Below are 55,395 nucleotides of genomic sequence, written 5' to 3'. Positions count from 1 at the left end.
CTCGGCAACATCTTCTCGCCGCCGGTCGAGATCACGTTCGAGCCGTGGGTCAAGGCATGGTCGCAGGCCTGCACCGGCCTTAACTGCGACGGTCTCTCTCGCGGCTTCTGGAACTCGGTGCGCATCACCGTCCCCTCGGTGATCCTGTCGATCGCAATCGCCTCGGTGAACGGCTACGCGCTGGCCAACTGGCGCTTCAAGGGCGCCGACACGTTCTTCGTCATCCTGATCGTCGGGGCCTTCATCCCCTATCAGGTGATGATCTATCCGATCGTCATCATCCTGCGCGAGATCGGCCTCTATGGCAGCCTGAGCGGCCTGGTGATCGTGCATTCCATTTTCGGCATGCCAATCCTGACGCTCTTGTTCCGCAACTATTTCACCTCCATGCCGGAGGAACTGTTCAGGGCTGCGCGCGTCGATGGCGCCGGCTTCTGGGGCATTTATCTGCGCATCATGTTGCCGATGTCGCTGCCGATCTTCGTCGTCGCCGTCATCCTGCAGGTGACCGGCATCTGGAACGACTTCCTGTTCGGCGTCGTCTATACGCGCCCCGACACCTATCCGATGACGGTGCAGCTCAACAACATCGTCAACTCGGTGCAGGGGGTGAAGGAATACAATGTCAACATGGCCGCCACCATCCTGACCGGGCTGGTGCCGCTGGTCGTCTACTTCATTTCCGGCAAATTGTTCGTGCGCGGCATTGCCGCCGGCGCGGTGAAAGGGTGATGTCGATGGCGGCAAACGGCACCAGCGTTTCGATCCAGGACCTGTCGCTGAACTTCGGCTTGGTCTCGGTGCTGCAGACGCTCAACCTCGACGTCGCCGAGGGCGAGTTCATAGTGCTGCTCGGACCCTCGGGTTGCGGCAAGTCGACCTTGCTCAACTGCATCGCCGGACTGCTCGACATTTCGGACGGCCGGATCTTTATCAAGGGCAAGAACGTCACCTGGGAAGAGCCCAAGGACCGCGGCATCGGCATGGTGTTCCAGTCCTACGCACTCTATCCGCAGATGACGGTGGAGAAGAACTTGTCCTTCGGGCTGCGCGTCGCGGGCGTGCCCAAGGACGAGATCGCGAAGCGCATAGCGCGCGCCGCCGAGATCCTGCAGATCGAGCCGTTGTTGCAGCGCAAGCCCGCGGCGCTCTCCGGCGGCCAGCGTCAACGCGTGGCGATCGGGCGCGCGCTGGTGCGCGACGTCGACGTGTTCCTATTCGACGAGCCACTGTCGAACCTGGACGCCAAGCTGCGCTCCGAACTGCGCGTCGAGATCAAGCTTTTGCACCGCAAATTGCAGAACACCATGATCTACGTCACGCATGACCAGATCGAGGCGATGACGCTGGCCGACCGTATCGCGGTCATGCGCGGCGGCGTCATCCAACAACTCGACGCGCCGCAGACCATCTATAACAAACCGGTCAACCGCTTCGTCGCCGGCTTCCTCGGTTCGCCGGCGATGAACTTCATTGACGGCAGGCTCGAGAAAGACGCTGGCAACTGGTTTTTCGTGGCCGACAATCTCAAGGTTCCACTCGGCACCTATCATTTCGACAAGCAACCGGAAGCCGGCCCTGCCGTGTTCGGCATCAGGCCCGAGCATGTCAGCCTGAACAGCGGCACGGGTTGGCCATTCTCGACGGCGGCCAATGTCGAGGTGGTCGAACCGATGGGGTCCGACACGCTGGTGTGGCTGAAGCTTGCAAAGCAGAATTTCAGCGTCCGGGTCACCTCGGAACGGACGCCCAAGAACGATGAGGCGGTGACGGTGGGCTTCGACCCGATGCGCGCCTCGCTCTTCGATGCCCAAACCGGCAGCCGCATCTAAAGCCCGATAACCATCCCCCAAGCAGAACGGACAAAGACGATGAACTGGTCATTCCAACTTTACAGCGCGCGCAATTTCCAGCCCTGGGAAGGCGTGCTCGAGATGCTCGGCAAGCTCGGCTACACAGAGGTTGAAGGCTTCGGCGGCGTCTATGACGATCCCAAGGCCTTCCGCGCTCAACTCGACAAAAACGGCCTTGCCATGCCGACCGGGCATTTCTCCATCGATGCGCTGGAGAAGGATTTCGACGGCGTGCGCAGGATAGCTGAAGCGCTCGGCATCAAGCTTTTGATCTGCCCCTTTCTCATGCCTGAGTCCAGGCCTTCGGACGCTGCCGGCTGGCGCGGCTTCGGCGAGCGCCTGGCCAAGGTCGGCGAGACGGCGAAGAAGGGCGGCTACGGCTTTGCCTGGCACAATCATGATTTCGAGTTCAAAAAACTCGCCGACGGCTCGCTGCCACAGGATCACATCCTGGCTTCAGCGCCCGACATCGGCTGGGAGATGGATGTCGCCTGGGTGGTGCGCGGCGGCGCCGATCCGCTGCCCTGGATCGAAAGGCACGGCAAGCGCATCGTTGCCGTTCACGTCAAGGACATGGCAAGGCCGGGCGAGGGGCTGGACGAGGACGGCTGGTCGGATGTCGGCCACGGCACGATCGACTGGGCCGGCCTGATCGAGGCGCTGCGGGCCAAGAGCGCGGCCAAATATTTCATCATGGAACAGGACAATCCCAATGACATCGAGCGCTTCGCCCGCCGTTCGATCGCAACCGTAACGGCCTATTAGGAACAAGCATCATGGCAAACAAACTTGGCGTCGGCGTCATCGGCTGCGGCAACATCTCGAAGGCATATTTCTCGCTGGCGCCGCTGTTTCGCGGCATCAAGATGCGGGCTTGCGCCGATATCAACATGGACGCCGCGAAAGCGCGGGCGAAGGAGTTCAAGCTGCGCGCCGAGACGGTCGAGGACCTGCTCAAGGCCGACGACATCGACATCATCGTCAACCTGACCATTCCGGCCGTGCACTACGAAGTGTCGAAACAGGTGCTCGACGCGGGCAAGCATGTCTATTCGGAAAAGCCCTTCGTGCTTTCGGTCAAGGAGGGGCTCGACTTGAAGAAGCGGGCGGAGAAGAAGGGACTTCGCATCGGCTCGGCACCCGACACCTTCTTCGGCGGCGCGCATCAGTTGGTGCGCAACCTGATCGATACCGGCAAGCTCGGCAGGATCACCAGCGGCACCTGCCATGTCATGGGGCACGGCATGGAGCACTGGCACCCCAATCCGGACTTCTTCTTCCAGCCGGGCGCCGGCCCCGTGCTCGACATCGGGCCGTACTACATCACCAATCTGATCCAGCTGATCGGACCGGTGAAGCAGGTGGCGGCCTTCGCCACAACCCCGGCCAAGGAACGCACGATCAGTTCGAAGCCGCGCGCGGGCGAAAGGATCCCGGTCAACACGCCGACCACCATCCACGGCCTGCTGGAGTTCGAGAATGGAGCCGTGATCACGCTCAACACCAGCTGGGACGTCTGGAGCCACGGCCATGCGCCGATGGAGCTCTATGGCGAGATGGGAAGTGTGTTCGTGCCGGATCCGAACTTCTTCGGCGGCGACGTGCGCTTCACTGAAGCGGCCAAGCCGGTCAAGAAGCTGCCGAAATGGCAGCATCCGTTCGGCGTGCCCAATGAGATGCATTCACAGGGCATGATGGCCAATTATCGCACCGCCGGTCTCGCCGACATGGCGATTGCGATCTCCGAGGGCAGGCCGCACCGCTGCTCGATGGAGCTGGCGCTGCACGCCGTCGACGTCATGACGGGAATCCTGCGCTCGGGGGAAACCGGCAAGTTCGTCGCCATGCAGACCACCTGCGAACGTCCAGCCGCGCTCGGCATCAAGGAAGCCAAGGCGCTGATGGCGAAGAAGAGCTAGAGCGCGGATTATCGATAATTTTGATGAACCCTCTCCCCGTTTTCGCGGGGAGAGGGTAAGGGTTGGGGCGCAGGGCCTGCGCGTCGCGTTCCGATGACAGTGCCCAATCCATCCAGCTTCGAGGATTTTCCCCATGCCCTATGTCGCCGCCGAAAACCGCTATGAAAAAATGGTCTATAACCGCTGCGGGCGGTCCGGCCTGAAGCTGCCGGCGATCTCGCTGGGGCTGTGGCACAATTTCGGCAACGACACGCCGCACGGGACCAAGCAGGCGATCGTGCGCAAGGCCTTCGACCTCGGCATCACGCATTTCGACCTCGCCAACAATTACGGGCCGCCGCCCGGCTCGGCCGAGATTGCGTTCGGTGAGATACTGCGCACCGACTTCGCCGCCTACCGCGACGAACTCATCATCTCGACCAAGGCCGGCTACGAGATGTGGGCGGGGCCCTACGGTCAATGGGGCGGACGCAAATATTTGCTGGCCAGCCTCGACCAGAGCCTGAAGCGGATGGGGCTCGACTATGTCGACATCTTCTATTCGCACCGCTTCGATCCGGATACGCCGCTGGAGGAGACGATGGGCGCGCTCGACCATGCGGTGCGCGCGGGCAAGGCGCTCTATGTCGGCATCTCGTCCTACAATTCGCAGCGCACGCGCGAGGCGGCCGATATACTGAAGCGGCTCGGCACGCCTTGCGTAATCCATCAGCCGAGTTATTCGATGCTGAACCGCTGGGTCGAGGACGATGGCCTGCTCGATACGCTCGATGGGCTGGGCGTCGGCTCGATCGTGTTCTCGCCGCTGGCACAGGGCATGCTGACCGACAAATATCTCGGCGGCATCCCCGAGGGCAGCCGTGCCTCCCAGGGCAAGTCGCTGCGGCCGGCCTTCATCAACGACAAGACCATCGCCAACATACAGGCATTGAACGCGATCGCGGGCCGCCGTGGCCAGACGTTGGCGCAGATGGCGCTGGCGTGGGTGCTGCGCAAGGGCAAGGTGACATCGGCGCTGATCGGCGCCAGCCGGCCGGAGCAGGTGGAGGACTGTGTCGGCGCGCTGGAGGCGCCCGACTTCAGCGACGCCGAGCTTGCCGAGATCGACAATTATGCGCGCGAGTCCGACATCAATCTGTGGGCAGCCTCGGCCGAGCGCAACGGCCCGCCGAGGAAGTAGGCATCGGAGCCGGCAAACGACAACGGTGGGAGCCCTCCCGCCGTTGTCGTTTGCGGAATGCCGCGCCAGCGCGTTTCAACAGAGGAGTAGCAAAGACAGCGGTTCGTCGCTATCTGAATGGGACGGGCCGTTTGCATATGGAAACGGCCTGTATGTGACACAAGGCAGGTCGGAAACAGGATCATGGCGGCAAGGGATGTGCTGACGAAGAACCAGCTGTGCGTGCTCGAGAAACTCGAGGCCGCCAGCGGGCCGCTCAGCGCCTACACCTTGCTTGACCAGCTGCGCGAGCGGGGTTTCCGCGCGCCGCTGCAGGTCTACCGCGCGCTCGACACGCTGGTGAAGTCCGGCTTCGTGCATCGGCTGGAAAGCCTCAATTCCTTCGTCGCCTGCGTCGAACCGCACGATCACAGCCATTCCATGACCGCTTTCGCCATCTGCGACACATGTGGCCAGGTGAGCGAAATGTCCGACCATGATGTCGGCCACCGGCTGGACGAATGGGTGCGCTCCACCGGCTTTGCCGCCAAGAAGGCGGTGATCGAGTTCCGCGGGACATGTGCCAAGTGCCGGGCGCAAGCTGCCTAGTCTAAGGTGTATCGATATTCAGGTGATGCCGGCCTGGCGCTAGTGCGCCTCGTCCCAATTGTTCGCCGCTCGAGCGTCCACATGCAGCGGCACCGACATCGACACCGCCGGCATGGCCGCGTTCTCCATGACATGGCGCACGACGGGGAGCGTCGCCTCCACTTCCGCCTCGATCGTCTCGAAGATCAGCTCGTCATGCACCTGCAAGAGCATGCGGGCCGAAAGCCTGGCCTTCTCCAGCGCCTCGTCCATGCGCACCATGGCGCGGCGGATGATGTCGGCGGCGGTGCCTTGCAGGCGCGCGTTGATCGAGGCGCGCTCGTTGAAGGCGCGGATCGAGGGATTGGAAGACCGGATCTCGGGGTAGTGGATGCGGCGGCCGAAGATGGTTTCGACGAAACCGTGCTCGCGGGCATAGGCCTTGGTCTCTTCGATATAGTCGCGGATGCCGGGGAAGCGCTCGAAATATTTTTTGATGTAGTTGCTGGCCTCCTCGCGCGGGATCGACAGCTGGTTGGCAAGGCCGAAAGCCGAGATGCCGTAGATGATGCCGAAGTTGATCGCCTTGGCGCGGCGGCGCACTTCCGAAGGCATGCCCTCCACGGGCACGTTGAACATTTCCGAGGCCGTGATGGCGTGGATGTCGGCGCCGTCGGCGAAGGCCTGCCGCAATTGCGGGATCTCGGCGACATGGGCGAGCACGCGCAATTCGATCTGGCTGTAGTCGGCCGAAACCAGGCGGTTGCCCTTGTCGGCGATGAAGGCCGTTCTGATCCTGCGGCCTTCGGCGGTGCGCACCGGGATGTTCTGCAGGTTCGGGTCGGAGGATGACAGGCGCCCCGTCGTCGTCGCGGCGAGCGCGTAAGAGGTGTGGACCCGCTTGGTGTCCGGGTTGACGAAGCCGGGCAGCGCATCGGTGTAGGTCGATTTCAGCTTGGTCAGCTGGCGCCAGTCGACGATCTTGCGCGGCAGTTCGTGGCCTTCGGCGGCGAGGTCTTCCAGAAGCTGCGCCGAGGTCGACCATTGGCCGGTCTTGGTCTTGGAGCCGCCGGGCAGACCCATGCGGCCGAACAGGATATCGCCGAGCTGCTTGGGCGAGCCGATGTTGATGCGCTCGCCGACGAGCTGGTAGATTTCTTCCTCGAGCCGGGCTGCGCCCTGGGCCAGTTCGCCCGACAGCCGCGACAGGATCTGCCGGTCGACCGAGATGCCGCGCTGTTCCATGCGCGCCAGCACCGGCACCAGCGGCCGTTCCAGCCGCTCATAGACCGACACCAGGCCCTTGGCGGCGAGCCGCGGCTTCAGCACCAGCCAGAGCCTGAGCGTCACATCGGCGTCCTCGGCCGCGTGGGCGGTCGCCTTGTCGACGTCGACCTGGTCGAAGCCGACGGAATTTTTCCCGGAGCCGGTCACGTCCTTGAGCTGAAGCGGACTATGGCCCAGCCATTTCTCGGCAAGCGCGTCCATGCCGTGGCCATGCGAGGTGCCGGCATCGAGCACGTAGGAGATCAGCATGGTGTCGTCGAAGGGGCCTACGTCGATACCGTAGCGGCTCATGATGACGAGATCGTATTTCAGGTTCTGCGCGATCTTGAGGACAGACTTGTCCTCGAGCAGCGGTTTCAGCACGGCCAGCGCCTCGCGCAGCGGGATCTGGTTGTCGATCGGACCACCGCCGAGCAGGTCGCCATTTCCGCTCCTGTGGGCGAACGGCACATAGGCGGCGCGACCTGGCGCCGTCGCCAGCGACAAGCCGATCAGTTCGGCCTGCATCGGATCGGGCGACGTCGCGCGGGCATCGAAGGCGACGATGCCGGTCTCCAGCGCCTCGGCGACCCAGGCCTTCAGGTTGGCGACGTCGCGGATGCACTGATAGGCTGAAATGTCGATCTTGCGGGCGGTGGCGGCCTCCAGGCGAAGCGCCGACAGAAGCGAGGGGGTGTTGCCCTCCTTGGTGCCGCCGGCTGCGGCCAGGGCCGTCTCGCCGTCCTGCTTCGCCTCGGCGCTGGGCGCGACCAGCGCGCCGGCGCCGACATCCGGCCCATGCGCGGAGTCGGCGCGTTCGACCGTCACAGCGATCGCCTGGACGTCGCTTGCCTCGGTTCCCGTCGTTTCCGCCACGCGGCGGGTCAGCGAAGAGAATTCCATGGTCTTGAGGAAGCCGATCAGCTTCGGCCCGTCCGGCGCGTGCAGGACGAACTCGTCCAGCCCCTCGGCCACCGGCACATCGTTCTTCAACGTCACCAGCTGGCGCGAGATGCGCGCCTTGTCGGCATTGGCGATGATGGATTCGCGTCGTTTCTCCTGCTTGATCTCGCCGGCGCGCTCAAGCAGTCCGTCGAGGTCGCCGAACTGTTCGAGCAGTTGCGCCGCGGTCTTCGGCCCGATACCCGGCACGCCGGGAACATTGTCGACGGAATCGCCGGTCAATGCCTGCAGGTCGATCATCTTCTCCGGCGGCACGCCCCATTTCTCGATGACCTCGGGAATGCCGATCTGGCGATCCTTCATCGGATCGTACATGCTCACCGTCGGGCCGACCAACTGCATCAGGTCCTTGTCGGAGGAGATGATGGTGGTGTCGCCGCCGGCCTCGCAGGCCAGACGGCAATAGGTGGCGATGAGGTCGTCGGCCTCGAACCCTTCCATCTCGAGGCAGGGCAGGTTGAACGCCCTGGTCGCCTGGCGGATGAGGCCGAATTGCGGGATCAGGTCTTCCGGCGGCGCCGAACGGTTGGCCTTGTATTCGGGATAGAGGTCGTTGCGGAACGTCTTCGACGAATAGTCGAAAATGACGGCGAAATGCGTCGGCACGATGCCGACATCGGTGTTGCGGGCATCCTGCATCAGCTTCCAAAGCATGTTGCAGAAGCCGGACACGGCGCCGACCGGCAGGCCGTCGGACTTGCGGGTCAGCGGCGGCAGCGCATGATAGGCACGGAAGATGTAGCCGGAGCCGTCGACAAGAAAGAGATGATCGCCTTTTTTCATGCCGGCAGGGATAGCGCGGCGCGGCGGCTTGGTCCATGCCAAAGGCAGCGCTTCCAGCAACACCCTGACAGGCAGGCGACAGGTTGGTTGGAAAGAGGTGAAATCGGCATTATTTTCGTCCGCGGGACTGCCTGGCTCCGTCCGTCCAACGGCCGCTCACGGCCATGTTACAAAAGTGTAATATTCGTGCCCTTGAATCGCCACGTTCGAGGACACAGATAAATGGCATCGGCAATTTTCGCCGACGTCCGGAGCAAGGCCCGTCCCCCGCCTATCCCGGACACCTGCGGCAGCCTATCCCCCCTCTCCGGGCTGCCGCATCGTTTCGAGTAGAAGGGCCGCCGTGGTTCCCCCTCCACCACGGCGGTCTTTTTTGTTCGAATACGCGCTTGGAGCCCGTGGTCCAATGGTCCCGGGCTTTTCGTTTGTCCGCTCTGCCTTTAGGGTTCCGGCACTGAATCGAAAGGCTCATCAATGTCAATTTCCCCCGTTCTCGACCGTCTCGACAAGAATCTCGACCAGAGCCTGGAGCGCCTGTTCGGCCTGCTCCGGATCAGGTCGATCTCCACCGATCCGGCCTATGCCGCCGATTGCCGCAAGGCGGCCGAATGGCTGGTGGAAGAACTCAAGGTGATCGGCTTCGACGCCAGCGTCCGCGACACGCCCGGCCACCCGATGGTGGTTGCGCATCATGATGGGCCGGCCGGTTCACCGCATGTGCTGTTCTATGGCCACTATGACGTACAGCCGGTCGATCCGATCGAGCTTTGGGAAAACGACCCGTTCGCGCCGGCGGTCAAGGAGATCGAGCCCGGCCACAAGGTGATCACCGGGCGCGGCTCGGCCGACGACAAGGGTCAGTTGATGACCTTCGTCGAGGCTTGCCGGGCCTGGAAGCAGGTGCATGGCAATCTGCCGTGCCGCATCACCATCCTGTTCGAGGGCGAGGAGGAGTCGGGCTCGCCGTCGCTGAAGCCCTTCCTCGAAGCCAATGCCGATGAACTCAAGGCCGATTTCGCGCTGGTCTGCGATACCAGCATGTGGGACCGCGACACGCCGTCGATCTGCGTGGGGCTGCGCGGGCTGGTTGGCGAGGAGATCATCGTGAAGGCCGCCGACCGCGACCTGCATTCGGGTCTCTATGGCGGCGCCGCTGCCAACCCGATCCGCATCCTGGCAAAGGTGCTGGCCGACATTCACGACAAGGACGGCCATATCACCATCCCGGGCTTCTATGACGGCGTCGAGGAAACGCCGTCGCAGATCCTGAAATCATGGGAAACGCTGGGCGAAACGGCCGAGACGTTCCTTGGCCCCGTCGGCCTGTCGATTCCGTCGGGCGAAAAGGGCCGCTCGCTGCTGGAACTCACCTGGGCACGGCCGACGGCCGAGTTCAACGGCATCACCGGCGGCTATACCGGCAAGGGCTTCAAAACAGTGATTGCGGCGCAGGCCTCGGCGAAAGTATCTTTCCGCCTCGTCCACAAGCAGGATCCCAAGAAGATCCGCGCCGCCTTCCAGCAATTCGTCAGGGAGCGCATTCCGGCCGACTGTTCGGTGGAGTTCCACCCGCATGGTGGCTCGCCGGCGATCCAGCTTTCCTACGACTCGCCGTTCCTGGCCAAGGCCAAGACGGCGCTGTCGGACGAATGGCCGAAGCCGGCGGTGACGATCGGCAGCGGCGGCTCGATCCCCGTGGTCGGCGATTTCCAGACCTATCTCGGCATGGAATCGCTGCTGGTCGGTTTCGGCCTCGACGACGACCGCATCCACTCGCCCAACGAAAAGTATGAGTTGAGTTCGTTCCACAAGGGCCAGCGCTCCTGGGCACGCATTCTGGACGCGCTGACGCGCTGAGCCGGGAACTCACGAAAGGCGGGAAAATCAAGTTTATGTTGATTTTTCCACCGATCACGGCAAGGACGGGTTGCCAGCGCAACGTGCTGGAGCGCGCGCGTCCGCTCGATGGATGCGCGATGCCGAAAGCGCGACCCCGGAGAAGACGATGAGCGATATCCGTTTCCACAAAAACGATCTGCCCGACCTGTCCCGCTACAATGTCGGGGCGGTTGCCATCGATACGGAAACGCTGGGCCTGAACCCGCATCGCGACCGGTTGTGCGTGGTGCAGATTTCACCCGGCGACGGCAGCGCCGACGTGATCCAGATCGCGCCGGGCCAAAAGGAAGCGCCGAACCTCGTCAAGCTCTTGGGAAACCACAGCGTGACCAAGCTGTTCCACTATGGGCGCTTCGACCTCGCCGTGCTCTACCATGCGTTCGGTGTGATGCCCGAGCCGGTATTCTGCACCAAGATCGCCTCGCGGCTGACCCGCACCTACACCGACCGGCATGGTCTCAAAGACATCTGCTTCGAGCTTCTGGGCGTCGGCCTGTCCAAGGCGCAGCAATCGTCGGACTGGGCGGCCGAAACGCTGTCGCCCGAACAACTCGAATACGCCGCATCCGACGTGCTCTATCTGCACCGGCTGCGCGACGTGCTGGCGGCGCGGCTGGCGCGCGAGGATCGCACGAAAGAGGCCGACGCCTGTTTCCGCTTCCTGCCGACACGCGCCAAGCTTGACCTCATGGGCTGGGACGAAGAGGATATTTTCGCTCATAGCTGACGGCGTCGCGGCGCTGCCGCCGATGTTCCGTCCGGGACCAGATGCCGGCCGTCGTGTTCCGTCGGCTCGAAAAGAGGGATGACATGGCGGACAGGAAGCCCATATCGACCGCGCCCACCGACGGTTCCAAGGTCACCGTGACCTGGAAGGACGGCGACGGCGTGCTCAACGAATCCATCGCGCAATACCGGGACGGCGGCTGGTGGGTCTACATCGACAGCGATACGCAGAAGAAGGTCGAGCCGATGAGCTGGCGGCCCGCCGGGAGCGACGACGGCGACCAATGAGCAGGCCGCTGGCGAGGGCGGCGGCTTTCGCATAGCCTGAAGCCGTTGATATCGAGGCCGATTCGGGGCTTTCCGCTCCGCGCTCGCCTCTTGCTCGGAGGGAAATCGCCATGGGCGTCGAAAGCCTGCTCGTCTTCATCATCATCGGTGCCATCGCCGGCTGGCTCGCCGGTCTCATCGTCTCCGGTTTCGGCTTCGGCTTGATCGGCAACATCATCGTCGGCATCATCGGCGCGTTCATCGCGGGCTGGCTGTTCCCGCGGATCGGCTTGTCCATCGGCGGCGGCATCCTCGCCTCGATCATCCACGCCACGATCGGCGCCATCATCCTGCTGATCCTGGTCAGGGTCCTGAAGCGAGCCTGAGGCCGGGCACCGAGGAGCGCGCCATGAAACAGAATACGCTTTATCTCGTCATTGGCGCGCTCGTCGTCGTGGTCATCGCGCTCGGCGTCTACGTCTACCGCGAACAGACCAAGCCGAAAGGCGTGGAGCTCAAGATCGACGACAAGGGCATCTCGATCCAGCAGAACTGAACGGAGCCCGGGCTTGCCGGCTCCGCATTGCTCCCCACGCCTGACTATCGCTGCCTGCCGGATTTAACCCGCCTTTAAACCGCCGCATCTACTCTGCAACCCGAACGCCATAGGCATCGGGATATCAAGCGCAGCGCATGGCGAACCGCAGAGACAGCCGCATCGAACCCAGTTTCGAGGGACCGCCACAAGCGAGATCCCAGACAGGTCTTTCGGTGAGCGAGGAGGACCGCGTCGTGCCCAGCAACCGCAAAGCCTCCGCCAAGCGCAAACCGCCAAAGGCAAAATCGTCGCGTGCCAGGCGCGGCAGGAGCCGGCGCGGCCTGTTCGGCGTGCTCGGCCGGCTGGTCTACTGGTGCTTCGTGCTGGCCATCTGGGGCGGCATCGCCGTGGCCGGCGTCGTCGTCTACTACGGTGCCAAGATGCCGGCGGCCACGACCTGGTCGATCCCCGATCGCGCGCCCAATATCAAGATCGTCTCCGCCGACGGCCAACTGCTCGCCAATCGCGGCATGAGCGGCGGCGAGGCGGTCGGCCTGCACGAAATGTCGCCCTACATCCCCGAGGCGGTCATCGCCATCGAGGACCGCCGCTTCTATTCGCATTTCGGCGTCGACCCGATCGGCCTGTCGCGCGCCATGGTCGCCAATCTCGCCGGCGGGCATTTCTCGCAAGGCGGTTCGACGCTGACGCAGCAACTGGCCAAGAACTTGTTCCTGACGCCAGACCGGACGTTGGAGCGCAAGGTGCAGGAGGTGCTGCTGGCGCTGTGGCTGGAGCACAAGCACACCAAGGACCAGATCCTCGAAATGTACCTCAACCGGGTCTATTTCGGCTCGGGCGCCTATGGCGTCGAAGCGGCCTCGCGCCGTTATTTCGGCAAGAGCGCGCGCGATGTCACCTTGTCGGAGGCGGCGCTGCTTGCCGGTCTCCTGAAGGCGCCGTCGCGACTGTCGCCGGCGCGCGATCCCAAGGCCGCCGAGGACCGCGCGCAGCTGGTGCTCGCCGCCATGCGCGACGAAGGCAAGATCAGCGCCAAGGAACTGACCACGGCGATGAGCGCGCCGGCGACGCGCGCGCCGTCCTACTGGACAGGCTCGGAAAACTACGTCGCCGACACCATCATGGAAGAGCTGCCCGATCTGATCGGCGACGTGCGCGGCGACATCGTCATCGATTCCACCGTCGACCTGAACCTGCAGAAGCTCGCGGAACAATCGATCCGCCGGCTGATCGATGAAAGCGGCAAGAAGCTCAACGTCACCCAGGGCGCGCTGGTGTCGATCGACGATTCGGGCGCGGTGCGTGCCATGGTCGGCGGCTACGATTATTCGACCAGCCAGTTCGACCGCGCCTCGGAAGCGCGCCGGCAGCCCGGTTCGGCGTTCAAGCCGTTCGTCTACATGGCCGCCCTCGAGGCCGGCCGCACGCCCGACAGCGTGCGCAACGATGCGCCGATCAAGATCGGCAAATGGACACCCGACAATTACGGCGGCAAGTATTTCGGGAAGGTGACGCTGGCAACCGCCTTGGCGAAGTCGCTGAACTCGGTGGCGGCCCAGCTGACCATGGAAGTGGGGCCGGACGCAGTGGTCGAGGCGGCGCATCGCATGGGCATCCAGTCCGATCTGCAGGCCAACACCTCGATCGCGCTAGGCACGTCGGAAGTGACGCCGCTGGAGCTGACCTCGGCCTATGTGCCTTTCGCCAATGGCGGCTACAAGCCGGACATCCATTTCATCCGCCGCGTGACATCAGCCGAGGGCAAGGTGCTGTACGACGCCGGCAGCGGCAGCGCGCCGCGCGTGGTGAAGCCCGAGATCGTCGGCATGATGAACTCGATGATGACCGGGACGGTGGAGATCGGCACGGCCAGGAAGGCGGCCTTCACCTGGCCGTCGGCCGGCAAGACCGGCACCAGCCAGAATTCGCGCGACGCCTGGTTCGTCGGCTACACCGCCAATCTCACCACCGGCGTATGGTTCGGCAATGACGACGGCAGCCCGATGAAGAAGGTCACCGGCGGCGCGCTGCCGGCGCAGGCCTGGCACGAGTTCATGGTCGCCGCGCATGAGGGCGTGCCCGTGCGGCCGCTGCCTGGTACCTGGAAATCGACGCCGGCCGATAGGATCGTGCCGGACGAAATCCCGTCGGCCGATGCGACACAGCCGGCTCCGAAGCCGCAAGCGCCTGTCGGCCAGTCGGCGCCCGCTGCCGTCGCGGCGCAGCCAGCGCCGGTTCGCGCGCCCCGCCCGGCCCAGACGGTCGACGCCGACGGTTTCGATATGCCGGGCGACTCCGGAACCACCGCCTCGGTCGGACATCCGGTGCCGCCGGGCAGTGTCGGCGGTCCGCTCAAGAAGCGGCAGACGTCGATCCTCGACATTCTCGGCGGAGGCTAGCGGCAACTCGCCTCTCGCCAGCGCCACACCGTTCGGCTACACCTCCCGACATGGCAGAGATCGACACCAGGAAGACCATTGTGCTGACCGGCGCCAGCCGTGGCATCGGCCATGCCACGGTCAAGCGTTTCTCGCGCGAGGGCTGGCGCGTCATCACCTGCTCGCGCCAGGCGTTTGCCGAGGATTGCCCGTGGCCGGCCGGGCCCGAGGACCACATCAAGGTCGATCTCGCCGACCAGGAGGATGTCGGCATCGCCGTCTCCGAAATCCGCCACCGGCTCGAGGCGCATGGCGGGCAGCTGCACGCGCTGGTCAACAACGCCGGCATTTCGCCAAAGCTCAAGGACGGCAACAGCCGCATGAACTCCATCGACACGCCGATGCATGTCTGGCGCGACGTGTTCCAGGTCAATTTCTTCGCGCCGATCATGCTGGCGCGCGGGCTGTTCAAGGAACTGGCATCGGCGAAAGGGTCGATCGTCAACGTCACCTCGATCGCCGGCACCCGGGTGCACCCCTTCGCCGGCACCGCCTATGCGACATCCAAGGCGGCGCTCGGCTCGCTGACGCGCGAGATGGCGCATGATTTCGGCCCGCACGGGATCCGCGTCAACGCCATTGCGCCGGGCGAAATCGACACCGCGATCCTGTCGCCGGGCACGGACAAGATCGTCGAGACCATTCCGCTCAGGCGGCTGGGCACCACGGCCGAGGTCGCCGACATCATCTTCTTCCTGTGCTCCGGGCAGGCGTCTTATGTGACCGGCTCGGAAATCCACATTAATGGCGGCCAGCACGTGTGATGGGGCAGGTCTCAGCCTAGGGATCGTTCATCCGGTCATGGTGAGAACGGCCTTGCCGCTGAAGCTGCGCTGTCGCAGAGCGTCCAGGGCTTGGGCGATGTCGGTCCATGGCATGGTCAGGGCGACGCGGGTTTCCAGCCGGCCGGCCGCAACGAGAGCGAGCAGCGAGGCGATGTCCGAGCCAATGCCCGCGCCAGACGTGTAGTAGGCGAAAGTCTGAAGCCTCGCCCCCTCGTGACCCGGAACGAACTGGCGGAACCCAATTGGCGTGAGTTCGCCACTGCTCGAGCCGAACATGACGATCGTCCCGCCAGGAGCGACGCGTTCGATCGCGTGGGCGAGGCTTTGGCCGCCGACCGACTCGGTGATCAGCGAGAACGCCCCCTCAGCCAGTTCGATCGACTCGACGACTTGCCCGGCACCCAGGCGGCGGAGATCCTCGCCATGCCGGGAGGCCGCGACCGCGGTCACGCTCGCGCCCTGTTCGCGCGCGATCTGGAGCTGGAAACGGCCGACCGCACCGCTTGCGCCGGTGATCAGGACCCGCTGGCCGGCAAGGTCGCCGCCATGGTGCAAAGTCCTGAGCGCGGTCGTGCCCGCGACCGGAAGCGTGGCCGCGGAAACGAAGCTGACGTCATCCGGCAGGACGGCGAGGCGGTCGGTCGAAACCGCGACGCGTTCGGCCCAGCCCGCCTGGTCGACCAGAGCCGCGACCCGGGCGCCCACGGCTGGCCCGGAGCCGTCGGCCGCTGGCCGTTCGACGATCCCGACGATGTCCTGGCCGGGTATCCAGCCGTCCGGGCGTATGGTGAGCAGGCGCAATTCGCCGCGATTCAACGAGGTTGTGTGGACCGAGACAAGCGCCTCGTTTGCGAGAGGCCGAGGGTCCTCGACCTCGGCAAGCGTCAGTCCGGTGGGGCTGTCGGAAGACATGACTAGGGCGCGCATGGGACGTACCTTCCTGCTGGTTTGTGGACGCAAAGCGCGGTGGCATCCTGATCAACCGGGTGCATAGGCAAGCTGGAATCTATCGACTTCCCAACTTGAGGAATTTAGCTATCCTGGCGTTTAATCGCTAAAAGCCGTCAATCATGAGACAACCTCTTCGCTACCCATGGCTCGATTTCAATGTGGATGACGTCCTCGCACCGGCAATCGCCGTGCGCGTCGACGTTACCGAAACCAAGGCCGAAGTCCCCTCCCATCGGCATCGCAAAGGCCAACTCGTCTTCGCGCTCGGCGGTGGCGTCACATGCCGCGTCCCGAGCGGCCTGTGGATGGTGCCGCCGCATTGCGGGGTGTGGGTTCCCGGCGACATGGAGCACAGCAATATCGCGACCGCCAACGCCCGGATCTTCTTCGTCTACATCGAGCCGGGAGCCGCCGAATTGCCGGACCGGTGCTGCACCCTTTCGGTCTCGCCGCTGCTGCGCGAACTGATCATCGAACTGTCCGATGGCGTGGGGGATGATGAGGCGAGGGATGCGCTTTTGATCAGGATGCTGCTTGCCGAGCTGCCGCGCATGCCTGTCCAGCGGCTGCATCTGCCGATCTCATCCGAGCCACGATTGAGGCGGATCGCCGAAGCGTTGGCGCAGGATCCCGCCGACCGCAGCACATTGTCGCAATGGGCCAGCCGGGTTGCGCTCAGCGAGAGCAGTCTCGCCCGTCTCGTCGTGAAGGAGACTGGCTTAAGCTTCGGACGCTGGCGCCAGCAGTTGCATCTGATCGTCGCAATTCGAGAACTGGCCTCCGGTGCGAGCGTGCAGCAGGTCTCCGGCGATCTCGGCTATGATTCCGTCACCGCCTTCATCACCATGTTCAAGAAGGCGCTTGGCAAGCCGCCGGCAAAATACCTCGGCAGCGTCGCGCAAAATGGCGGCTCTGCCTTCGTGGCGTGATCAACCTGGCTGCAGGCGGAGCACCTCGAGCATCCATTGTTGGACCAGGCGACGCCTTGTAGATTCGAACGACACCTTGGAGATGGAAACATGGCGCTCAAGCGGATGGACAACGTAGGAATCGTCGTCGAAGACCTCGGAGAGGCGGTTGATTTCTTTCGCGAACTCGGCCTCGAGCTTGAAGGACGGGCCACGATCGAAGGAGAATGGGCCGGACGTGTCACCGGACTGGGCGATCAGCATGTCGAGATTGCCATGATGCGCACACCGGACGGCCATAGCCGGCTCGAGCTCTCCCGCTTCCTCAGGCCGCCTGTCGTCGCAGATCACCGGAACGCCCCGGTCAACGCCCTAGGGTACCTGCGCGTCATGTTCACCGTGGATGACATCGACGAGACGCTTGAAAGGCTCCGCACGCGCGGCGCGCAGCTCGTAGGCGAAGTAGTCCAGTATAAAGACGTGTATCGGCTCTGCTACATCCGTGGGCCTGAGGGGTTGCTCATCGGACTCGCCCAAGAACTCGGTTAAGCGCAATACGAAGAAATGGCAGGAGTGGCCGATGTCAGCGGGCGCGTCCAAGGCCGCCCCACCTGTTCGAGGTCCCGCCCTCCACGGTCGGCCGCGTTCTCGCTAAGCACGGACTAGTTCCGTGTAGGCGGACGGTTCAGCCGCCCGCGGCTTGTGACCAAGCACCTCTTCCACGATGCCGCGCGCGATCTCGCGTTCGCCCATGATCACCGTATCGGCGCCGAGCCCCTTGAGATGCTCGACCTCGGCATCGGAATGGGCGCGGGCGACGACATTGATGGCGGGATTGGCGGCGCGCGCACGCAGCACGATCTGACCGGCCTCGAAGGCATTGGGGATGGCCAGGATCAGCCGTTTTGCGCCTTCGGGATTGGCGGCTGCAAACACTTCGGCATTGGCGGCGTTGCCGGCCACGGTCTCGATGCCCTCGGCCCTGAGCTTCACCAGTGTCTTGTCGGCATCCTCGACCACCAGGAAGGGCAGGGCGGCTTCCTTCAACGCAGCGCCGACGAGACTGCCGACACGGCCGTAACCAATCAGGATAGCGTGGCCGCTGAGGGCCGTTCTTGGCGGCGGCCCATCCTCCTGCTTCGCCGCCGAGGCGACGGAAGCCACCTGGCCGGGCTCCGTCGCCGGGCCGACCGGTTTGGGCTCAACAGGCGGCGCCGTCCTGGCGGCGCGGGCCTCGAGCCATGGCTTCATCCAGTCGATGACCAGGAACATCACCGGGTTGAGCACGATCGACAGGATGGCGCCCGCCAGGATGAGGTCTCGCCCCTGTTCGGGCAGCAGTTTCAGCCCGACGCCGAGTTCGGCCAGGATGAAGGAGAACTCGCCGATCTGGGCAAGGCTCGCCGAAATCATCAGCGCCGTCGCCAGGGGATAACCGAAGGCGACGACGATGAGGAAGGCCGCCAGCGACTTGCCGACGACGATGATGGCGAGCGTTGCCAGAATCGGCAAGCCGTTGCTGAACAGGCTGAACGGGTCGAACAGCATACCGACCGAGACGAAGAACAGCACCGAGAAGGCATCGCGCAACGGCAGCGATTCCTCCGCGGCGCGGTGGCTGAGTTCGGACTCGCTCATGATCATGCCGGCGAAGAAAGCGCCCAGTGCCAGCGAGACGCCGAACAGCTTGGCCGCGCCGAAGGCGACGCCAAGCGCTATCGCCAGCACCGAAAGCCGAAACAGCTCGCGCGAGCCGGTATGGGCGACATAGTGCAGGATCCAGGGAATGACGCGGCGGCCTACCACCAGCATGACGATGACGAAGGCGGCGACCTTGGCCAGCGTGATGCCGACGACACCCCAGATGCCGTAGCTCGCGGGCAGCGACAGCAGGCCGCTCGCATGGGCATCCGCCTGCTCCTGGCCGCCAAGCACGCCGGCAAGCGCTGGCAAAAGCACCAGGGCCAGCACCATGGCCAAGTCCTCGACGATCAGCCAGCCGACGGCAATGCGGCCGCGCTCGGTCTCGATCAGGCGGCGCTCCTGCAGGGCGCGCAGCAGCACCACGGTCGAGGCCACCGACAGCGCCAGGCCGAAGACCAGTCCTGCTCCCGCCGACCAGCCGAGCATCCAGGAAAGCCCCGCGCCGAGTGCCGTGGCAAAGCCGATCTGAACGATGGCGCCGGGCACGGCAATGGCGCGGACCGACAGGAGATCCTTCAGCGAAAAATGCAGGCCGACGCCGAACATCAACAGGATGACGCCGATTTCGGCGAGCTCATTGGCAAGGCCGGCGTCAGCGACGAAACCGGGCGTGTTCGGCCCAACCAGCACGCCGGCCACGAGATAGCCGACCAGCGGCGGAATGCGGAAGCGGTTGGCGAGAGCGCCGAAGACGAAAGCGAGCCCCAGACCGGCTACGATGGTGGCGATAAGGGGAGTGTCATGCGGCATTGTCTATGGAGCGCCTTTCAAGCCAGCGATGCAGGATATGCGCCGCCCGAAGCCGCCGCCTGTTTGCAATATGGTGGATTGGGTGTCGGCCACGCAACCCCGCAAAACCGGGAATTGCCGGTGAAGCGACAAATACCTCGCCGGTGGGCAAGCAAGCCGGAATCCGAGGTCAGCCGAAATCATGCGCCGCAATGGCGGCGCTCGATAGGCAACGATCAAGCTGCCCGCAACAGAGCCTCGATCTCGAATACCGCGTGGTTGGTCAGCGTCTTGGGAATTTCCGCGCTGACCTTGTCGCTGACTTCCTTGTGCAGGATCTTGCGCATCGCGCCGAGCACGAGCGGCGGCGCGATGAGGATGATTTCGTCAAAAGAGCCTCGATGAGCCAGCTTGTAGAGCCGTTCGGCGAGTTCGTCGGCAAAGCGCTCCTTGCCGATCCGATGCCAATCCGTCTCCTCGACCGCGCTGCGGTGAACCGAGGGACCGTCATTGTAGCGACCGGGACTGTCGCTGCCTTGCTCGCGCGTTGGCGGGTTGTCCTGCCTCACTTCCTGCACCACTTCGAGGTTCGGAAATTTGGTGTCACCTGCATTTCTGAGGAAGAGCGCTTTTTCTCCGTCGGCCACCATGATCCAGATGCCGTGCTTCAACTTGATCGCGCTCATGACGCCGGGCTCCTTCCTTCGCTGCCGCCACGCTTGGCTTCACGCCGCGGCCAGGTATGATTTTGAATTGCGCATGCGGAAGGAACGCGCCTCGATCCGGTAATGTTCCAGCCAAAAAGCCAGGTCATACGGACGCTCCGTCGAGGTGGAGGCGCGCGCACGACCGCCAGGCAGCTTTAATCTACTAAATTAGTAGAATTTAGAAAAAACGGTTTTGTCATAAAGCGCGTTCGGCCCAAAAAAGAGGAGAAATCAAGGCCCGCGACAGCGGCTTGATGCCGGTCTCCGCAACAAGGTGGAATATTTTTCTCTTGGCCGCGGCCCTTTAGAAAAAGCGATTGCATCCCGGAAGGTGATGCGCGAGTGGGTTTCTTCAGCTTTTTCGCGCCCACGCGTAGAAGTGAAGACCAGATCAGGATTCCGTTCGTATCCATGCCGCAGCCCGCCCCCAAGCTCAATGCCTTCCCCGTCTTCGTACGGGTCGAGGACGAAGCCGTAACGATCGTCGGCGGCGGCGACGAAGCGTTGGCCAAGGCACGATTGCTTGGGCAGTCCAGCGCTACGCTGCGCATCGTCGCGGAGAGCGCCTCACCGGACATGCTCGGCTTCATCGCGCAGAGTGGCGCCACCCACATCGCGGCCTATGAGGCGAGCCGGCTGGAAGGCTCGGTGATGGTGTTCGCTGCCAGCGGCGATGAGGCGCTCGACCGGCGCGTTGTCCAGGATGCGCGCCGGCTCGGCATCCCCGTCAATGCGGTGGACCGGCCGGAGCTTTGCGATTTTTTCACCCCGGCGCTGGTCAATCGCGCACCGGTCGCGATCGCCATCGGCACGGAAGGCGCTGGGCCGGTGCTGGCGCAGATGCTGCGTGCCCGCATCGACCGCATGCTGTCGCCTTCGTTGGGCAGGCTGGCGGCTCTCGCCGCGTCGTTCCGGGCCGCCGCTGAAAGCCTGCCCAGGGGCAATTCGCGCCGCCGGTTCTGGAGCGAGTTCTTCGGCGGTGCGCCGGCGCGCGCCGTCGAAGCTGGCAAGCTTTCGCAGGCGCATGACGCAGCCGCCGATCTTCTGCGTTCGGCGGCATCCGCTTCAGGCCATATCGCCCTGGTTGGCGCGGGCCCCGGTGCCGAGGACCTTTTGACGCTGCGTGCGCATCGCCTGCTGATGGAGGCCGATGTCATCGTCCACGACGCGCTGGTGCCGGAGGCTGTCGTCGCCATGGGCCGACGCGACGCCGAGCGCCTGGCGGTCGGCAAACGCAAGGGCTGTCACACCAAGAGCCAGGCCGAGATCAATGCGCTGCTGGTCGAGCTTGGCCGCGAAGGCAAGCGTGTGGTGCGGCTGAAGTCGGGCGATCCCCTGGTGTTCGGCCGGGCCGGCGAGGAGATGGCGGCGCTGCGTGATGCCGGCATCGCCTATGAGGTGGTTCCGGGCGTTACCGCTGCTTTCGCTGCCGCCGCCGATTTCGAATTGCCGCTGACGCTGCGCGGGGTTTCCTCCTCGATGGTGTTCACCACCGGTCATGATCTCAAGGGCAATTCGCTGCCCGACTGGGCCAAGCTTGCCATTTCGGGTGCCACCGTTGCTGTCTATATGGGCCGCTCGGTGGCCGCGGAGATTGCCGGCCGGCTGATCGAGGCCGGGCTTTCGCCCGATACGGCGGTAGCCGTGGTCGAGAATGCCAGCCTCGGCAATCGCCGCCGTTTCCACGGCACGCTTGCCGACCTGCCGTCGTTGGAAGCGCGCGCCGATCTCTCAGGTCCGGTCATGACCATCATCGGCGATGCGGTCGCCGGCGCCAATTTCGAACGGTCCGAACCGCTCGCGGCACACAGGCATGAAGGTGCGCCCATAGCTGCCACCGAGGGAGTTCAGCAATGAAGATACTGACCGCCAACCGGCTCGCCGACGGCATCGCCGTCTGGTACGCAGACGGCGGCTGGGCCGAGAGGGCGGACCATGCCGACCTCGCCCATGACAAGGCGGCCGAGGATCGCCTGGAAGCGATCGGTGCCAAGGCCCACGCCGACAACGAAGTCCTCGACGTCAACCTCATCGATGCCGAAATCGTGAACGGCGTTGTCGAGCCGGTGCGGTTGCGCGAGAAGATCCGCGCCGCGGGCCCGACCATTCGCAACGATCTTGGCAAGCAGGCCTCCCGGGCGGCGTAAGCCCAGACCAGAAGTGAACACGGGCGGACGCGCCCTGAAAGACGAAGCATGTACCGCTACGATGAGTTCGATCACGATTTTGTCCAGGCCCGCGTCGCCGAGTTCAGCGACCAGGTCCAGCGCCGGCTCGCCGGCGAGATCACCGAGGACCAGTTCCGGCCGCTCAGGCTGATGAACGGCGTCTACCTGCAATTGCACGCCTATATGCTGCGCATCGCGGTGCCCTATGGCACGCTGAACAGCAAGCAGTTGCGCATGCTCGGCCACATCGCGCGCAAATACGACAAGGGCTACGGCCATTTCACCACGCGCCAGAACATCCAGTTCCACTGGCCGGCGCTGTCCGACATTCCTGCGATCCTGGCCGATCTGGCGAGTGTCGAGATGCACGCCATCCAGACCAGCGGCAATTGTATCCGCAACGTCACCGCGGACCATTTCGCGGGTGCGGCGGCCGACGAGGTCGCCGATCCGCGTCCCTATGCGGAAATCCTGCGCCAGTGGTCATCTGTTCATCCGGAGTTTTCCTACCTGCCGCGCAAGTTCAAGATCGCGGTAACCGGCGCGGAGCGCGACCGCGCCGCCATCCAGACCCACGACATCGGCCTGCACCTGAAGAAGAACGCGGCCGGCGAGCTCGGCTTCGCCGTCTATGTCGGCGGCGGCCAGGGGCGCACGCCGATGGTCGCCAGGAAGATCCGCGATTTCCTGCCGGAAGCCGACCTTTTGTCCTACTGCACGGCGATCCTGCGCGTTTACAACCTGCATGGCCGCCGCGACAATAAGTTCAAGGCGCGCATCAAGATCCTGGTCCACGAGACCGGCGTCGAGGAGATCACGCGCCAGGTCGAGGCGGAATGGCAGCAATTGAAGGACGCCGAGTTGAAGCTGCCGGAAGCAGACATCCGCGCCATCGACGCCTATTTCGCGCCACCAGCGCTGACCGCGCGGCCGGACGGCGACGAGGCTGTAAAGCTGGCACGCCTCGATTCCAAGGGCTTCTCGGATTGGCTCGACCAGAACGTGGTGACGCATCGCCACCCCGACTATGCGGCGGTGACCATCTCGCTGAAGGGTATCGGCGAAGTGCCGGGCGATGCGACCGACAGCCAGATGGAAGCGATTGCCGATATCGCCGAGAAGTATGGATACGACGAGTTGCGCGTCAGCCACGAGCAGAACCTGATCCTGCCGCATGTGGCGCGCGCCGACCTGAAGGCGGTCTATGACGCGCTGGTCGATATCGGCCTGGCGACCGCCAATTCGAACCTGATATCGGACATCATCTCGTGCCCGGGCCTCGACTATTGCGCGCTGGCCACAGCGCGTTCGATCCCGATCGCGCAGGAGATCTCGCGTCGCTTCGCCTCGCTGGAGCGGCAGCGCGAGATCGGCGAGTTGAAGCTGAAGATCTCCGGCTGCATCAATGCCTGCGGCCATCACCATGTCGGACATATCGGCATTCTCGGAGTCGAAAAGAAAGGCACCGAGCTGTACCAGGTGACGCTTGGCGGTTCGGCCGACGAGAACACTTCGGTGGGCGAGATCATCGGCCGCGGCTTCTCGTCGGAAGAGATCACCGACGCCATCGAGCAGATCGTCGAGACCTATCTCGGCCTTCGGCTCAACTCACAAGAGAAATTCATCGACGCCTACCGCCGTGTCGGTCCCGCGCCGTTCAAGGAGGCGCTCTATGCTGGCGAAGCCAAGGCCGCTTGACCCTATCGTCGACGCCGATGACGGCATCGCCGCCAAAGCGGCGGGGTTTGACGCGCTTTACGGCCACCTGAATCCGCTCGACATCATCGAACGCGCGGCAGGCGACCTGTTTCACGATGAGATTGCCGCGGTGTCTTCCTTCGGTGCCGATTCGGCCGTGCTACTGCACATGATTTCCGAAGTCGATCGCTCGCTGCCGGTCATCTTTCTCGATACTGGCAAGCATTTCGAGGAGACGCTCGGCTATCGCGACGCCCTGGTCGCCGATTTCGGGTTGACCAACATCCAGGTGATCAAGCCCGACGAGGCAGCACTCGAGCGGATCGATCCGACCGGCAATCTGCACCAGACCAACACCGACGCCTGCTGCGACGTGCGCAAGGTCGAGCCGCTGGCACGGGGCGTGGCGCCTTTCCGCGCCTGGTTCACCGGCCGCAAACGCTTCCAGGCCTCGACGCGCGCAGCACTTCCGGTGTTCGAGGCGGTCGGCCCACGTATCCGCATCAATCCGCTGGCGCACTGGACGACGTCGGACCAGGCGGACTACATGCGCGCGCATGCACTGCGGGAAAATCCGCTGGTCGCCTATGGCTATCTGTCGATCGGCTGCTTCCCGTGCACCCAGCCGGTGCAGCCGGGCGAGGACGCGCGCAGCGGCCGCTGGGCCGGCCATGCCAAGACCGAGTGCGGCATTCACCTGTCGGGACTGGAGAAGTCGCTGACCGACGCATCGTTATAGGGTATGCTGATATTCAGGTGAGGCCGGCCTGCAAACGGCGGCTTCGGGGGCTCACGTACTACAAGTACGCTCCGCTCCGGCTCTCGGAAGCTACCGTTTTCGACTCGGGCCTGCTTGAATCTCCACACCCCCTTGAGCTCTTTGAATTTTAGGAAATTTCGATGACTGAACCGACGATACCGGAGACCCGCCTCTGGACCCCGACGGGTTTTCGGGAGGATGAGTGGGCTCATGCCGAAGGCGCGGAAGCGCTGTCCGGCAATGGCCGCTTCATCCTGCCGCTGCAGGCGTTTCTCGATCTCGATCCGGAGGTGCGCCGGTCGGCCAAGGAAAGGATCGGTGTCGTGCTGCAACCCGGCGATCAGCTCGAAAGGATTGCTGGCCTGCTCGACCAACTGTCGCTGGTGGCGCTGGCTTTTCCGTCGTTCAGCGATGGCCGCTCCTTCTCAAAGGGCGAATTGCTGCGCAGCCGACATCATTTCGAAGGTGCCGTGCGCGCCACCGGCCAGGTGCTGGTCGACCAACTGCCGCATATGCTGCGGCTCGGTTTCGATGAATTCGAAATCTCCAATCCCGTGCTCTTGAAGCGGCTGGACGAAGGCCGCACCGGCGGATTGGGACTCTACTACCAGCCTGCCGCCGTGCCGAAGCCCAAGGGACCAAAATACTCCTGGCGTCGGCTGCGTGCCGGCTGACGTCACGACACTTCCAGCGACAGGTTTGCGGCCGCCTGTCCTCTCCCGTCACGACGACAGGAGGTGCCGCCGGCGGATCGGGGACAGCAGAGCCAGGCAGAAGATGGCTACGCCGCCATCCGTGCCTGGCGAAACGACACCAGCTTGCCGCTGTTTTCATCCCACAGCGCCAGCTTGACGCAGCGCAGGCTCTCAAGAAGGGTGATGCGGCCTATGCCGCGCAGTTCCGGATAATCGCGCAGCACTTCCTGCAGGCGGTAGCCTGGCACCTTCGCGGAGAGGTGATGGACATGATGGACACCGATGTTGCCGGTGAACCAGTTCAGCACCGGCGGCAGGTCATAATAGGAGGATCCGTGCAAGGCGGCACGCTGGAACTCCCACTCATCGTCCTTCGCCCATTCGGTCTCCTCGAACTGGTGCTGGACATAGAACAGCCAGATGCCGGCGGATCCGGCAAGGATGACGATCGGCAGGTGGACGACCAGAAAAGCGCCAATACCGACGAACCATATCAGGATCGACGCTGCCAGAACGATGGCGAGGTTGGTGGCCATCGAGGATACCCAGGGCTTCAGGCCACCGCGCATCATCCCGACCGGCAGCCTTTGCTCGAAGATGAAGAGCCATATCGGCCCCAGTCCGAACATGACCAGGGGATGGCGATAGAGACGATAGGCGAGGCGACCTCTCCAGGACATCCGCCGGTACTCCGCGACCGTCAACGTCTTGATATCGCCAACGCCGCGCTCGTCGAGATTACCCGCGCTGGCATGATGGGTGGCATGAGCACTCCGCCAGCAATCATAAGGCGTCAGCGTAAGCACGCCCAGGACGCGGCCTATCCAGTCATCGGCGGTGCGGTTGGCGAAGAAAGATCCGTGCCCGCAATCGTGCTGGATCATGAAAATCCGCACCAGGAAGCCCGCCGCCGGCAAGATCAGCACCAGCCCCCACCAATGGCCATAGGCAAAGGCGATCGAGGACAGCGCCCAGAGTGCTGCGAAAGGGATCAGGGTGATCGCCAGTTCGACGGCGCTGCGCCGCCTGTCCGGCTTCTTGTAGCGCGCCAGGATCTTCAACCAGGCGCGCTTGCTGTTGGCGGCAGTCTCAGGGGAAATCATGTTCATCATGAAGCATAGGCGGAGGGGCCCGGCTCCCGCAAGGCTAATCACGAGAAATTACCGCGCGTAATTGTCGCGATGGGGCGCGGGATCCTCGATCCAGGCCGCGACTTCAGGTTCTGTTCTAACCCTTGCAACTCTGCCAACCCGGATCGCATCCGGTCACATGCATCAATGGCGCGCGCCGCCAGCCATGCTGTTTTCCAGGCCGTCGAGACGTTCGAGTTGGTCCCGGAAGCGGTCGGGAATGTCTTTCTCGGCGCGAAAGGCCGGCAGCGCATGCAGAAAGCGTCTCACCGCCGCCGTGCCTAGCTGGCGCCGGATTTCGGCGGCGATCCGATCTTTCTTTTCGCCCTTGTCGCGGGGTGTCATTTCAAAAATCCTGTGTCGGTTCGAAAATCCTCCAGCCAGCAAATGGTTCCCCGATCGCGCCGCCGGGGCAAGCAAAGGTGGAAGCTATGGTAAAGTTTGAATTAAAATCGAAGCATCGCACTGATCGCCATTCGGTTTGAACGGCTGGGCGCGTGCCTTCGCTTACCCCTTGATTTTTGCCCACCAAACCTCGATATCGGGCTCAAAATCCACACTATTCGAGATGATGGGAAACGGCGATGAGCGACCAGGCAAAAGACGAACGCGCGCCCGACGAAATTGAGGCGACCGAAGCCAATGCCGAGCGCACGGAAGGTGGCGTCGATGGCGATTATGAAGCGGTTGTGCGGCTCCTGAAGGAGAATGAAGAGCTGAAGGACAGGGCGCTTCGCGTTGCGGCCGAGATGGAGAACCTGCGTCGCCGCACCGCGCGCGACGTGCATGACGCGCGTACCTATGCGGTCGCGAACTTCGCCCGCGACATGCTGTCGGTTTCGGACAATCTGCGCCGCGCGCTGGACGCTATTCCCGCCGAGGCCAAGGCGTCCGGCGATGCGGGTTTCAAGGCGCTGATCGACGGCGTCGATCTCACCGAGCGTGCCATGCTGTCCGCACTGGAGCGGCACGGCGTCAAGAAGCTCGCGCCGGAAGGCGAGAAGTTCGATCCCAATTTCCACCAGGCCATGTTCGAAGTGCCCAATCCCGATGTGCCGGCCAACACGGTGGTGCAGGTCGTGCAGCCGGGCTATTCGATCGGGGAGCGGGTGCTGCGCCCGGCCATGGTCGGCGTTGCCAAGGGCGGCCCGAAAATCGCCGCCGGCGAAGCGCCGGTCGAGCCGGGGCCCGTCAACGAGCAGGCGGAGAAGGACGCGTAGTTAGGGGAATAGGGAATAAGGCACTAAGGCACTAAGGCACTAAGGGGCGTATCAAGAGTACGGCTTCGTGCTAAACATACTCCCCTACTCCCCTGCTGCCTTACTCCCTGGTCCCGCCCTTGAACCCCATCGCGCTTCTCGACTATGCCGGCGTTGCGGTCTTCGCGGCGACAGGTGCGCTTGCCGCGTCGCGCAAGCAGCTCGACGTTATCGGCTTCCTTTTCCTGGCGTGCGTCACCGGCATCGGCGGCGGCACTCTTCGCGACGTCATCCTTAACCTGCCGGTTTTCTGGATCGCCAATTCCAGCTATGTGCTGATCTGCGCGGCGGTTGCGGTGCTGGTGTTTTTCAGCGCACACCGTGTCGAATCCCGCTGGAAGTGGCTGCTCTGGCTCGACGCCGTCGGGCTAGCCGCTTTTTCGGTGATGGGTGCGGCCAAAGGGTTGGCCATCACCGGTTCGCCGGTCGTTTCCGTCATCACCGGCGTGCTGACCGCCACATTCGGCGGCATCCTGCGCGACGTGCTGGCAGGGGAGCCTTCGGTGCTGCTGAGGCCGGAAATCTATGTTACGGCCGCCCTGGTTGGCGCGTCGATCTTCACATTGGGCGATGTCGCCGGACTGCCGCAGATCGTGTCAGGCTTGGCCGGTTTCGCCGCGGCATTCGCCGTGCGCGGCGGCGCGCTCAAATTCGGCTGGTCGTTTGCGTCCTACAAGAGCCGGCCCGGCAGGCGGCCGGAGGATATTTCGTGAGAGAAGGGATTAGGGACTAGTGAGTAGTGAGTAGTGATTAGGGTTAATCAGTAGGTGTAAATTATGATGTCTTCACTACTGACTACTGACTACTGACTACTGACTACTGACTACTGACTACTGACTACTGCTCACGCAGCAAAACGCTGCGCTTCCCCGCCGTAATAATTGACGTAGCGGGCGCCGATCTCCTTGACCGGCATCACCACGAACACATCGACCGTCGAGAATTCACGATCGATGACGCAGCCGTCGCCGATGCGGGCGCCGACCCTGAGATAGCCCTTGACCAAGGGCGGCATCGCAGCGATCGCTGCCTTGGCATTGACCGCCTCGATCGGCATCAGGTCCATGGAACAATAGCGCCCGGCGACGGCGCGCACGTCCCAAGCCGAATTCGTGCGGCAGTGATGCGCCAGATAGGTGAGCGCCTCGGCATGGGCCGCCGGCACCGTGCCCTGGAAAGACGCACAGCCGGTCATCACGCCAATGCCGTAGTGGTTGATGTAGGCCCAGATGCCTTGCCACAATGCCTCGATGGTGCGCTTCGAACGGTATTCCGGCAGGACGCAGGAGCGGCCGAGCTCGAGAAAGCGCTGGCCGGGGTGACGGGCGATGAGCTTGGTCAGCTCGAACTCGCCTTCGGAATAGAAGCCGCCGGCGGCCGCAGCGATTTCTTGCCGCAGCAGCCGGTAGGTCCCGACGATGCGGCGATGTTCGGGGCCGGAAAGCGAGGTATCGAAGACGAGCAGGTGATCGCAGTGCGGATCGAAGCGGTCGGCATCACGGCGGTCCTGCACCTGAAACAGGTTCTTCCTGGCGCCAAGCTCGTCGTAGAATACCCGGTAGCGCACTTCCTGCGCGGCCGCGATCTCGGCCTCGTTGCGGGCCAGCCGCACTTCGAGGTTGCCGATACGGCCGAGCGCTGCGCCCTTTGTGACGGAATCGACATTGCGCCCGGCAAGCAAGGCGCCGCCGGCGTTCGGCCGAGTGTCACATTCCGGCATAACTGTATGCACGAGTGATTCTCCTTCGAGCCATCCCTCTTGGCACGGGGATACGGTGTAGGTGCAACAGGATTGTGACAGTACCGTGATACGGCGTCGCGGGCAATACTTCGTCGGCTGGCGAATACGGTCAACCGGCTACGTTATGCAAAAGCAAGGTGGCGCCGCTCGGCAGGAGATTGAAGAAAAAAAGTCTCAGGCGGCGACCTGCCCCTCGATGGCGTCGACCAGTGCATCGGGGTCGAGCGGCTTGGTGACAAAGCCGCTGGCGCCGTGGGCGAGCACCGCATGGCGGGTCTTTTCCTGGCTGTCGGCCGACAGCACCATGATGGGCACTGGCGGCACGGCCGTCTCCTCCTCATGGCGGCGGATGGCGGCGATGGCGTCCATCCCATCCATCACCGGCATGTGCAGGTCCATCAGCACCACGTCGAAGCGGTGTTTGTGTCCGGCACCGGTAACGGCCTCGACCGCCGCCTTGCCGTTGCCGACAACCTTGACGCGATGACCGGCCTTCAGCAGCGTGGCGCGAGCGAGCATGGCGTTGATGTCATTGTCCTCGGCGATCAGCACCGACAGGCCACGCTGGCGATCACTGGCGGCGCGAAGCGCCGGCGGGTGGGGCTTTTCCGGCCGTGTCGGGGCAAGCGCCGGCGCATGACTGCTCAGAAGCACACGCAAAAGTGTTCCGCCTCGCACCGGTCTGGCGAGGAAGGTCGCGTAGCCGCTGGCGCGGAACTCGCCGAGCATGCCGCGATCGGTCGGGGCGATCAGCGTGATGGCTTCGCAATCGGAAAAACCGCTTTGGCGCAGCCGCTTGAGCAGTCTTCCGTCGCCCTCTTCCATGGCCGCGTCGACCAGCAGCACGTCGCAATCGCCGGAGAACGATGCCGCCTGCGCCACGGTGGTGGCGATATCGACCGCGCCGCCATTGGCGCGGATGCTGCGGGCGATGGCGTCGGCCTCGACGATATTTCTCGACAGGATTACCGCGTGCCTGCCCTGAAGCGCGTCCACCCGGCCCGGTGGTGGCTCGCTCGCGGAGATGGCCGGGATATCGAAGACGAATTCCGAACCCTGACCCAACCGGCTGGAGACGGAAATCGTGCCGCCCATGGCGGTCACCAGGCGCTTGGAGATGGCAAGACCGAGACCGGCTCCGCCATGCGCGCGCGTCGAGGTGCCGTCGGCCTGCTCGAACTCCTCGAAAATGCGCTCCATGTCGTCTTCATGCAGGCCTGGCCCGGTATCCGCGATGGTGAAGCATATGCGGTCGGTGGTTTCAGTGCGGGCGCGCGCTATACTCACCAGCACCCCGCCGCTGTCGGTGAACTTGATGGCGTTGCCGATCAGGTTGAGCAGCACCTGCCTGACCCGGCCCGGATCTGCGGTGATCAATTGCGGCACGTCGGGCTCGACATGGCAGCCGAGGCCGATATCCTTGGAGAAGGCGCGCGCGGCGAGGAGCTCGACAACGTTGTCGGCGATCTCGCGCACCGACATTGGCTGCGGTTCGGGATCGAAGCGTCCCGCCTCGATCTTGGAATAGTCGAGCAGGTCCTCGATGAGGGCCAGCAGCGCGCTGGCCGAGGTCGAAATGGCGCCGACATAGGTCTGCTGCTCCGGCGACAGGCTGGTATCGGCCAACAGCCTGGCCATGCCCATGATGCCGTTCATCGGCGTGCGGATTTCATGGCTGACGGTGGCGAGGAAGCGCGATTTGGCCTGGCTTGCGTATTCGGCCCGCTCGCGCGCGGTGATCAGCGAGGATTCGGCACGCTTGCGGGCGGTGATGTCGCGGGCGATGGCGCGATGCGAGACAGAACCGCTGTCCTTGTCGCGCACCGACAGTTCGATCCACGAGAACCAGCGCGAACCGCCAGGGGTGCGGATGGCGACGTCGGTGGAACTCAGGCATTCATGGTCGGAAAAGGCGGCGTCGGGAACGATACCGACTTCGATGCCAAGTTCCGCCAGGGTCTTGCCGGCGAGGTCGCGCTGATCGACCTCGACGAGATCGGCGAACACCTTGTTGGCATAGACGATATAGCCGTCGCGGTCGCGATGAATGACGAGATCGCCAAGCGCGTCGATCAGGCCGCGAAAGCGCTCTTCGCTCTCCTGCATCTCCCACATGCGATCGGCCAGCGTCTCGATCTCGGCACGGCTGCGAGCCGTGGTTTCATCAAGCAGCGCGGCGGTGCGGTATTCGTTCCTTCTGGCGCGCAGGTGCAGGCCGAAGCCGGCAAGGCCGGTCGCCAGCAAAGCGAGGCTGATGAAGATCGGCGCGCCGGTCAGGTGGGTCAACCCCGCCAGCATGATGATGGCGACGAAGGTCAGCAGCGGCAAGCCTTCGCGGCCGGCCAATCGCGGCTCATTCCTGGCCTGTTGCGGCTCAGGCGCCAGCGGCGGTGCGGCGACGAACCGCCGCGCCGACGCCGGCGGGGGTACCGCATCGACGTCTTCGCCAGTCTCCGCTTCCTGGATGCCGGATTCCGCGACCATGCGAAAACCCTACCGGACAGAAATTATGGAAGCCTGCGGGGGATCGTTCGAATTTTAGCGGATAGGTTGTTTTACCCCGGCGAACTCACTGCATGTCTACGACGACGCGGCCGCGGATCTTGCCGTCGACGATGTCGCGCGCGGCGTCGATGATGTTGTCGAAGCCGATGGTCGTGGACAGGCTGGCGAGCTTGCGCAGATCCAGGTCGGCGCCGATGCGGCGCCAGGCCTCGAGCCGCACCGGTTTCGGCGCCATCACCGAATCGATGCCGAGCAGCGAAACGCCGCGCAGGATGAAAGGTGCCACGCTCGACGGCAGGTCCATGCCGCCGGCCAGGCCGCAGGCCGCGACGGCACCGCCATAGGAGGTCATAGAGAGCACATTGGCCAGTGTGTGGCTGCCGACGGAATCGATGCCGCCCGCCCAACGCTCCTTGGCGAGCGGCTTGGTCGGCTGGCTGAGTTCGTCGCGCGATATCACCTCCGCGGCGCCAAGATCGATGAGATACGGGCTTTCGGCATTGCGCCCTGTCGAGGCAATGACGTGATAGCCCAGGCTGGACAGGATGGAGACCGCGACCGAGCCGACGCCGCCGGCCGCGCCCGTCACCACCACGGGCCCGCGATCGGGCACGATGCCGTGCCGCTCCAGTGCCATGACGCACAGCATTGCGGTATAGCCGGCGGTGCCGACCGCCATCGCGTCATGCGCGCTGATGCCGTCGGGGAGCGGCACCAGCCAGTCGCCGTTGACGCGGGCGCGCCCGGCATAGGCGCCAAAATGCGTCTCGCCGACACCCCAGCCGTTCAGGATGACCTTGTCTCCCTTGCGCCAGTCGGGATGGGAAGAGGATAAGACCGTTCCGGCGAAATCGATGCCTGGCACCAAGGGCCAGCGGCGAATGACCGGCGCCTTGCCTGATATTGCGAGCCCATCCTTGTAGTTCACCGTCGTCGCTTCGACTGCGACGGTGACGTCACCGTCCATGAGATCGGCTTCGGTGAGGTCGGTCACCGCCACCGACTGTTTCTTTTCGGCGTCGCGCGAAACGAGGATGGCTTTGAAGGTTTCGGGCATTTTTCTCTCCTCGATCTATCGACGTTTGGACTCTGCTGCGGCGGCCGCGCCGGGTCAATCGGTCAGGCGTCGGGACCCTGGGGCTTGGGCTGGCGCCGCCAGCCCAAAACTTCGTCAAGCACGACCAGCGCGGCGCCGACCGAAATGAAGGCATCGGCGAGATTGAACACGGCGAAGGACCAGACCGGAGTGTGGAACAGGATGTAGTCGATGACGTGGCCGTAGACGGCGCGGTCGATCAGATTGCCGAGCGCGCCACCGATGATCAGGGCAAAGCCGGTGCGGGCAATAACATGGCCCGCTGGCGTGTGCGTGGCCAGATAGAGCACGAAGGCGACGACGAGAACGGCGATGATCACCAGCCCGGTATCGCCGAAGGATGAGAACATCGAGAAGGCGATGCCGGTATTATAGGTGCGAAACAGCGCCAGGAAGGGCAGGAGATCGAGCTTTTCCTGAAAGGGAAGGCCGATCTCGACCAAATGTTTTATCCACTGGTCGAGCGCGATGGCCGCGACGACCAGCAGCGCATAGGGAGACCATGATTTCACGATTGGGCAACCCTCATTGCGAATCCACCATAGGGTCCAGTTTCAGCGCGCCGCGGCGGATCTCGAACAGCATGACGCCGGTGGCGACGGCAAGATTGAGCGAATCGGCACGCCCTGCCTGCGGAATCCTGAGCAGCCTGTCGCAACTCGCCGCCAGGCTTTCGGGCAGGCCTTGCTGTTCATTGCCCATCATCAGCAGCACCGGCCCCCGGGAAAAATCGACCGAGCGGTAGTCGACCGCGCCTTTGAGGTGCGTGCCGGCGACGAGGCCAGAAAACCCGCCGCGCCAGGCGAGGAATGCGTCGGTCGTCGCCTTGGCCACCGGAACGGCGAAGATCGAGCCCATGGTGGCGCGCACCGTCTCCACCGAAAAGGGATCGGTGGTGTCTCCGACCAGGATCACGCCCTTGGCGCCGACGGCGTCCACCGTGCGGATGACGGTGCCGAGGTTGCCGGGATCGCGCACCCGGTCGAGCGCCACCCAGACATCGCCATTGTCGGCGCGGATATCCTTCAGGGCCAGGAATTTCTGCGAGAAAACGCCGATCACCATTTGCGGATTGTCGCGACGGGTTATGGCGACAAGCACTTTTTCCGAGACTTCGAGCACGGTGCCGCCGGCGGCAACCGTACGCGCAGCGACCTTCTCAACCGCCGCGTTGCCGCGTCCGGCCTTGGCGAAGACCAGGGTCCTGATCTGCCAGCCGAGGTCGAGCGCATCGATGACCAGCTTCAGTCCCTCGGCCATGAAGGCGTTCTGCTGGTCGCGGAATTTTTTCAAGGCCAGCGCCTTGATGTCCTTGACCAGCGGATTGGCGAGGCTGGTGACCTCTTTCACCTGCCCGACCGGACGGGCGCCGTCATATCCACTCATCAGGCCACCCAGCGCGAGAACAGCGAGGTCGACAGCGCGCGGCCCGCCGATTTTTCGCGGATGATCAATTCGCCCGATTCAACCTTGCCGCCCATGCCGGCAAAGGTGTCGCGCATGAGGGCATGGATGGCGAAGAAGGAGGCGCGGATCGAATAAGCGGTCAGCACCACGGCAAGCGGTTTCGGCGTCAGGATCGATCGGCAGAGATCGGTCAATGCCGGCAGGTCCTCGAACAACTGCCAGACCTCGCCCTTGGGGCCGCGGCCATAGGCGGGCGGGTCGAACAGAACAATGTCATAGCGGCTGCCGCGGCGCTCCTCTCGCTCGGCGAATTTCACTGCGTCTTCGACGATCCAGCGGATCGGCTTGTTGCCAAGCCCGGCCATCTCCTGGTTTTCGCGGGCCCAGCCGATCGCCTTTTTCGAGGCATCGACATGGGTGACCTCGGCGCCGGCACGCGCCGCCACCAGCGAGGCAAGGCCGGTATAGCCGAACAGGTTGAGCACCTTGACCGGCCGCCTGGCCGCCGCGATCAGTCCGGCCATGTGATCCCAGTGCGAGGCCTGCTCGGGAAACACGCCGACATGGCGAAACGAGGTGAAGCGGCCGAGATAATCGATGCCGTCGTGCTTCATCGGCCAGGTCTCGCCGAGCGGCGTCCCGGGGAAGCGCCAGCGGCCAATGCCTTCCTCGTCGGTATCGCCGGTGAAGACAGCGTCGGCGCGGTCCCATTCCCTTGCCGGCAGCGCCTTCTGCCAGATCGCCTGGCCCTCTGGGCGGACGATCCGATAAGGACCGTATTGTTCGAGCTTCTGGCCGGCGCCGCTGTCGAGCAGCGCATAGTCGCCATTCGGCGCCACTTCGAGGATCAGCGGAAGCTGTTCGGCCGGAAGAGCGCCGTCGCGACGGGCCAGAATGCGGGGCGCCGACTTCGGTTCGGGGCGCTCGTCGGCCCTGGCGTCGGGCCGCTCCTGCGGCCGGGCCGTTCCACGACCTTCATGCGGACGCACCCGTTGCGCACCGCTTTTTGCGGGCGGACGGCTGTCGCGGCGTTTGTCGCGAAAAGATTTCAAGCAGGAGCATCTCCGAGGCGTGGCCGCTTTTGACATAGGGCAACCGGCTTCGCAACCAAGTCCGCCGCGCAAGCGTCGCCTGATCATGTCGGCTTGCGATGGACCAATGTCAAAGAAACAGGCAAATCTTCGATATGTCCCGCTCCGAACGCCTGCTCGACCTGATCCAGACATTACGACGGCATCGCATGCCGGTGAGCGGGCAGTCGCTCGCCGACGAACTCGGGATTTCAATTCGCACGCTTTACCGCGACATCGCAACGCTGCAGGGCCAGGGGGCGCCGATCGATGGCGAGGCGGGGCTCGGCTATGTGCTGAAGCCCGGATTCATGCTGCCGCCGTTGATGTTCAGCGACGAGGAGATCGAGGCAATTGTGCTCGGTTCGCGCTGGGTCGCCAAGCAGCCGGATTCGCGGCTTTCGGTAGCGGCCGTCAACGCGCTTGCCAAGATCGCGTCGGTGCTGCCGGATGATCTGCGCGAGGATCTCGACGCCACCGCACTGCTGGTCGGGCCGCCCAGCGGGACTGTCGAAGGCATCGATCTCGGCCTGGTGCGGCAGGCGATCCGCAACGAGCGCAAGCTGGACTTCTTCTATCGTGATGCCGGTGGCGCGGGCTCGCGGCGCATCGTGTGGCCGTTCGCGCTTGGTTTCTTCGACAAGGTGCGGGTCGTGGTGGCGTGGTGCGAAATACGGCAGGATTTCCGGCATTTCCGCACCGACCGCATAGCCGAGCTCAAGACGACGGATCTGCGCTATCCGCGCCGCCGTCAGGCGCTGCTGAAGGAATGGCGGGCAACGCTCGACACCCCACGGCGTTAGCGGTGTGTAAGCTGTCCAGGGCGCCTTTCGTGACGGATACTGCCAGAATCTGACAGTGATGCGCTTTATATCTGTCCCGGTCGAAACCCCTGGAGAACAGACATGGTCACCCCCAATTTCGTCATCCTCTACGTCGACCAGCCGCAGCGTAGCGGCGCCTTCTACAGCGCGCTGCTCGGCCGCGAGCCGGTCGAAAGCGCGCCGACATTCGTGCTGTTCGTGCTCGACAACGGTTTCAAACTCGGTCTCTGGTCGAGGCATACGGTGGAACCGGCGGCGGCAGCGACCGGTGGCGGCGCCGAGATCGTCTTTGTCCTGGATACGCCCGAGGCAGTCGATGCCGCCCATGCCGACTGGTCCGGACGTGGGCTGAAGATCCTGCAGGCGCCGACCGACATGGATTTCGGCCGCACCTTCGTTGCGCTCGATCCCGACAACCATCGCCTGCGGGTCTACTGGCTGTCGGACGGGCAGCAGGCCGACGGGGAGCAGGAATGAGCGCGTATTGGATCGCGGTGGCGTCGGCGCAGCACGTCCGGCGCGGCCGCGAGGGCGGCTTTATGCAGGTCAACCACGGCAAGGCGGCGCCGCTGCGGCGGATGCAGCCCGGGGACGGCATTGTTTATTATTCGCCGACAACGATTTTGGGCGAGAAAGACGGGCTGCGGGCGTTCACGGCGATCGGCACGGTACGGGAGGGAGAACCCTATCAAGGCGACATGGGCGGCGGCTTCACGCCCTTTCGCCGCGACGTCGACTGGGCGGCGGCCGGGGAAGCGCCGATCAAGCCATTGCTCGACAGGCTGGACTTCACGGCCGGCAAGCCGAATTGGGGGTATCAACTGCGCTTCGGCCTGTTCTCGATAAGCGCGGCCGATTTCGCCGTAATCGCCGAAGCTATGGGCGCTAACCAGCCGAGACAGTAAGCTAGCTCCTGAGCGCCTTGTAGACGGCAATGCCGGCGGCAAGGTCCTCGAGCGCGGCGCCGACCGACTTGAACAGCGTGATCTCGTCGGCGCTCCGGCGCCCTTGCTTCTGACCGCGCGCCAGCTCGTGCAAGTCGGCTATGATGGCTTCCGGTTTCAACACGCCCGAAGCGAGCGGTATGACGATGTCGCCCGCTTCCTTGGTGGCGCCGGCGCGGGTGTCGACATAGACGCGGGCGCGCCCTATCGCCTCGTCGTCGCTTTCGCGCATTGTCGGGGTGAAGCCGCCGACCATGTCGACATGGCTTCCCGGCTTCAGGCGGGCGCCCTTGATCAGCGGATCGGTGGCGATCGTCGCCGACGAGACGATATCGGCCTGGCCGAGCTCGGCATCGAGATCGGTCGCTGCGCTCGCCGCGAAGCCCTCGGCGCGCAGTCCGGCGGCGACCTTCTCGGCGTTGTCCAAGGTGCGATTCCAGATGCGGATGGTCCTGATCGGCCGCACGGCGCAATGCGCCTTGGCGAGGAATGGCGACAGCGCACCGGCCCCGATCACCAGCAGCCGGGAAGCGTCTTCGCGCGCCAGATAGGATGCGGCGAGCGCCGAGGCGCAGGCCGTGCGCCATTGCGTCAGCCGCTGGCCGTCGATCAGGGCCTCCGGTTCGCCGGTGGCGCCGTTGAGCAGGAGATAGACCCCCATCACTGCCGGTTTGCCGATGGCATTGTTGTCGGGCGAGACGGTAATGATCTTGACGCCGATGTGTCCCCCGGCCGAGATGCCGGCTGCATTGAAGTCGGTCCAGGCCGGCATCAGCAGCAAGGTCGAGGCCGCACCGTCCGGCCGTTCGACCGTGTGATGGTGCCGGACAGGTTGCACCGCGCCATCACGGAAAGCCACGCGCAGCGTCTCCACTAGGCCCGGGAAGGTCAACGACTGGTCGACCTCTGCGGCCGAAATGGTCAGCATGGGAAACTCCGTGAAGAAAATCGCGGGCCCGAGAGGGCCCACAGCGCCGTGCGGCGGTCAGTTGGTCGGCTTCGGCAGCACCGGTCCCTGCGGTGTCGACGGGGTGCGGCCGATCGCCTGGCGCAGGTTCTCGGCCTCGACGCCGCGCTGGCGCGCCAGCTTGCGGTAGCGTCCCTGCTTGACCCAGGTCGCCAGGCTGCCGACGACCATGCCGACGGCGAGGGCCAGGAACAGAAAGATGAACAGCGGCAAAGTGAGCGTCAGCGCCGGATTGCCGGGATTGAATGGATCCAGCGTGAAGGCGACGAGTTCGCGATTGGCGACGGCCAGCGCGATCAGGATGATCGCCAGGGGCACGAAGACCACGATGAGCATGAAGCGATTGAGCATGATGTTTTCCGTCGGAAACCGACCTCCCGGGAAGGGCCGGTCTGGCGTCGCGCCTACTTTCCGCCATTCAGCCTTTCGCGCAGTTCCTTGCCGGTCTTGAAGAAAGGCACCCATTTCTCCTCGACCTCGACGGATTCACCAGTGCGCGGGTTGCGGCCGGTGCGGGCCGGGCGGTTTTTCACCGAAAAGGCGCCGAAGCCACGCAATTCGACCCGGTTGCCTTCGGCGAGCGCGTCGGTGATCTCGTCGAAAATCGCGCCGACGATGTTTTCAACGTCGCGCAGGAAAAGATGCGGATTGCGCGTGGCAATAATCTGCACAAGTTCGGACTTGATCATCGGACGGGTCCCCTGAAATCGGTGCGGTCGAAATTATGAGGATGATTTTGTTTGCTTTTTCATCCACCCCAAACGGCATCTCAAGGGTGCCAGACGGAAACGAGACCGTCAAGAAACAAGCGGTCGGCGCCAAGTTCATGGATGATATCGCCGCTGTAGTCCGGCAGGCCGAGCGCGCCGGCGATCGTGCGCACCATCGCTTTGGAAAACAGGAAGCCGCCGCGCCGCTCCGTGTCCTTCCATTCGACCACCTTGAGTTTCGAGTCGACGCCCTTGGTCACCAGCCAGTCGATCGCCTCGGTCTCGCCGCCGACGGCGTCGATCAGGCCGTTGGCGACCCCCTGGCGACCGGTGAAGATCGATCCGTCGGCGAGCGCCAGCGCTTGCTCGCGGGTCATCTTGCGGCGTTCGGCGACGATGCCGACGAACCAGTCGTAGCTGTCGAGGATGAGCTTGCGGACCATGGCGCGCTCGTCTTCGTTGGTCGGCTTGAAAGGCGAGGGCGAGGCCTTGAGCGGCGAGGATTTCACTTCCTCCAGCTTGACGCCGAGCTTGTCCATCAGGCCGCTGACATCAGGATACTGGATCAACACGCCGATCGAGCCGACGATCGAGGTCTTGCGGGCGACGATGTGATCGGTGGCGCTCGCGATCATGTAGCCGGCCGACGCGGCGAGCGTGCCGACCTCGGCCGCGACAGGCTTGTCGGCGGTAAGCTTGCGCACCTCCTCATAGATCGATTCACCGCCGACCGTCGTGCCGCCGGGGGAATCGATGGCGAGGATCACGCCTTTCACCTTCGGCGACTTGCGGATGGCTTCCAGCCGCTCGATCAGTTCGTCGTCCTCGGTTATGGTGCCTTCGATCCTGACCTTGGCGATATGATCGACGGCCGAGCCGCCGAAATCGTCGCGATAGAACCAGGCCGAGATCGCAATGACGCCGAGCGCAACGATGGCGATGGCCGCAGCGCGCCAGAAGGTCAGCCTACGCCGCAAGCGGCGGCGGTCGATCAGGTCGTCGGCTCTCAATGCCATGGTCAGCCTCACGGTCGATGGAAAGAGATGCTTTTAGACCATGACGTCCCGGTCTGGAAGCAGTTCCGTCTGCGCATGACGCGGCAATCCGCGCGCGGCGCACGCGAGGCAAGTGCGCGTCAGCGTCCGCCAAGACGTCGGTTTCGTGATTGGTCCGTGAAACGAACGGCAGGTAAGGGGGGAGCCGATGGTAACGAAAAATGTACGCCAGACGTCTATTTCTGCTATGAAGCAGGGCTGTCGGTGTTGATCCGTTCTGATCTGCACGACCGCAACTGTCACATTTTCGCGGTTTTCGTCGGCTTGTGCTTGCTTGAAAGCGCCGACGTCCCACCTATAGGCGGTGTTGCCCGGCGGGGCAGGGGTTTTAGAAGAAAGCAGTTATGTTAGCGCGAACGAGTGAAGCGAGCAGCACCGAGACGGAGTTGGCTCCCCCGGCGGACGGCCCGGCGAGGGGGGACGCGTTCGATCGCGCACGGCGGCATTCGCGCCGGGTGCGCGTGCTCAAATTCGCCGTGCCGGTGCTAGCGGCGTTGATCGCCATTGCCTTCCCGGTCTATTCCTACCTCGCCGCACCGGTGTCCGTCGCGGTCCAGGCGGAAGGCACCGCCTTTTCCAACGGCAAGCTGGTGATGGCCAACCCCAAGCTCAACGGCTTCACCAAGCAGAAATTGCCCTATTCCATGACGGCATTGCGCGCCATACAGGACGTCAGCACGCAAGGCATCATCGAACTCGACGGCATCGACGCCAAGGTGCCGATCGCGGCCGACAATGTCGCTGCGATCAAAGCCACGCATGGTACCTACGATCGCGAAGGCAATACGATGCACCTGACCAGCGACGTCACGATCGCCACGACCGACGGTCTTCAGGCCAGGTTCAAATCGGTCTTCCTCGACATGGGCAAAGGCACTATGAAGACGGATGATCCCGTGGACGTCAGCCGTGACGGGTCGCAGATCACCGCGAATTCCTTGTCGGTGCAGGACAATGGCAAGGTTCTGGTGTTCGAGAACAAGGTGCGCGTCAATATCGATCCCGCCAATCTGAAGGCGGCAGAGGCAAAGGGCGAAGAAGCGAATGTGGCTCATTAGTTCGACACGGCTTGCCGCCGCAGCTTCGGCGCTGCTTTTGCTGGGGCTTGCGCCGGCGCTGGCGCAATCCACCGCCGAGAGCGCGTCCGGGCTCAAACTGTCGGGCGACAAGCCCATCCAGATCGAGAGCGACAAGCTGGAGGTCCGGCAGGCAGACAACGTCGCCGTGTTCACCGGCAACGTCACGGTCGTGCAGGGACCGACCCTGCTCAAGTCCGGCAAGATGATGGTCTACTACGTCAAGGACCCGAACGCGGCCGCAAAGGGGACGGAAGCAGCGGGAGCGGCGATGACCGGCTCCGCCAACATCGACCACCTTGAAGTCAGCGGAAAAGTTTACATCAAGTCGAATGACCAGATCGCGACCGGTGACAATGGCACCTTCGACATGAAGACGCAGGTGCTGGTCCTGTCCGGCAAGGAAGTGGTGCTGTCGCAAGGCCCCAATGTCCTCAAGGGCTGCAAGCTCACCGTGCAGATGAAGACCGGCCTCGCAAATGTCGACGGCTGCGGCGGACGTGTCATCATGTCGATGACGCCACCGCCGAAATCGGGAGCGACGAACCCCTGATGGCCAGCCTGTCGTCGCTGACGGCGCGTCTTCCGGGGCGGGCCGCCGGCAAGGTTTCGGCTCCGGCCACGGTCACCGCCGATAAGGCGAAGTTCAAGGGAACCTTGATCGCCAAGGGCCTGACCAAGAGCTACAAGGGTCGCAAGGTGGTCAGCGGCGTCACGCTCGGGGTGCGTGCCGGCGAGGCCGTCGGGCTGCTCGGTCCGAACGGTGCCGGCAAGACCACCTGTTTCTACATGGTCACCGGCCTGGTGCCGGTGGACGAGGGCACGATCGAGATCGACGGCTTCGATGTCACCTCCATGCCGATGTACCGGCGTGCGCGTCTGGGCATCGGCTATCTGCCGCAGGAGGCCTCGATCTTCCGCGGCCTCAGCGTCGAGCAGAACATTCGCGCCGTGCTGGAAGTGGTCGAAAAGAGCCGCAAGGAGCGCGAGCGCAGCCTCGACGAACTGCTCGAGGAGTTCCATATCAGCCATTTGCGCAAGGCGCCCTCGATGTCGCTTTCCGGCGGCGAACGTCGGCGCCTGGAGATCGCGCGTGCGCTGGCCACGCGCCCGGCCTACATGCTGCTCGACGAGCCTTTCGCCGGCATCGACCCGATCGCCGTCGCCGACATCCAGCAACTGGTGCGTCATTTGACGGCGCGCGGCATCGGCGTGCTCATCACCGATCACAATGTGCGCGAGACGCTCGGCCTGATCGACCGCGCCTACATCATCCATGCCGGCCAGGTGCTCACTCATGGCCGGGCTGATGAAGTGGTCGCAAATCCCGACGTGCGGCGGCTCTATCTGGGCGAGGGATTCACGCTTTGAGCGTGAAATTTGTTTCCTGACGCGATTTTTTTCCTGTCAGGGGCCATTTTCTCGCGATCTTGCTCCGGGATAACGCTCCGGTAAGCGGGTTTTGCTAGCGTTTGCCTTGACAAGCAAAAGCCGGGCCAGTTTCTATCGGTTCGCGAAAATTCTTCCGGCAGTCCGGATGCAGACGAGGCATTTGAAACCGAACCATGGCGTTGGCGGCGAAACTACAGCTACGACAGTCGCAGTCGCTGGTGATGACGCCGCAGCTGATGCAGTCGATCCGGCTGCTGCAGTTCACCCATGCCGAACTCGAGCACTTCATCGACGAGGAGATCGAGCGCAATCCGTTGCTAGAGCGCGCCGAGCCGCAGGACGACGCCGCCAGCGACCAGGTGCCGAGGACCGAGGCGGCACCGGAAACGGCGGCCGACGGCGACTGGTTCGAGACCGAAGCGGGATGGAGCGCCGAGGCGATCTCGGAAAAGCTCGACACATCGCTGGAGAACCTGTTCCCGGACGACCCGGGCACCAGCGAGCGACTCGGACCAGACCTCACGGCACAGTGGAAATCGGCGACCGGCAATGGCGGCACGTCCTCGTCCGAAGGCTTCGATGCCGGCGACATGGCGGCGACCGCGATCACGCTGCGCGATCATGTCAGCGAGCAGATCGCGCTCGCTTTCGCCGATCCGGCGGCGCGCCTGATCGCCGGCGAACTCGCGGACGGCCTCGACGAGACCGGCTATATGCGCGCCGATACGGCTGAGATAGCCTCGCGCCTTGGTAGCGGCGCCGACGCCGTGGCCAAGGTGCTGTCGGTGTGCCAGACCTTCGAGCCGGCCGGCCTGTTCGCCCGCGACCTTGCCGAATGCCTGTCGCTGCAACTTGCCGTGCGCGACAGGCTCGATCCGGCGATGAAGGCGCTGATTGCCAACCTCGAACTCCTGGCGCGCCGCGATTTCCACACGCTGAAGCGGATCTGCGGCGTCGACGAAGAGGACCTGCTGGACATGCTGGCCGAGATCCGGGCGCTCGATCCGCGGCCGGGCATGGCATTTTCGGGCGGCGCCAGCGACGCCGTCATTGCCGATGTCGAGGTGCGCGCGGCCAATGACGGCAGCTGGACGGTCGAGCTCAACGCCGAAACGCTGCCGCGCGTGCTGGTCGACCACATCTATTTCGCCCAGGTTTCGCCGCACGCCAAGAACCAGGCCGAAAAGGATTTCCTGGCCGAGTGCCTGCAGAACGCCAATTGGCTGACGCGCAGCCTCGATCAGAGGGCAAAGACCATTCTCAAGGTCGCATCGGAGATCGTGCGCCAGCAGGATGCCTTCCTCGTCCATGGCGTGCGCCAGCTGAAGCCGCTCAACCTGCGCACGGTGGCCGACGCCATAGGCATGCACGAATCGACCGTCAGCCGGGTCACCGCGAACAAGTACATGCTGACGCCGCGCGGCGTGTTCGAACTGCGCTATTTCTTCACCGCCTCGATCGCCTCGTCGGGCGGTGGCGAGGCGCATTCGTCGGAAGCGGTGCGCGACCGCATCAAGCAATTGATCGACGAGGAAAAAACCGTCGACGTCCTGTCCGACGACGCGATCGTCGACATGTTGCGCGAAAGCGGCGTCGATATCGCCAGGCGTACGGTCGCCAAATACAGGGAAGGCATGAATATCCCGTCCTCGGTGCAGCGCCGGCGCGAGAAGCGGGCCCTTGCCAGCGCCGGGCGCTAGGTTCGGCGATTTCCACAGGGTTCGTGCTTCATTGACAAGCTGCGGTGAAGTGGCTAGAAGCCCGCCCGCATGAGACGGGCTCGGCGCCCGCTAGCGGATGGTCCGTCACGACAATGGCCTAGGGATGGTCAAGAAGGCGGCTTGTGATCAACCGGAAAGTTTGGATTTAAATCGGCGCGAGTGACGCCGCAAAGCTTGTGCGCACGGACCACGAGTATAAACTCCGGCCAGTTTGAAGCCTGAGCAAGGAAGGTCAGTTTTCAGATGAATCTGCGCATATCGGGAAAACACATGGATATCGGCGATGCGTTCCGTACGCGCATCAACGATCGTGTCGGCGAGGCGATCGGCAAATATTTCGACCGCGGCTTTGCCGGACATGTCACCGTCATCAAATCGGGCTCGCGCTATTCGGCGGATTGCATGATCCGGCTGGATTCCGGCGCTTCGCTGCAGGCGACCGGCGATGCCCAGGACCCGACGCTGGCTTTCGAGGCCGCGGCGGATCGTCTGGAAACCCGGCTTCGGCGCTACAAGCGCCGGCTGAAATCGCACAATTCGGGCAATGGCGAGCTCACCGATATCGCCTACACGGTGATGGCGCCGCTCGCCGATGACGACGAGGACATTCCGGAGGATTTTGCGCCGGCCATCGTCGCCGAATCGACCATGACGCTGAAGACCATGTCGGTGGCGTCGGCGGTCATAGAACTCGACACAAAGGACAGTCCGGTCTTCGTCTTCCGCAACGCCGGAAACAATCACGTCAACATCGTCTATCGCCGGCCGGATGGGAACATCGGCTGGATCGATCCGTCCACGACCAAGGTCGCACAGGGATAAAACCGGCCGCACGAGGGATGGGGACTGGTGACGGCAGGCGAACAAGGGATTTTCAAGTATGGATCTGAGCGATCTCATCAACGTTCCGGCGATATTGCCGGCGTTGAAGGCGAACTCCAAGAAGCAGCTTCTGCAATTGCTGTCGGAGAGGGCGGCCGCGATTTCCGGCATTCCGGAGCGGGAGGTGTTCGACACGATCCTGCAGCGCGAGCGGCTCGGCTCGACGGGGGTCGGCAACGGCATCGCCATTCCGCACGGCAAGCTGGCCGGCGTGAAGCGCATCGCCGGCGTGTTCGCCCGCCTGGAGACGCCGGTCGATTTCGAGGCGCTCGACGACCAGCCGGTCGACCTGGTGTTCCTGCTGCTGGCCCCTGAAGGGGCCGGCGCCGATCATCTGAAGGCGCTGTCGCGCATCGCGCGGGTGCTGCGCGACGCCGATACGGTGGCCAAGATCAGGGGAACGCGCGACGCCGTGGCGATCCACGCGCTTTTATCGGACACCCAGGCCTCGCACGCGGCCTGACGTTTTCTGGATGAACAATGGTAGGGCCGCCACGGGCGGCCCCGTTCGTTTTCAGCGGAAAATCGCCTTAATGAATGGCGACCGTGGTCAGGTCGTTTTCCATGGCGCCGGCCAGCGCGCGATCGCGCGCATCTGAAAGCAGGATCGGCTGGCCGTTGGCGGCAAACAGCGCCCACAATTCCATGCCGGGCGCGATTTCGCCAATGCCCGGGAAACGGCCGAGCAGTTCCTCGCTCGTAACCTTGCGCAGATAAGCGACCGAGCCCTCGCCGAGATGGGCGAATTCACCGCTGGTCATGGTGGGATTTTGTGTAGGATTTTGGTCAGTTCTGGTCATTTCAAGCCTCCTTGGCGCGAGACGCCGCCCTGGTTCTGGGCAGTAGGCCATCCCGCATGAGAGCCATCGGCAAAGATCAGTCTTTCACCGATATGTTTATTTTCCGTACCAGCCGCTCGGACTCGGGCCGATCGAGATCGATCGACAAAAGGCCGTTCTTCAGCTCCGCCGCAATCACCCGCATGCCGTCGGCCAGCACGAAGCAGCGCTGGAATTGGCGTGCGGCGATGCCGCGGTGAAGAAATTCGCGCTCGGTATCGTCGGTCTGACGACCGCGCACGACCAACTGGTTTTCCTCCGTGGTGACATCGAGATCGCTTTCGGCGAAACCGGCGACAGCGAGCGTGATGCGCAGCCTTTCGGCCTTGCCGTCGGCGCCGCTGAGCCGCTCGATGTTGTAAGGAGGATAGCTGTCACCGGATTTCGCCAGGCGCTCCAGCGTCTTTTCCATGGCGTCGAAACCCAGGAGAAGCGGGCTGGAGAAAGGCGTCATTCGGCTCATGTTACATTGTCCTCTCAAGAGCGACATAAACTGGAAAAACCCAGATGGCATTTTTCCCGATGGTCTTGATATGGTCCGCCCCACGACCAAGTTCAAGCCATCAAAACACCCGCCCAAAAAGACCACGTCGTGGACTCACAAGAATGATCGACATGGCGCTTGAAACGGCAGTGAGATGCAAGGAGAAGCGCTGCGCCGGGATTCGTCCCCCGGGCGGAGCGGTTCGGCAGCTCAAGGCCGGTTCGGTGCGTTTCGCATGCTCGCTCGGACGCATGAGCTCATGGCCAAACAAGGAATTGAAATGCCCCAAACACGCAAGATCATCATCGACACGGATCCTGGCCAGGACGATGCCGTCGCCATATTGCTGGCGCTTGGCAGCCCCGAGCTGGAGATCGTCGGCATATCAGCCGTAGCCGGCAACGTGCCGCTGAACCTTACCGAAAAGAACGCCCGCAAGATCTGCGAACTGGCCGGCCGACCCGACATCAAGGTCTATGCCGGCGCCGTCCGTCCGCTGGCGCGTGAACTGGTTACGGCCGAGGCGGTGCATGGCCAAACTGGCCTCAACGGGCCACAATTGCCCGAACCGACGATGAAGCTGCAGGATAAGTACGCCGTCGATTTCATCGTCGAGACGCTGATGAAGGAAGAGAGCGGCAGCATCACGCTGTGCGCTCTCGGGCCGCTCACCAATATCGCGCTGGCGCTGATCCGCGAGCCGAAGATCGCGCCGCGCATCAAGGAAATCATCCTGATGGGCGGTGGCTTCTTCGAAGGCGGCAATGTCACGCCGGCGGCCGAATTCAACATTTATGTCGATCCGCACGCGGCCGAGGTGGTGTTGAAATCCGGCATTCCGATCGTGCTGATGCCGCTCGACGTCACCCACAAGGCGCTGACCACCGCCAAGCGCACCCAGGCCTTTCGCAAGCTCGGCACCAAGGTCGGTACCGCAACGGCCGAGATGCTGGAGTTTTTCGAGCGTTTCGACGAGGAGAAATACGGCACCGATGGCGGGCCGCTGCATGACCCCTGCGTCATCGCCTACCTGTTGAAACCGGAGCTGTTCAAAGGCCGCAACTGCAATGTCAGCGTGGAAACCAGCTCGGAACTGACCATGGGCATGACCGTGATCGACTGGTGGGGCGTCACCAAGCGGGAAAAGAACGCCAAGGTGATGGGCGACATCGACCATGACGGCTTCTTCGCGCTGTTGCTGGAACGGCTGGGGCGGCTTTAAATCCGCCTCCTTACCTTCTCCCCTTGCGGGAGAAGGTGGCCTCGCGAAGCGAGGCCGGATGAGGTTGTTCCAGGGAACGCCAACGCCTCACTCCGCTGGAGCACCCCTCAACCATCTCGGCGCTGCGCGCCGATCCACCCTCCCCACAAGGGGGAAGGAAAGGCGGCGGTGCTTACTTCGACCGCGAAAACGCCAGCCACAGGCCGCCGCCGACCATGAAGCTGCCGCTGATCCTGGACAGGAGCTTGACGCGGCGGGCGGACAGGATGCGACCGGCGCGGCCGGCTGCCAGCGCATAAGTCGAATCCGACATGGCGGCGAAGATCATGGCGGTGAGGCCCATGACGGCGATCTGCAGCGAATAATTGCCTTGCGGCGCGATGAATTGCGGAAAGAAGGCGCCGAAGAAGATCAGCGTCTTCGGGTTGCTGAGCGCTACCAGCAGGCCCTGCAGGAAAAAGCCGCCGCGCGGCTTCCGCGCCGTTCCGTCGGCGTTCAGCTTGCCCTTGGACCGGAACATCTGCACGCCCATCCAGATCAGGTAGGCGGCACCGATCAGCCGCACCCATTCGAACCAGTGCCCCATGCCCGATATCAGCGTGTTGAGGCCGATGCCGACGATGGCGATCATGACCGCCAGGCCGGCCTGCGTGCCGGCGACATTGGCCAGGCCGGCGCGGGCGCCATGACGGATGCTGTTGGCGATGATCAGCGTGACCGTCGGCCCTGGCACCAGGATGATGACGACGCACGCAAGGACATAGGCGGCATAGAGTTCCAGCGACATGATTTTTCCCTCGGGGAGAATGCCGCCTGTGCGGCGCCACAATCAATGCACGGCGGCGATGCCGGTGCAAGCCGGCACATGGAGCCGCGCGATACGCAGATGCACCGGATTCAGGCGCCGGACGGCCACGGCAGTGTCGTCTCATAGGCCGCCGCCGCCTTCAGCACAGCCATGTCGCCACGCGGCCGGCCGATCAGCTGCATGCCCATCGGCCGGCCTCTGGCGTCGAAGCCGACCGGCACGCTGACGGCCGGGCAGCCGCCCATGGTCGCGGGCGCCGAAACCTGCATCCAGCGGTGATAGCTGTCCATCGGCCGGCCGGCGATCTCGCGCGGCCAATGGGTGCCGACGTCGAACGGAAAGACTTGCGCGGTCGGCAATGCAATCAGGTCGAAGCGGTCGAACAGCGACAGCAGCATCCGGTACCAGGACGTCCGGACGACCGAGGCGGCGCGAATCCGGGGCGCCGTCAGGAGTTGCGCGTTCTCCACCTCCCAGACGGCTTCGGGCTTCAACAGGGCGCGCCTGGCGGGATCGTCATAATGCACTTTCAGCGCGCAGCCGCTGCTTGCCTGGCGCAACGTCACGAAGGCCTGCCACAAGGCCTCGAAATCAAAATCCTGTACCAGTGCCTCGGCCTTGAACGATGCCTCCCCGAAGCGGTCGAGCGCGGCTTGGCAGAGCTCGAGAATGCCGGGCTCCATGGGCAAATGCCCGCCCAGATCGCCGAGCCAGGCGATACGGCCGCCCGTGGCGGGCATCCGCAGGCCTTCGAGGAAGGAGCCTTGTTTCTCATAGGACAGGGGTGCGTGCGGATGATGGCCCGCCTGCACGTCGAGCAGCAGCGCCATGTCGCCGACATTGCGCCCCATCGGCCCATCGACGCCCATCTGGGCATGAAAGACCTCGACGTCCGGGCCGCCGGGGACGAGCCCCTGCGATGGCCGGAAACCATAGACATTGTTCCAGGCGGCTGGATTGCGCAACGAGCCGCCGAAGTCGCTGCCATCGGCGACGGGCACCATGTCCAGCGCCAGCGCCACCGCGGCGCCGCCGCTCGAGCCGCCGGCGCTCAAATCTGGATCAAAGGCGTTCAGCGTCGGGCCGAACACGGGATTGTAGGTGTTGGAGCCGAGGCCGAATTCGGGAACGTTGGTCTTGCCGATGATGATGGCACCGGCGTTGCGCATGCGCTCGACGAAGAAATCGTCCTCCTGCGGCACGAAATCGGCGAAGATCGGCGAGCCGAAGGAAGTGCGCAGGCCGCGGGTCATTGCGAGATCCTTGACCGCGATCGGCAGGCCGAAAAGCGCACCGGCCCGGTCCGGACGGGCATCGGCTGCGTCGGCCTCGCGCAGGATATCGCTGCGATCGCGCATGGAAACGATGGCGTTGACGAGCGGGTTGACGGCTTCGATGCGGTCGAGGAATGCCGTCACGACCTCACGTACCGAAAGTTTCCTTTGCCGGATCGCGTCGGCCAGTTCGACGGCGGGCAGGCGGCATATATCACCGGCCGGTGGCGCGGCATGCTTTGTCTGGGGGCGCATTCTGGTCGTCTCAGCGGGATTTCAGGAGTGCCTGGTCGACATCGGCGGCCAACGGGATGGCCGGCTGGGCGCCCGGCTTCAGGCATGCCAGCGAGCCGGCCGCGCCGGCCCGGGCGAGCGCCTGTTCGAGGGGCAGGCCCGACGACAGGCCGGCGGCGAAATAGCCGCAAAAGGTGTCGCCTGCACCAACCGTGTCGACCGGGGTGATCTTCAAAGCGGGAACCGTCAGGGAATCGGTCGGCGTCGCCGCCATCACGCCGTCGCCGCCGAGCGTGACGACGATGGTGCGGCCGGTTTTCCCGGCAAAGTCGCGCATCCGTGCCGCGCGGTCGCGCCCGCTCAGCGACAGCACCTCGCCATACAGGTCGAACTCGGTCTCGTTGGCGACGACATAGTCGGCCTTGCCGAGCAAGCCGGCCGCGTCGCGATGGAAGGGTGCGGTGTTGAGCACGGTGACGGCACCGGCCGCGCTTGCCTGATCGAGCGCGGCTTCGACGGTCGCAAGCGGGATCTCGTGTTGCAGGAGCACGACATCGCCTTTTCGGGGGAAGGCCTTGGCCAGGTCGCCGGGCAGCACCGAGGCGTTGGCACCCGGCACCACGGCGATAATGTTCTCGCCATCGTCGCCGACCATGATCAGCGCGGTGCCCGTCGAGGCAAAAGTTTCGCCCACGCCAGACAGATCCACCTTGGCCTGGCGCAGCAGCGCCAGGGCCTCGCCGGCGAAACTATCCTTGCCGACGGCTCCCACCATGCGCACCTTGGCGCCGGCGCGCGCGGCGGCCAACGCCTGGTTGGCGCCCTTGCCACCGGGCGCGGTGGCGAAACCGGAGCCGCTCACCGTCTCGCCAGGGCTCGGCAAGCGGTCGACATTGGCAATAAGGTCGAGATTGATCGAGCCGACGACGATGATCAAGGAATGCCTCCTCATGAATGAGCGGGAAGCTATCCTGTAAGATCGTTGCTTTCCAGTGCATGCCGATATGGCAAGCGCTGCGGTGCCGCGTCATGCGAGTCAGCGGGGCGTCGTCGTTTTCCACGTGACAATGCCGGCGGAAGTTGCCGGCGTTCCCGATTTCAAGAGGTGACCTGTCCAGCCTCCCAGCCCAGAATGGCGCGCTTGCGGGTCAGGCCCCAGTGGTAGCCGGTGAGGTCGCCGGATTTGCCGATGGCGCGGTGGCAAGGCACCACGAAGGAGAGCGGGTTGGCGCCGTTGGCGGCGCCGACGGCGCGGCTGGCGCTCGGCGCGCCGATGCTGGCGGCAATCGAGGAATAGGTGCGAGCCTTGCCCATCGGAATCTGGAGCAAGGCCTCCCAGACGCGAACCTGGAAGTCGGTGCCGATCATCACGACATGCAGCGGCTGGTCCGGGCGCCACAGCGTCGGGTCGAAGATGCGTGCGGCGTAGGGACCGGTCGCGGCCATGTCCTCGACATAGACGGCATTCGGCCAGCGGCTGGACATATCGGCGAAAGCGGCGCGTTCCTCGCCCGGATCGCTAAAGGCGAGGCCGGCAAGCCCGCGGTCGGTGGCCATGATCAGGGCGGTGCCGAATGGCGAGCTATGATAGCCATAGCGGATGGTGAGCCCGGCGCCGCGCGTCTTGTAGTCGCCCGGCGACATCGCCTCATGGGTGACGAACAGGTCGTGCAGCCGGCCGGGGCCGGACATGCCGAGCTCGAACGATGTTTCAAGCAGCGGCATGCCGGAATCGAGCAGCCTGCGGGCATGGTCCAGCGTCACCGCCTGCAGGAAAGCCTTGGGCGAAAGGCCGGCCCAGCGTGTGAACAGCTTCTGCAGGCCGGTCGGCGTCTCGCCGACCTCCTCTGCAAGCTCCTCGAGGGAAGGCTGGTCGCGATAGTCGAGGCTGATCTTCTCGATGGCGCGGCGCACGATTTCGTAGTCGCTGCCTTCGGGCGTGATGTCCTTCTTGAGGACTGCTGTCTGTGTACTCATGGGACTTCTCCTTGAGCCGGAATATCAGCCCTTGGGGCGCCGATCACCACCCGAAACTTGCCTTCTTGCGGCGCATACCCAGATAAACTCTGGTTTTCGAGCCCAGGAGTCGCCATGGCGGGTGAAAAGGTAAATCTCGCCGGCGCGAAAGAAACCTTGCTGATGACGCTCTACGGCAAGGCGCTGGAAAGCCGGATGCCCCATTCGCTGCTTGGGGATCGTTTCGCCGACGAGGCGGTGCGCAAGATCGACTATGATTTCTCAAGGCTCAAGGTCGACAGCAATCTCGGCATCGGCCTGGCGATCAGGGCAAAGACGCTGGACGTCCGCGTCGAGGAGTTTCTGGCCAGAAATCCTGATGCCATCGTGCTGCATCTGGGGTGCGGGCTCGACACGCGCATCTTCCGGGTCAATCCGCTACCAGGCGTCGACTGGTTCGATGTCGACTATCCGGAAGTCATTGAACTCAGGCGCAAGCTTTACCCGCCGCGCGACCGCTATCGCCTCATCGCTTCGTCGGTAACAGAGCCGGACTGGCTGGCTGAAGTGCCCCGGAACCGACCGGCCATCGTGGTGGCGGAGGGGCTGACGCCCTATCTCCCGGCCGAGGAAGGGTTCCGCCTGTTCTCGCGCCTGGTCATACATCTTGCCGGCGGCGACCTGATTTTCGACGCTTACAGCGGTTTCGGCCTGAAGCTGCTGCGCCTCAATCCAGCGATCAGGGCGACAGGCGCCGAGGTCCACTGGGCGATCGAGGATCCGCACGAACTGGAACTGGCTGTCCCGAAGCTCCGATTCATCGAAGACATCCCGGCCTATGGACCTGAACACGCCGCCCGCATGGGCTGGCCCGCGCAGCTGTTCGTTCGGCTTTGGAAATACATTCCCGCACTGCGCAAGATCGGCAGGCTTTTGCGCTATCGCTTCTGAAACGTCGTACCCTTGTTCGACGCGGTCCGGACGCAAGCTGTTCGGCTAGCGCGCCTTGGCGGTGGCGAGCGCACGTGAAAAGGCGGTGGCGAAGCTTTCGCGGGAATCGGGGTCGAGAAAGCCGCCGATCGCCACGTTTTGTCCCTGCGCCTCGACCGCCATCCGGGTGATGCCGATTTCGGCGTGACGGGCGACCGAAAAGCGCGCCCAGAACGGGTTGAAGCGGTGCGCTTCCGATTTTCCCGACGGCGCGGTCTTGCGGATATCGAGGCTGGTGCGCGAGATCGACACCTCCTCGCGGGCGCGGGCGGCACGGTAGTTCATGCGGAAGGCAATGTAGACGGCGACAACGTCCAGACCGAAGAAGCCGAAAACCGGCCAGGCGCCGCGCGACAGGAAAAAAGCCCCGGTCACCAGCCAGCCGAACAGCAGCGCGACCATCAGCACGGCGAAGCCGGTCTTGCCCAGCGACCGGTGCGGGGTCAGCAAGGCGCTGAAGAAGGGTTCGTCCGCCTGGAACGAGGCATTTGTGTCGTTCATATCTGGATATTATAGGAAGGAAATGGCAAGCCCCAAGTCCAAAGTACCCGCACAATCCGAAAAGAAGCCACCGCCTGGACGGCGCGACGGCTCGAACGCCAAGCCGAGCCCCAGGCCGGCCCGATCCAGAACGCTCTACAGTCCGGCGGAGGTGCACGAGATTTTCCGGCGCTTTGCCGTCCAGCGGCCGGAGCCGAAGGGCGAGCTCCAACATGTAAATCCCTTCACCCTGCTGGTGGCCGTCGTGCTGTCGGCGCAGGCGACCGACGCCGGCGTCAACAAGGCGACGCGGGCGCTGTTCAAGATCGCCGATACGCCGCGCAAAATGCTGGATCTGGGTGAGGCCAGGGTCGGCGACTATATCAGGACCATCGGTCTGTGGCGCAACAAGGCCAAGAACGTCATCGCGCTGTCGCAGGCATTGATTCGCGATCATGGTGGCGAGGTGCCGGACAGCCGGGACGAACTGGTCAAATTGCCGGGGGTCGGGCGCAAGACCGCCAACGTCGTGCTCAACATGGCCTTCGGCCAGCACACGATGGCCGTTGACACGCACATCTTCCGCATCGGCAACCGCATAGGACTGGCGCCCGGCAAGACGCCCGACCAGGTCGAGCAGGGGCTGTTGAAGATCATTCCCGACGAATATATGCGCCACGCGCATCACTGGCTGATCCTGCATGGCCGCTACGTCTGCAAGGCGCGCAAGCCGGATTGCCCGGCCTGCGTCATCGCCGACCTCTGCAAGGCGCAGGAAAAGACGACCAGCGTGCCGGCGCCGCTGGTCGAGATCGCTCCGCTCGAGGAAGCGAGCGGAATTCAATAAGTTAACTCTCCTCCACAAACACCTCTTCGCGCTTCTTCTTGACCGCGGGCAGGAAGACGATGACGAGCACGGCGAGCGCGATGAGGAGCAGGCCGGCGCTGATCGGTCTCGTCACGAAGGCGCTGGGATCGCCACGCGACAGAATCATGGCCCGGCGGAGATTTTCCTCAAGCAGGGGGCCAAGCACAAAGCCGAGCAGCAGGGGCGCGGGTTCGCAGCGCAGTTTGGTCAGGAGATAGCCGAGGAAGCCGAAAAAGGCGACGGCGTAGAGGTCGTAGACATTGGTGTTGACGCTGTAAACGCCGATCGAGCAGAACGCCATGATGATCGGGAAAAGCACGTAATAGGGGATCGTAAGCAGCTTCACCCAGAGCCCGATCAGCGGCAGGTTCAGGACGATCAGCATCAGGTTGCCGATCCACATGGAGGCGATGATGCCCCAGAAAAGCGCCGGCTGTTCGGTCGCGACATTCGGGCCGGGCACGATGCCCTGGATGATCATCGCGCCGATCATCAGCGCCATGACCGGATTGGCTGGAATGCCGAGCGTCAGCATGGGGATGAAGGAGGTCTGCGCGCCGGCATTGTTGGCCGATTCCGGCCCGGCGACACCTGCGATCGCGCCCTTGCCGAATTCTTCGGGGTTTTTCGATACGCGCTTTTCGACCGTGTAGGAGGCAAAGGCCGCGAGGATCGCGCCGCCTCCCGGCAGGATGCCGAGCGCTGAACCGATGATCGTTCCGCGCACGATGGGCGCCGCCATGCGCCTGAAGTCGTCGCGGGTGGGCATGAGGCCGGAAACCTTTCGGATCATCACTGAGCGCTCATGCTCGTTTTCGAGGTTGCGAAGGATCTCGGCGATGCCGAAGACGCCGACCGCCACGGCGACGAAATTCAGCCCGTCGGCATATTCGGGGATACCGAGCGTGAAGCGCGGCGTGCCGGTGTAGATATCGG

Annotated in this window: 58 protein-coding genes (1 of these 58 only partly in view); 34 read left to right on the top strand and 24 right to left on the bottom strand. The window is 63.9% G+C overall.

Features of this window, described 5'->3' with window-relative positions; genetic code table 11:
- The 6 genes from FJ949_RS25505 to FJ949_RS25480 form a co-directional block, all read left to right on the top strand.
- A protein-coding gene (locus tag FJ949_RS25505; RefSeq protein WP_224618053.1) for a carbohydrate ABC transporter permease crosses the window boundary here: on the top strand, positions 1-732 show its 3' portion. The gene continues 162 nt to the left of window position 1, outside the view; the window shows 732 of its 894 coding nt (coding positions 163-894); the start codon falls outside the window, past its left edge; the stop codon is at positions 730-732.
- Positions 732-1,832: a sn-glycerol-3-phosphate ABC transporter ATP-binding protein UgpC gene (ugpC, locus tag FJ949_RS25500; protein WP_181165360.1), complete on the top strand. Its 1,101-nt coding sequence runs from the start codon at positions 732-734 to the stop codon at positions 1,830-1,832. Before FJ949_RS25505 ends, ugpC begins: the two co-directional genes overlap by 1 nt.
- Positions 1,833-1,871: 39 nt before the next feature.
- Positions 1,872-2,618, top strand: coding sequence for a sugar phosphate isomerase/epimerase (locus FJ949_RS25495; protein WP_140500279.1), 747 nt, complete (start codon positions 1,872-1,874; stop codon positions 2,616-2,618).
- Between the two features lie 11 nt (positions 2,619-2,629).
- Positions 2,630-3,772: a Gfo/Idh/MocA family oxidoreductase gene (locus FJ949_RS25490; RefSeq protein ID WP_140500277.1), complete on the top strand. Its 1,143-nt coding sequence runs from the start codon at positions 2,630-2,632 to the stop codon at positions 3,770-3,772.
- Between the two features lie 133 nt (positions 3,773-3,905).
- Positions 3,906-4,952 (top strand): L-glyceraldehyde 3-phosphate reductase, encoded by a 1,047-nt coding sequence (mgrA, locus tag FJ949_RS25485; protein WP_140500275.1) that lies wholly within the window; start codon positions 3,906-3,908, stop codon positions 4,950-4,952.
- Positions 4,953-5,135: 183 nt separating this feature from the next.
- Complete coding sequence (locus FJ949_RS25480; protein ID WP_140500273.1) at positions 5,136-5,540, top strand: Fur family transcriptional regulator; 405 nt, start codon at positions 5,136-5,138, stop codon at positions 5,538-5,540.
- Between the two features lie 39 nt (positions 5,541-5,579).
- On the opposite strand, the gene polA is transcribed toward FJ949_RS25480, so the two are convergent.
- Positions 5,580-8,531 (bottom strand): DNA polymerase I, encoded by a 2,952-nt coding sequence (gene polA, locus FJ949_RS25475; protein ID WP_181172120.1) that lies wholly within the window; start codon positions 8,529-8,531, stop codon positions 5,580-5,582.
- 474 nt (positions 8,532-9,005) lie between these two features.
- Here polA and FJ949_RS25470 point away from each other — a divergent pair, with 474 nt between their 5' ends.
- The 7 genes from FJ949_RS25470 (at position 9,006) to FJ949_RS25440 (ending at position 15,184) form a co-directional block, all read left to right on the top strand.
- Positions 9,006-10,388 (top strand): M20/M25/M40 family metallo-hydrolase, encoded by a 1,383-nt coding sequence (locus FJ949_RS25470; RefSeq protein WP_140500268.1) that lies wholly within the window; start codon positions 9,006-9,008, stop codon positions 10,386-10,388.
- Between the two features lie 148 nt (positions 10,389-10,536).
- The gene (locus tag FJ949_RS25465; protein WP_140500266.1) at positions 10,537-11,157 is read left to right on the top strand and encodes a ribonuclease D; all 621 of its coding nucleotides are present in this window, start codon (positions 10,537-10,539) and stop codon (positions 11,155-11,157) included.
- 83 nt (positions 11,158-11,240) lie between these two features.
- Positions 11,241-11,444: a hypothetical protein gene (locus tag FJ949_RS25460; RefSeq protein WP_140500264.1), complete on the top strand. Its 204-nt coding sequence runs from the start codon at positions 11,241-11,243 to the stop codon at positions 11,442-11,444.
- 110 nt (positions 11,445-11,554) lie between these two features.
- Complete coding sequence (locus tag FJ949_RS25455; RefSeq protein WP_140500262.1) at positions 11,555-11,809, top strand: GlsB/YeaQ/YmgE family stress response membrane protein; 255 nt, start codon at positions 11,555-11,557, stop codon at positions 11,807-11,809.
- Positions 11,810-11,832: 23 nt separating this feature from the next.
- The gene (locus FJ949_RS25450; RefSeq protein ID WP_140500260.1) at positions 11,833-11,979 is read left to right on the top strand and encodes a hypothetical protein; all 147 of its coding nucleotides are present in this window, start codon (positions 11,833-11,835) and stop codon (positions 11,977-11,979) included.
- Between the two features lie 137 nt (positions 11,980-12,116).
- Entirely contained in the window at positions 12,117-14,381 is a 2,265-nt protein-coding gene (locus FJ949_RS25445; RefSeq protein WP_140500258.1) for a transglycosylase domain-containing protein, read from the top strand.
- Between the two features lie 50 nt (positions 14,382-14,431).
- A complete protein-coding gene (locus FJ949_RS25440; protein ID WP_140500256.1) occupies positions 14,432-15,184 on the top strand; it encodes an SDR family oxidoreductase in 753 nt (250 codons plus the stop codon).
- Positions 15,185-15,211: 27 nt separating this feature from the next.
- Here FJ949_RS25440 and FJ949_RS25435 read toward each other — a convergent pair whose 3' ends face one another.
- Positions 15,212-16,132 (bottom strand): zinc-binding dehydrogenase, encoded by a 921-nt coding sequence (locus FJ949_RS25435; RefSeq protein WP_140500254.1) that lies wholly within the window; start codon positions 16,130-16,132, stop codon positions 15,212-15,214.
- A 143-nt stretch (positions 16,133-16,275) separates the two neighbouring features.
- On the opposite strand from FJ949_RS25435, the gene FJ949_RS25430 reads away from it, so the two are divergent.
- Together FJ949_RS25430 and FJ949_RS25425 are read left to right on the top strand one after the other, a co-directional pair.
- Entirely contained in the window at positions 16,276-17,085 is an 810-nt protein-coding gene (locus tag FJ949_RS25430) for a helix-turn-helix transcriptional regulator (protein WP_140500252.1), read from the top strand.
- A 90-nt stretch (positions 17,086-17,175) separates the two neighbouring features.
- On the top strand, positions 17,176-17,613 hold the full coding sequence (locus FJ949_RS25425; protein ID WP_140500250.1) for a VOC family protein: 438 nt from the start codon (positions 17,176-17,178) through the stop codon (positions 17,611-17,613).
- Positions 17,614-17,715: 102 nt separating this feature from the next.
- Here FJ949_RS25425 and FJ949_RS25420 read toward each other — a convergent pair whose 3' ends face one another.
- Both FJ949_RS25420 and FJ949_RS25415 read right to left on the bottom strand, forming a co-directional pair.
- On the bottom strand, positions 17,716-19,518 hold the full coding sequence (locus FJ949_RS25420; protein ID WP_140500248.1) for a cation:proton antiporter: 1,803 nt from the start codon (positions 19,516-19,518) through the stop codon (positions 17,716-17,718).
- A gap of 215 nt (positions 19,519-19,733) precedes the next feature.
- On the bottom strand, positions 19,734-20,183 hold the full coding sequence (locus FJ949_RS25415) for a host attachment family protein (RefSeq protein ID WP_140500246.1): 450 nt from the start codon (positions 20,181-20,183) through the stop codon (positions 19,734-19,736).
- 432 nt (positions 20,184-20,615) lie between these two features.
- Between FJ949_RS25415 and cysG the strand changes: the two genes are divergently transcribed.
- From cysG to FJ949_RS25390, 5 genes are all read left to right on the top strand, one after another.
- Positions 20,616-22,061 carry a siroheme synthase CysG gene (gene cysG / locus FJ949_RS25410; protein WP_140500244.1) on the top strand — a complete coding sequence of 482 codons (1,446 nt, stop codon included), beginning with the start codon at positions 20,616-20,618 and terminating at the stop codon, positions 22,059-22,061.
- Positions 22,058-22,351 carry a DUF2849 domain-containing protein gene (locus FJ949_RS25405; protein WP_140500242.1) on the top strand — a complete coding sequence of 98 codons (294 nt, stop codon included), beginning with the start codon at positions 22,058-22,060 and terminating at the stop codon, positions 22,349-22,351. The genes cysG and FJ949_RS25405 overlap by 4 nt, the downstream gene beginning before the upstream one ends.
- A gap of 48 nt (positions 22,352-22,399) precedes the next feature.
- Entirely contained in the window at positions 22,400-24,070 is a 1,671-nt protein-coding gene (locus tag FJ949_RS25400; protein ID WP_140500240.1) for a nitrite/sulfite reductase, read from the top strand.
- Entirely contained in the window at positions 24,045-24,809 is a 765-nt protein-coding gene (locus FJ949_RS25395) for a phosphoadenylyl-sulfate reductase (protein WP_140500238.1), read from the top strand. Before FJ949_RS25400 ends, FJ949_RS25395 begins: the two co-directional genes overlap by 26 nt.
- 161 nt (positions 24,810-24,970) lie before the next feature.
- Positions 24,971-25,504, top strand: a complete 534-nt coding sequence (locus FJ949_RS25390; RefSeq protein ID WP_140500236.1) for a DUF934 domain-containing protein — start codon at positions 24,971-24,973, stop codon at positions 25,502-25,504.
- Positions 25,505-25,611: 107 nt separating this feature from the next.
- Here the strand turns inward: FJ949_RS25390 and FJ949_RS25385 are convergent, their stop codons facing one another.
- Positions 25,612-26,634 carry a fatty acid desaturase gene (locus FJ949_RS25385; RefSeq protein WP_140500460.1) on the bottom strand — a complete coding sequence of 341 codons (1,023 nt, stop codon included), beginning with the start codon at positions 26,632-26,634 and terminating at the stop codon, positions 25,612-25,614.
- A 165-nt stretch (positions 26,635-26,799) separates the two neighbouring features.
- Positions 26,800-27,000, bottom strand: coding sequence for a hypothetical protein (locus FJ949_RS25380; protein ID WP_140500234.1), 201 nt, complete (start codon positions 26,998-27,000; stop codon positions 26,800-26,802).
- Between the two features lie 239 nt (positions 27,001-27,239).
- Between FJ949_RS25380 and grpE the strand changes: the two genes are divergently transcribed.
- Both grpE and FJ949_RS25370 read left to right on the top strand, forming a co-directional pair.
- Complete coding sequence (gene grpE, locus FJ949_RS25375) at positions 27,240-27,875, top strand: nucleotide exchange factor GrpE (RefSeq protein WP_140500232.1); 636 nt, start codon at positions 27,240-27,242, stop codon at positions 27,873-27,875.
- 119 nt (positions 27,876-27,994) lie between these two features.
- Positions 27,995-28,627 carry a trimeric intracellular cation channel family protein gene (locus FJ949_RS25370; RefSeq protein ID WP_140500230.1) on the top strand — a complete coding sequence of 211 codons (633 nt, stop codon included), beginning with the start codon at positions 27,995-27,997 and terminating at the stop codon, positions 28,625-28,627.
- A gap of 131 nt (positions 28,628-28,758) precedes the next feature.
- Here the strand turns inward: FJ949_RS25370 and FJ949_RS25365 are convergent, their stop codons facing one another.
- The 6 genes from FJ949_RS25365 to FJ949_RS25340 all read right to left on the bottom strand — a co-directional run bounded on the left by FJ949_RS25365 (position 28,759) and on the right by FJ949_RS25340 (position 35,715).
- Complete coding sequence (locus FJ949_RS25365; protein WP_140500229.1) at positions 28,759-29,646, bottom strand: GNAT family N-acetyltransferase; 888 nt, start codon at positions 29,644-29,646, stop codon at positions 28,759-28,761.
- A gap of 183 nt (positions 29,647-29,829) precedes the next feature.
- Positions 29,830-32,139 carry a PAS domain-containing hybrid sensor histidine kinase/response regulator gene (locus tag FJ949_RS25360; protein ID WP_140500227.1) on the bottom strand — a complete coding sequence of 770 codons (2,310 nt, stop codon included), beginning with the start codon at positions 32,137-32,139 and terminating at the stop codon, positions 29,830-29,832.
- Positions 32,140-32,224: 85 nt separating this feature from the next.
- Positions 32,225-33,217, bottom strand: a complete 993-nt coding sequence (locus tag FJ949_RS25355; RefSeq protein WP_140500225.1) for an MDR family oxidoreductase — start codon at positions 33,215-33,217, stop codon at positions 32,225-32,227.
- Positions 33,218-33,279: 62 nt separating this feature from the next.
- Entirely contained in the window at positions 33,280-33,768 is a 489-nt protein-coding gene (lspA, locus tag FJ949_RS25350; RefSeq protein ID WP_140500223.1) for a signal peptidase II, read from the bottom strand.
- A 13-nt stretch (positions 33,769-33,781) separates the two neighbouring features.
- A complete protein-coding gene (locus FJ949_RS25345) occupies positions 33,782-34,642 on the bottom strand; it encodes an RNA methyltransferase (RefSeq protein ID WP_140500221.1) in 861 nt (286 codons plus the stop codon).
- Positions 34,642-35,715, bottom strand: coding sequence for a class I SAM-dependent rRNA methyltransferase (locus FJ949_RS25340; RefSeq protein WP_140500219.1), 1,074 nt, complete (start codon positions 35,713-35,715; stop codon positions 34,642-34,644). Before FJ949_RS25340 ends, FJ949_RS25345 begins: the two co-directional genes overlap by 1 nt.
- Before the next feature lie 134 nt (positions 35,716-35,849).
- Here FJ949_RS25340 and FJ949_RS25335 point away from each other — a divergent pair, with 134 nt between their 5' ends.
- From FJ949_RS25335 to FJ949_RS25325, 3 genes are all read left to right on the top strand, one after another.
- Positions 35,850-36,536 (top strand): YafY family protein, encoded by a 687-nt coding sequence (locus FJ949_RS25335; RefSeq protein ID WP_140500217.1) that lies wholly within the window; start codon positions 35,850-35,852, stop codon positions 36,534-36,536.
- A 102-nt stretch (positions 36,537-36,638) separates the two neighbouring features.
- A complete protein-coding gene (locus FJ949_RS25330; protein WP_140500216.1) occupies positions 36,639-37,034 on the top strand; it encodes a VOC family protein in 396 nt (131 codons plus the stop codon).
- Positions 37,031-37,462: an EVE domain-containing protein gene (locus tag FJ949_RS25325; protein ID WP_140500214.1), complete on the top strand. Its 432-nt coding sequence runs from the start codon at positions 37,031-37,033 to the stop codon at positions 37,460-37,462. The genes FJ949_RS25330 and FJ949_RS25325 overlap by 4 nt, the downstream gene beginning before the upstream one ends.
- A 1-nt stretch (position 37,463) precedes the next feature.
- Here FJ949_RS25325 and FJ949_RS25320 read toward each other — a convergent pair whose 3' ends face one another.
- From FJ949_RS25320 to sppA, 4 genes are all read right to left on the bottom strand, one after another.
- Complete coding sequence (locus FJ949_RS25320; protein ID WP_140500212.1) at positions 37,464-38,429, bottom strand: ornithine cyclodeaminase family protein; 966 nt, start codon at positions 38,427-38,429, stop codon at positions 37,464-37,466.
- A 57-nt stretch (positions 38,430-38,486) separates the two neighbouring features.
- A complete protein-coding gene (locus FJ949_RS25315) occupies positions 38,487-38,819 on the bottom strand; it encodes a DUF1049 domain-containing protein (protein WP_140500210.1) in 333 nt (110 codons plus the stop codon).
- Positions 38,820-38,872: 53 nt separating this feature from the next.
- Positions 38,873-39,157, bottom strand: a complete 285-nt coding sequence (locus FJ949_RS25310) for an integration host factor subunit beta (RefSeq protein WP_006200394.1) — start codon at positions 39,155-39,157, stop codon at positions 38,873-38,875.
- Between the two features lie 80 nt (positions 39,158-39,237).
- Complete coding sequence (gene sppA, locus FJ949_RS25305) at positions 39,238-40,194, bottom strand: signal peptide peptidase SppA (RefSeq protein WP_140500208.1); 957 nt, start codon at positions 40,192-40,194, stop codon at positions 39,238-39,240.
- Positions 40,195-40,577: 383 nt separating this feature from the next.
- Here sppA and lptC point away from each other — a divergent pair, with 383 nt between their 5' ends.
- From lptC to ptsN, 6 genes are all read left to right on the top strand, one after another.
- Entirely contained in the window at positions 40,578-41,291 is a 714-nt protein-coding gene (lptC, locus tag FJ949_RS25300) for an LPS export ABC transporter periplasmic protein LptC (RefSeq protein ID WP_140500206.1), read from the top strand.
- On the top strand, positions 41,278-41,862 hold the full coding sequence (locus tag FJ949_RS25295; RefSeq protein ID WP_140500204.1) for an LptA/OstA family protein: 585 nt from the start codon (positions 41,278-41,280) through the stop codon (positions 41,860-41,862). The genes lptC and FJ949_RS25295 overlap by 14 nt, the downstream gene beginning before the upstream one ends.
- Positions 41,862-42,680 (top strand): LPS export ABC transporter ATP-binding protein, encoded by an 819-nt coding sequence (gene lptB / locus FJ949_RS25290; protein WP_140500202.1) that lies wholly within the window; start codon positions 41,862-41,864, stop codon positions 42,678-42,680. Before FJ949_RS25295 ends, lptB begins: the two co-directional genes overlap by 1 nt.
- A 194-nt stretch (positions 42,681-42,874) precedes the next feature.
- The gene (gene rpoN, locus FJ949_RS25285) at positions 42,875-44,401 is read left to right on the top strand and encodes an RNA polymerase factor sigma-54 (protein ID WP_140500199.1); all 1,527 of its coding nucleotides are present in this window, start codon (positions 42,875-42,877) and stop codon (positions 44,399-44,401) included.
- A 264-nt stretch (positions 44,402-44,665) separates the two neighbouring features.
- Complete coding sequence (gene raiA, locus FJ949_RS25280) at positions 44,666-45,244, top strand: ribosome-associated translation inhibitor RaiA (RefSeq protein ID WP_140500197.1); 579 nt, start codon at positions 44,666-44,668, stop codon at positions 45,242-45,244.
- Positions 45,245-45,302: 58 nt separating this feature from the next.
- Positions 45,303-45,767, top strand: coding sequence for a PTS IIA-like nitrogen regulatory protein PtsN (gene ptsN, locus FJ949_RS25275; protein ID WP_135898701.1), 465 nt, complete (start codon positions 45,303-45,305; stop codon positions 45,765-45,767).
- Between the two features lie 67 nt (positions 45,768-45,834).
- Here ptsN and FJ949_RS25270 read toward each other — a convergent pair whose 3' ends face one another.
- Together FJ949_RS25270 and FJ949_RS25265 are read right to left on the bottom strand one after the other, a co-directional pair.
- Positions 45,835-46,104 (bottom strand): DUF1150 family protein, encoded by a 270-nt coding sequence (locus FJ949_RS25270; protein WP_140500195.1) that lies wholly within the window; start codon positions 46,102-46,104, stop codon positions 45,835-45,837.
- Positions 46,105-46,180: 76 nt separating this feature from the next.
- Positions 46,181-46,606 (bottom strand): Hsp20 family protein, encoded by a 426-nt coding sequence (locus FJ949_RS25265; protein ID WP_013893014.1) that lies wholly within the window; start codon positions 46,604-46,606, stop codon positions 46,181-46,183.
- 301 nt (positions 46,607-46,907) lie between these two features.
- Here FJ949_RS25265 and FJ949_RS25260 point away from each other — a divergent pair, with 301 nt between their 5' ends.
- A complete protein-coding gene (locus FJ949_RS25260) occupies positions 46,908-47,849 on the top strand; it encodes a nucleoside hydrolase (protein WP_140500193.1) in 942 nt (313 codons plus the stop codon).
- 172 nt (positions 47,850-48,021) lie between these two features.
- Here the strand turns inward: FJ949_RS25260 and FJ949_RS25255 are convergent, their stop codons facing one another.
- The 4 genes from FJ949_RS25255 to FJ949_RS25240 all read right to left on the bottom strand — a co-directional run bounded on the left by FJ949_RS25255 (position 48,022) and on the right by FJ949_RS25240 (position 52,142).
- Positions 48,022-48,636, bottom strand: a complete 615-nt coding sequence (locus tag FJ949_RS25255) for a LysE family translocator (protein WP_140500192.1) — start codon at positions 48,634-48,636, stop codon at positions 48,022-48,024.
- Between the two features lie 110 nt (positions 48,637-48,746).
- Entirely contained in the window at positions 48,747-50,186 is a 1,440-nt protein-coding gene (locus FJ949_RS25250) for an amidase (RefSeq protein WP_140500190.1), read from the bottom strand.
- Between the two features lie 10 nt (positions 50,187-50,196).
- A complete protein-coding gene (locus FJ949_RS25245) occupies positions 50,197-51,102 on the bottom strand; it encodes a ribokinase (protein ID WP_140500189.1) in 906 nt (301 codons plus the stop codon).
- A 161-nt stretch (positions 51,103-51,263) separates the two neighbouring features.
- A complete protein-coding gene (locus FJ949_RS25240; RefSeq protein WP_140500187.1) occupies positions 51,264-52,142 on the bottom strand; it encodes a bifunctional helix-turn-helix domain-containing protein/methylated-DNA--[protein]-cysteine S-methyltransferase in 879 nt (292 codons plus the stop codon).
- Between the two features lie 114 nt (positions 52,143-52,256).
- On the opposite strand from FJ949_RS25240, the gene FJ949_RS25235 reads away from it, so the two are divergent.
- Positions 52,257-53,072 (top strand): class I SAM-dependent methyltransferase, encoded by an 816-nt coding sequence (locus FJ949_RS25235; protein ID WP_140500186.1) that lies wholly within the window; start codon positions 52,257-52,259, stop codon positions 53,070-53,072.
- A gap of 45 nt (positions 53,073-53,117) precedes the next feature.
- Here the strand turns inward: FJ949_RS25235 and FJ949_RS25230 are convergent, their stop codons facing one another.
- Entirely contained in the window at positions 53,118-53,612 is a 495-nt protein-coding gene (locus tag FJ949_RS25230) for a DUF2244 domain-containing protein (protein ID WP_140500184.1), read from the bottom strand.
- 22 nt (positions 53,613-53,634) lie between these two features.
- On the opposite strand from FJ949_RS25230, the gene nth reads away from it, so the two are divergent.
- The gene (nth, locus tag FJ949_RS25225) at positions 53,635-54,438 is read left to right on the top strand and encodes an endonuclease III (protein ID WP_140500181.1); all 804 of its coding nucleotides are present in this window, start codon (positions 53,635-53,637) and stop codon (positions 54,436-54,438) included.
- A 1-nt stretch (position 54,439) separates the two neighbouring features.
- Here nth and FJ949_RS25220 read toward each other — a convergent pair.
- The coding region (locus FJ949_RS25220) for a tripartite tricarboxylate transporter permease (protein WP_181171842.1) at positions 54,440-55,395 on the bottom strand (956 nt) is incomplete at its 5' end.

Source organism: Mesorhizobium sp. B2-4-1 (assembly GCF_006442185.1).
Taxonomy (GTDB): Bacteria; Pseudomonadota; Alphaproteobacteria; order Rhizobiales; family Rhizobiaceae; genus Mesorhizobium.
This window is presented reverse-complemented; position numbering and strand designations above follow the sequence as displayed.

Excerpts from the sequence above, each read along its gene's own strand:
- lptB (WP_140500202.1), top strand. The coding sequence starts at position 41,862 with ATGGCCAGCCTGTCGTCGCTGACGGCGCGTCTTCCGGGGCGGGCCGCC.
- FJ949_RS25325 (WP_140500214.1), top strand. The coding sequence starts at position 37,031 with ATGAGCGCGTATTGGATCGCGGTGGCGTCGGCGCAGCACGTCCGGCGC.
- ptsN (WP_135898701.1), top strand. The coding sequence starts at position 45,303 with ATGGATCTGAGCGATCTCATCAACGTTCCGGCGATATTGCCGGCGTTG.
- FJ949_RS25255 (WP_140500192.1), bottom strand. The coding sequence starts at position 48,636 with ATGTCGCTGGAACTCTATGCCGCCTATGTCCTTGCGTGCGTCGTCATC.
- rpoN (WP_140500199.1), top strand. The coding sequence starts at position 42,875 with ATGGCGTTGGCGGCGAAACTACAGCTACGACAGTCGCAGTCGCTGGTG.
- FJ949_RS25315 (WP_140500210.1), bottom strand. The coding sequence starts at position 38,819 with ATGCTCAATCGCTTCATGCTCATCGTGGTCTTCGTGCCCCTGGCGATC.
- FJ949_RS25240 (WP_140500187.1), bottom strand. The coding sequence starts at position 52,142 with ATGAGTACACAGACAGCAGTCCTCAAGAAGGACATCACGCCCGAAGGC.
- FJ949_RS25460 (WP_140500264.1), top strand. The coding sequence starts at position 11,241 with ATGGCGGACAGGAAGCCCATATCGACCGCGCCCACCGACGGTTCCAAG.
- FJ949_RS25450 (WP_140500260.1), top strand. The coding sequence starts at position 11,833 with ATGAAACAGAATACGCTTTATCTCGTCATTGGCGCGCTCGTCGTCGTG.
- FJ949_RS25390 (WP_140500236.1), top strand. The coding sequence starts at position 24,971 with ATGACTGAACCGACGATACCGGAGACCCGCCTCTGGACCCCGACGGGT.
- FJ949_RS25490 (WP_140500277.1), top strand. The coding sequence starts at position 2,630 with ATGGCAAACAAACTTGGCGTCGGCGTCATCGGCTGCGGCAACATCTCG.
- FJ949_RS25395 (WP_140500238.1), top strand. The coding sequence starts at position 24,045 with ATGCTGGCGAAGCCAAGGCCGCTTGACCCTATCGTCGACGCCGATGAC.
- FJ949_RS25440 (WP_140500256.1), top strand. The coding sequence starts at position 14,432 with ATGGCAGAGATCGACACCAGGAAGACCATTGTGCTGACCGGCGCCAGC.
- FJ949_RS25265 (WP_013893014.1), bottom strand. The coding sequence starts at position 46,606 with ATGAGCCGAATGACGCCTTTCTCCAGCCCGCTTCTCCTGGGTTTCGAC.
- FJ949_RS25235 (WP_140500186.1), top strand. The coding sequence starts at position 52,257 with ATGGCGGGTGAAAAGGTAAATCTCGCCGGCGCGAAAGAAACCTTGCTG.
- FJ949_RS25230 (WP_140500184.1), bottom strand. The coding sequence starts at position 53,612 with ATGAACGACACAAATGCCTCGTTCCAGGCGGACGAACCCTTCTTCAGC.
- FJ949_RS25425 (WP_140500250.1), top strand. The coding sequence starts at position 17,176 with ATGGCGCTCAAGCGGATGGACAACGTAGGAATCGTCGTCGAAGACCTC.
- FJ949_RS25470 (WP_140500268.1), top strand. The coding sequence starts at position 9,006 with ATGTCAATTTCCCCCGTTCTCGACCGTCTCGACAAGAATCTCGACCAG.
- FJ949_RS25335 (WP_140500217.1), top strand. The coding sequence starts at position 35,850 with ATGTCCCGCTCCGAACGCCTGCTCGACCTGATCCAGACATTACGACGG.
- FJ949_RS25400 (WP_140500240.1), top strand. The coding sequence starts at position 22,400 with ATGTACCGCTACGATGAGTTCGATCACGATTTTGTCCAGGCCCGCGTC.
- polA (WP_181172120.1), bottom strand. The coding sequence starts at position 8,531 with ATGAAAAAAGGCGATCATCTCTTTCTTGTCGACGGCTCCGGCTACATC.
- sppA (WP_140500208.1), bottom strand. The coding sequence starts at position 40,194 with ATGGCATTGAGAGCCGACGACCTGATCGACCGCCGCCGCTTGCGGCGT.
- FJ949_RS25405 (WP_140500242.1), top strand. The coding sequence starts at position 22,058 with ATGAAGATACTGACCGCCAACCGGCTCGCCGACGGCATCGCCGTCTGG.
- FJ949_RS25355 (WP_140500225.1), bottom strand. The coding sequence starts at position 33,217 with ATGCCCGAAACCTTCAAAGCCATCCTCGTTTCGCGCGACGCCGAAAAG.
- FJ949_RS25270 (WP_140500195.1), bottom strand. The coding sequence starts at position 46,104 with ATGACCAGAACTGACCAAAATCCTACACAAAATCCCACCATGACCAGC.
- FJ949_RS25480 (WP_140500273.1), top strand. The coding sequence starts at position 5,136 with ATGGCGGCAAGGGATGTGCTGACGAAGAACCAGCTGTGCGTGCTCGAG.
- FJ949_RS25455 (WP_140500262.1), top strand. The coding sequence starts at position 11,555 with ATGGGCGTCGAAAGCCTGCTCGTCTTCATCATCATCGGTGCCATCGCC.
- cysG (WP_140500244.1), top strand. The coding sequence starts at position 20,616 with ATGCCGCAGCCCGCCCCCAAGCTCAATGCCTTCCCCGTCTTCGTACGG.
- mgrA (WP_140500275.1), top strand. The coding sequence starts at position 3,906 with ATGCCCTATGTCGCCGCCGAAAACCGCTATGAAAAAATGGTCTATAAC.
- FJ949_RS25385 (WP_140500460.1), bottom strand. The coding sequence starts at position 26,634 with ATGAACATGATTTCCCCTGAGACTGCCGCCAACAGCAAGCGCGCCTGG.
- FJ949_RS25345 (WP_140500221.1), bottom strand. The coding sequence starts at position 34,642 with ATGAGTGGATATGACGGCGCCCGTCCGGTCGGGCAGGTGAAAGAGGTC.
- FJ949_RS25445 (WP_140500258.1), top strand. The coding sequence starts at position 12,117 with ATGGCGAACCGCAGAGACAGCCGCATCGAACCCAGTTTCGAGGGACCG.
- ugpC (WP_181165360.1), top strand. The coding sequence starts at position 732 with ATGTCGATGGCGGCAAACGGCACCAGCGTTTCGATCCAGGACCTGTCG.
- FJ949_RS25465 (WP_140500266.1), top strand. The coding sequence starts at position 10,537 with ATGAGCGATATCCGTTTCCACAAAAACGATCTGCCCGACCTGTCCCGC.
- FJ949_RS25330 (WP_140500216.1), top strand. The coding sequence starts at position 36,639 with ATGGTCACCCCCAATTTCGTCATCCTCTACGTCGACCAGCCGCAGCGT.
- FJ949_RS25430 (WP_140500252.1), top strand. The coding sequence starts at position 16,276 with ATGAGACAACCTCTTCGCTACCCATGGCTCGATTTCAATGTGGATGAC.
- nth (WP_140500181.1), top strand. The coding sequence starts at position 53,635 with ATGGCAAGCCCCAAGTCCAAAGTACCCGCACAATCCGAAAAGAAGCCA.
- FJ949_RS25250 (WP_140500190.1), bottom strand. The coding sequence starts at position 50,186 with ATGCGCCCCCAGACAAAGCATGCCGCGCCACCGGCCGGTGATATATGC.
- FJ949_RS25320 (WP_140500212.1), bottom strand. The coding sequence starts at position 38,429 with ATGCTGACCATTTCGGCCGCAGAGGTCGACCAGTCGTTGACCTTCCCG.
- FJ949_RS25415 (WP_140500246.1), bottom strand. The coding sequence starts at position 20,183 with ATGAGCGCGATCAAGTTGAAGCACGGCATCTGGATCATGGTGGCCGAC.
- FJ949_RS25420 (WP_140500248.1), bottom strand. The coding sequence starts at position 19,518 with ATGCCGCATGACACTCCCCTTATCGCCACCATCGTAGCCGGTCTGGGG.
- FJ949_RS25435 (WP_140500254.1), bottom strand. The coding sequence starts at position 16,132 with ATGCGCGCCCTAGTCATGTCTTCCGACAGCCCCACCGGACTGACGCTT.
- raiA (WP_140500197.1), top strand. The coding sequence starts at position 44,666 with ATGAATCTGCGCATATCGGGAAAACACATGGATATCGGCGATGCGTTC.
- FJ949_RS25360 (WP_140500227.1), bottom strand. The coding sequence starts at position 32,139 with ATGGTCGCGGAATCCGGCATCCAGGAAGCGGAGACTGGCGAAGACGTC.
- FJ949_RS25380 (WP_140500234.1), bottom strand. The coding sequence starts at position 27,000 with ATGACACCCCGCGACAAGGGCGAAAAGAAAGATCGGATCGCCGCCGAA.
- grpE (WP_140500232.1), top strand. The coding sequence starts at position 27,240 with ATGAGCGACCAGGCAAAAGACGAACGCGCGCCCGACGAAATTGAGGCG.
- FJ949_RS25310 (WP_006200394.1), bottom strand. The coding sequence starts at position 39,157 with ATGATCAAGTCCGAACTTGTGCAGATTATTGCCACGCGCAATCCGCAT.
- FJ949_RS25295 (WP_140500204.1), top strand. The coding sequence starts at position 41,278 with ATGTGGCTCATTAGTTCGACACGGCTTGCCGCCGCAGCTTCGGCGCTG.
- FJ949_RS25260 (WP_140500193.1), top strand. The coding sequence starts at position 46,908 with ATGCCCCAAACACGCAAGATCATCATCGACACGGATCCTGGCCAGGAC.
- FJ949_RS25495 (WP_140500279.1), top strand. The coding sequence starts at position 1,872 with ATGAACTGGTCATTCCAACTTTACAGCGCGCGCAATTTCCAGCCCTGG.
- lptC (WP_140500206.1), top strand. The coding sequence starts at position 40,578 with ATGTTAGCGCGAACGAGTGAAGCGAGCAGCACCGAGACGGAGTTGGCT.